This is a genomic window from Mucilaginibacter paludis DSM 18603 (assembly GCF_000166195.2).
Taxonomy (GTDB): Bacteria; Bacteroidota; Bacteroidia; order Sphingobacteriales; family Sphingobacteriaceae; genus Mucilaginibacter; species Mucilaginibacter paludis.
This window is the reverse complement of sequence record NZ_CM001403.1, coordinates 5453327-5510997: the sequence shown is the minus strand read 5'-3', so window position 1 is coordinate 5510997 and position 57671 is coordinate 5453327. Positions and strand designations below refer to the sequence as shown.

Genomic DNA, 57671 nt, shown 5'->3' with positions numbered 1-57671 from the left:
GCGACGCCGATGTTTCAAAATTAGAAATTACGTGCAGTGTATTTTTCTCCTTATGGTAACCGGTTGACAAAAACAGCCCGGTATTAGTGTAATGTGATGGGAATATCTGGTGATATTTTGCATTTAAATTTAAATCGTACCCGTTGATTAACATTGAACCTTCAGTTGTCCACACACCGTACGAAAACGTAGCAGACGCCGTCACCACTCTTGAAGACATAAATACCAGCAAACGATCATTTTCCTCTTTGATAGATCTAACAACAAGCAACTTGCCGGAAATACTCTCGGGTTTGTCCAATTTTTTATTTATTGGCTCATAAGCTTTTTCTATTTCTTTGATATGTTTTTTATTGAATACTTCGGTAACCGCATTTTTTGTATTTTTAGTAAAATCAAGCTTGCTAACCGTTAGTTCGGGATCATTATCCAGGTTTTTATAAAGTATACTATAATAAAGTACATTCTGATTTTCAACAGAAGGGTAAAACTCAAAATACTTCGCGGCCGTTTTCTTTGAATCGCCGTTATGTATTTCTATGCTTTGATTGATCTGCGCAGCGGGCTGCGTTTTTCCCTGCGGATAACTCAACACGTTAACATTCCCATCCTTACGGTACCAGGCGATGAACAGGGTACCCGAATAATTACAGGCCATTGTTATAAATACATCGTCGCTAATAGCCGGATGGAAAGTATTAACGGCTTGTAACTGTTCGTCAAAATCCATAACAACTATATCTTTGGTTTCACTGGCATCTGCATCAACTGAACTAAAACCGGCAAATCCCACGTGCAACTTACGCTTTAAATTAGTTTGCCTTACAGCAAGTTTAAAGATGGATCCGTCTTCAGCATGAAAAAAATATGGGCTTTCCTGGTATTCCTGCTGGTTATCATAAATAATCTTCGACAGGGTAACTTTCCCCGTAGCCGGATCAATCAGATAACCTTTGTAGGTATTGTTTTTGCTCTTAATAGAACCAAAATCGGTAGATGCAACTGCTATTATTTTCCCTTTAAAATTACCGAGCGTTAGTGAGTAACCATCTAAAGTAGTTTTCCACAGAATATTCATTTTATCATCAATAGCTGTCAAATCAAAATGCTGGTTATCGGTATTTACCTCTGTTACATATACTTTATCACTTAGCCTTAAGGTAGTGGTAAGCTGCTTTACATCACTGGCAAATTCTTTTAATGAGGCTACCTCAGTCTGGGCAAAAGATAAAACTGGAATAAATAACAACAGATAAATGAGTGTTTTTTTTGACATAAGTTGGATTTGTTTTATGATATTTCTATAATATTATAAAACAAATGCGATAAATGCCAAACAATCCCAAAAAACAATCCCAAAACATCAGATACCCCAACAATATTAACACCCAGTAAATAATTTTACATATTAAACAACCTTCAATCAAACAACCCCTTATCTTTATTAATAAACTTCGGCCGCATCAAATCCAAACCTAAGGCCTTATTCAGTTGGTCAACTACATAATCACACAACTCTGGCGAATAACGCTCATCGTGCTGGTGCATAAAAAACCATACGGATTGCAGCCCATCCTGCTGCCATTGTTTAATGCGCTGCACCCATTCGTCTACACGGGTATAGTCTGTAGGGTCGAGGCTGTTGCCAACAAAGCGGATAAAGGCATGGGGCGTGGGCAATTCCATGTGTACGCAATCGCGCCTGCCGGAGGCATCGGTAATTACCGCGCCTATGTTGAGCTCACTGAACATTTCAAAAACTTCATTGCGGATGTCGGGCACCGCGTACCAGTCTTTATGCCGCAATTCTACAAATACGGGTACATCTTTAGGAAGGTGCTGCAGGTACATCTTCAGTTCGGGCAGGCTTTTGGGCGTATAATTATCACTTAATTGCAAAAACAGCGGACCAAGCAAATCGCCGAAGGCCATAATACCTTCGTAAAAAGAGGTGGTAACCTCTTCCGCGTTTTTTAAACGTTTGATGTGGCTGATGCTCTGCGAAAATTTAGGGCAAAACCTGAAGCCCGGATTTTGCATAGCTTTTTGCTTCCATTTTTCGATGGTTGATGCGCCGTAAACCTGGTAAAAGGTGGCGTTTAGCTCAATGCAGTCGAAGTGCTTTACGTATTCATCTAAAAAATTGGCATCCTTGGTTTTTTCGGGATATATCTTTCCCACCCATTCTTTACGGCCCCATTTGGCGCAGCCCACATGTACTTGCAGTTGTTTTTGATGCGGTGCAGCCTTCAGCGTCCGGATGGTTAGCTCAGGGTCAGGAGGTAAATTAAAATCTATTTTAGCCAGTTCTTCCAGGCTTACTCGTCCAAATTCCATATTCGTTAGGTATATTCTTTTTTGTTGTAACCGGTGGAAGCGTTGCTGGTTTCACCGGCCGCCATCCTACCTCTTGACTCTTATTTCTCGACTACTATCTCTTGCCCCTTATTTCCTGCTTCTTATCTCTTGCTTCTTTTTAATCTTCTTCCATCCTCGAGTACTTTTTGGTATCGTTCATACTGGCGTATACGATCAATGATATGCCAATACAGGCGGTAACATACCAGTAGAACCAGTCGGCATGGCCTTCGTCCTTAAAAAGCAGAGCCAGGTACTCGGCGCTGCCGCCAAATACGGATACCGCTATAGCATACGGAAAACCTACACCCAGGGCCCGCACATTTACCGGGAAAAGCTCGGCCTTAACCACGGCGTTAATGGAAGTATATAAACTGGTGATGAGCAACGCCAACATAATCAGTCCGAACGCGGGCCATAGCTGATGAGTTTTGCTTAAGGCTGTCATGATGGGGATGGTTGCCACTGATCCTAATATTCCGAAAGTGATCAATAAGGGCTTGCGACCTATTTTATCAGATAGCAGACCAAATAAGGGCTGCACCAGCATAAACACCAGCAAGGTTAGGGTTGAAATAAGCGTTGCATCATTTTTGCTGAAGCCAGACGTATTGACCAGGAACTTTTGCATATAAGTGCTAAAAGTATAAAACGCTACTGTACCGCCCATGGTTAAGCCAATCACCATCATTACCGCCTTAGGGTGTTCCATCAGGGCCTTCATCGTTCCGCGGTTGGGGTTACCTTGGTTTACTTTATTGAAGGATTCGGTTTCGAGCAAATTGCGCCGCAAATACATAGCAGATACTGCCAGCACGGCCCCTATACCAAATGGAATGCGCCAGCCCCAGCTATGGAGCTGTTGTTGCGATAAAAAGTAACGCTGTAATAATACCAGCACGCCTAAAGCCAGCAATTGGCCCATAATTAATGTAACATACTGAAAGCTGGAATAAAAGCCGCGATGCTTTTTAGTGGCCATTTCGCTGAGGTAGGTAGCGCTGGTACCGTACTCGCCGCCTACGCTAAGGCCCTGTATAATGCGGGCCAGTACTAAAATAACAGGTGCCGCAATGCCGATGCGCTGATATCCGGGTACGATGGCTATCAACAACGAACCGGCGCTCATTAACAATACCGATAAAGTGAGGGCGGCCTTTCGGCCCTTACGGTCGGCATACACGCCCATCACCCAGCCGCCTATGGGCCGCATTAAAAAGCCTATGGCAAATATGCCTGCGGTGTTCAATAACTGAGCCGTCTCGCTCCCCTTCGGAAAAAACGAACCTGCAAAGTACAGCGAGAATGCCGAATAAACATACCAGTCGTACCATTCGACCAAATTGCCTATGGAGCCGCCAAAAATAGATTTTAAACGATGGCCGATAGCCTCGGGCTGCTCTGAAAGTGCTGGTTTTTGCGTCATATTGGTTACCCGAAAATAAACTTTATTTTCAGATTAAACAGCCTGTATTCTATTTCGTTTGGCTGGCAAGCGGCTTTACTTTACCCCCTGGCAAATCATTGCCGCTGATACACATCTCCCCTGGCAGTTACAACTTCCGCCATATCCGCCAGGGGAGAAACCATTTGGACATATCAATAGCAACTGACACACTCGTACACTTGAACCCCAGCCTGTTATACCGGCTTACCTGATAACTTAAAAACCTATTTTATTACATAGCCCGTTGTAGTGGCTACGGGTACGCCATTTTCTGTTACCCCTTGTACTACCACACGTATTTTGGATTTGGGGTCGGCATTGTAAAAACTAACGGTTGCCTGCCCATTGGCATCGGTAGTGATATTAGGCTCCCAGTGCAGGGTGATACGCTTGTCGGTTCTATCGGATGAAGAGTCGTAGTTGGGCGCATAAAATACCCTGGCATCGTAATATCCCGTTACATCACTGTTAAGTAAGTTAAATTGCTTTTTTTCAAATGCTGATGGCTTGAGCGAAAGATAAATTAAGAGCACGTCGCCACCGCCCATCGTAATCATATGGTTCACCCGTACCGAGTTTACCTGGTCCATCGTGAGGGTGTAATAATCAATGCGTTCAAACACATCTTCAACCTTATCTACAATAAACCTGGGGAATATTTTTTTCCCTTGAAAATAGAATATTACACCGCTTGAAGTATCCGGATTAGTTTGCGCGCCAGGTACTTTATGTACTATAAAATCTTCCAGATCCTTGTAAGTATTATCTTTGGCTGTAATGTCAAAATAATACTCCGGGTAGCCAAAGCTCTGCACGGTTTGATCGCGCAGTATAATTGTTTTAGGTGCATCACGAATGGTAACCTCGTTCAGCTGTATCCCGTCGGCCAATTTATGTTTTCTCGACTCAAGCATACGTGCAGAACTTGCCGCATTAAAGGCCTCTAAATCGGCTGAGGGATCCTGACTAATCATGGGCCGTTGAGGAACCACCATTGGATTACTGGCAATAGTATCTAAAAAGATCCATCCTGTTTTTTTGCCTTTATCATCACTGGCCGATAGTTTTAATGTTTGGTTTCCGTATAGCTGTATCCCATCCAAATAATACTTCCCCCCGGCATCGGTACGGGCGCCAAATAATTTGTTGCCTTTAGCACCGGGTGCAAAAAGCGTAATATTCATATTCGGTAAAGGTTTGTTGATCAAAATTGAGCGTAACCTGCCGGATACGGTAAAGCCAGACTCGGGCAGATAACTGATATTCAAGGCAGTATCGGCCAATCGTTTCCAAACAAAATCGCGCCAGCCCTGGGTTAACAGTAGCAAGTCAATTTGCTTAAAACGATTAACATTCGCCGGATCAAAATACTGGGCGGCATTATCTATTTTTCCGCGAACTTCCGATTGCAGCATCAGGTAAGATACAATGTTTGTTTCGTCGGCAGGCACAACGCTTTCATCAACCGCCGCCATAGAAAGGTTTGCCTTAACCGGCTGTTTTTTATTATCGGTTATGTTGATAGTCACCGTTGTTTTTTCTTTAGGAGCAAAAGTTGCCTTATCAGCCAGGGCTGTGATGTTCACATTATCCTTACCGGCAACATAAATTAAACGCTCGCAATTGGGGTGCAAGGCTTCGTCGTACAGCATCATACTGCTTACGCCAGCGGGTGCTTGCGCCTTAGGCACATTAATGGCGGTTTGCAGATCATTCAGGGTAAATTTGCCCGAAAAATATATTTTGTTGGTATGTTTAGCCGCTATGGTTAACTCCTTGCCTTTATGCTTATCGAGCGTGGCCTGGTTGGTGCTCACAATTATCTGTACACTATTAGAGTCGATATTTTTGGTATGTATGGAATAACCCTCTGCCAGTGCGGCCGGCAAGCTAACGTTAAACGGGCGACCGTTTTTATAAGTACCTACAACTTTGTATTGCGTGGCTGATGATGGCAACATGGCGAAGCTGCCCAAACCTGCATCGGTACTAACAAACCTGCTGATGGTATCGCCCTGCGAAGAAACGATACTCCCCTGTACCTTAACACCATTGCCTAAAGCATCTTCGGCCTTAAAGCCCACTATACTTTGCACACCCTGTATCATGGAGCCACCTTCGGGGAAAAAGCTCACATGATCGACATTCTGAACCGGAGGCGGAGCCACAAATTTAGTTTTTCCACCCTTGCCTTTTTGATTGGCTGTGGCTATAATTTTTACCCCGAGTACGTTGTTGATGGTTATCTTTTTATCAAACACAAAGTTATCGCCAAAATTGCGCATCCAATTGGTATAGGCCCTTAAATGGTAGGTTCCGCCGGGTATGGAGTCCGTCAGCTTAAAATCGCCAACACCCATGCCATTATCCATCCTGATGATCTCGCGCGCGTATACTTTTGAGTCGGGCGAGATCAGATCGATATACAAATTATTACTGGTATAGGTTGGATGATTACTGGTGGCGTTTACCAGGTAAGCTTTAAACCACAAGTCGTCGCCCGATGCGTAATATTCACGATCGGTATGTACATAAACTTTTTCGAAAAATAATTGGTAAGGTGCTTTGGCCGCTGGCTGTAAAGGCTTGGTTTGCGCTGATGCTTGTTGCCCCAGGCAAAAAAAAGCAAATACGGCAAAAAAAATGGGTAAACGTTTTCTCATGATTCAGGCAGGAAATAATAAAGGTTTTATTGATCTGGTTATTAGACCTAAAGTTGTAAAAAGGTTTAATGCTAACCGTCCTGAACTGTCCTGCCTACCAGGATTTTAAAAAAATGCAAAACAAAAACGCCATTACCCTACATTAGTACAACTACTTGATGAGGGCAATGGCGTTTAACTATCCTGCCGCAGAAGGATATTTGTTTATTTTTTAGTGATGGTGATGACCATCCGGACCATGTGCATGGCCATGAGAAAGCTCCTCTGGAGTAGCAGGGCGCACATTTAAAATATTACCTTTAAAGTGCAGAGCCTGGCCAGCCATAGGGTGGTTCAAGTCAACAATTACCGAATCCTCGGCAATTGATACTACCTGACCCTGAAAATGATGACCTTCGTTGTCTTGCAAAGGTAATGTGCTGCCAATTTCGGGCAGATCATTTCCGTTAAACATTTCTTTAGGTAAGTTAGCTACTGCCTCCTCATCATATTGGCCGTAAGCGTCTTCGGCGCTCAGGCGAAACTCATAATCGTCACCTGTTGAAAGTGTGCTTAAATGCTCCTCAAATTTAGGTAGCATCTGGCCCACGCCATATAAAAAAGTTAATGGCTGCTCTTGTGTGGCACTTTCCACTAAACCTTCTGTACCATCTTCCTGGTTAACATACAGGTCATAAGTTAGCGATACTACGCTTTGGGGTTCAATCTTCATTATTTTGATTCTATTTGTTATACAATTAACCTGACGTTATACTTACGGCTACCCCGCCAAAAAGTTTTAGTCCAGGTATTTAATTTGTTTAAATGCCGAGCTCGCCTCTGTTACTGGCAACTGGCATGTTTTATCTACACAAACAAAAATTCGGGTTTGTGTGCTAAACTTATCATGCAACAAAGGTAAACTTCCTTTTGTTCCGCCCAAGATAATTTTATTGGGGACATATCTTTTTTCAACCTCACGGCGCATAGCCCCGGCATTGTTACCGGTAATGGCAATTTCGTAAGTTCCCATCACATCTTCCAGCAACAACATAGCCCAGTTTGAATAAGCCGAACCATATTTGGCCATTAGTTTTTTAACGTTCCGCAATAGCTGGGCGGCAATGGCCTCGTATTCGCTTTCGTCAAACAACAGGCTTAGCTTTTTAAAATTGCGTGCCATTACCGAGTTTGATGAAGGCATCACGTTATCCATCACCTCAAACTTACGTGCTATCAGTTGCTCGCCATAATCGGGTGTGTAAAAAAACATCCCGGTGGCGTTATCATAAAAATGATCGAGGGTGTGCTCTGTTAAGGCTTTCGCCTGATGTAGCCAGGCTTCATCAAAAGTAACTTCGTATAGAGCGATAAAGGCATCGATAAGCAGCGCGTAATCATCTAAAAAAGCAATGGCATCCAACTTTTCATCCCCGGTAGGTTTAGCATAAACACGGCTTAGCTGGTTGTTTTTATTAATCAGGTTGTCTTTTATAAAATGCGCGTTTTTTAAAGCTAATTCTAAATAAGCGGGCTCATCAAAGGCGCGATAGGCATCGCAAAGCCCCTTAAGCATCAATGCGTTCCACGAGGTTAGTATTTTATAATCAAGCCCCGGCAGTACCCGTTTAGCACGTGCTTCTAAAACCTGGTTACGTAACCCTGCTATTTTATCCACCAGGGCATCTGCCGGAATACCCAATTTTTCTGCAAGCACAGCATCATCATCGCGACGGAAAAATATATTAGTATGCTCCTCTTCCCAATTTCCTTCGTTGGTTACGTTATAGTAAATGGCAAATAGCCCGGCATCATCGCCTAAAATAGCCTCAACTTCCGCTAAGGTAAAAGTATAAAACTTACCCTCTACCCCTTCACTATCCGCGTCGAGCGCCGAATAAAAACCATTTTCGGGCGAGGTAAGTTCGCGTTGTATAAAAGCTATGGTTTCGGCCACTACCTTTTTATAAAGTTCATCTCCGCACCAGGTAAACGCTTCAGAATATAAGCCAATCAGTTGGGCATTATCATACAGCATTTTTTCAAAATGGGGTACATGCCAGTGCCCGTCTACCGAGTACCGGGCAAAGCCACCGCCAATATGATCGTAAATACCGCCTTTGGCCATTTTCTCGAGCGTGAGCCTTACAATTACATTGGTTTCTTCGTCCTGCATCAGGTAAGCATAGCGCATTAAAAACTGCCAGTTGTTGGGCATCGGGAATTTGGGTGCCCGGTTTAAACCGCCCTCCTTAAAATCATAGGATTGTTTCCAGGGTTTTACAATAGCTTCCAGATCCGCAGGTGTATTTTCCATCTGCTCGTTCACAAAGCCGATATTTTCGTACTGATGGATGCCTTCGGTTAGCTTAACGGCATATTCTTTAGCCTCGTCAGGCTTTTGCTCCCAAAAGTTGGCCAGGTTAAACAGCAGCGCCATCCAGTCGGTTTTGCGGAAGTAGGTGCCGCCGTAAATGGGGCGCTGGTCGGGCAGGCAAACGCAGTTTAGGGGCCAGCCGCCGCGGCCGGTCATCAGCTGTACGGCGCTCATGTAAATCTGGTCGATATCGGGACGCTCCTCCCGGTCTACCTTGATACACACAAAATGCTCATTCATAATTTCGGCCACCTGCTCATCCTCAAAGCTCTCGTTCTCCATTACATGGCACCAATGGCAGGCGGAGTAACCGATGCTCACCAGGATCAGTTTATTTTCGTCGCGCGCTTTTTGCAAGGCTTCGGCTCCCCAGGGGAACCAGTTAACCGGGTTGTTAGCATGCTGGAGCAAGTATGGCGAGGTAGAGGCGGATAGTTTGTTCATGATTGATGCAAAGATGCTGATTGATACTGACAGGTTATTGTAAAAGTTGAGTAATGGGGAAATTGTTTTGTGGGGAGGGACTTCATATTCGATTTCGTATTGTTTGTTAATTGCATGGTACCAGATCAAAAACATATCTTTAATGCAGATCAGGAACGGAAAGTACCATGGAAAGAGGCGGCTGCGTTTACATCATGACGAATAAATTGCATACCGTGTTGTATACTGGAGTAACATCTGATATTACCGGAAGAGTATGGGAGCATAATAATAAAATATACCCCGGTAGTTTTATGGCTAAATACAACTGTAATAAGTTGATTTATTATTGCTTTTATTTTCATATCGAAGAAGCTATAGCCGCTGAAAAATTAATCAAAGGTATAAGCAGTGGTATGCATCGGTAAAACCGGACAGTTAAGTCTCTTAACTTAGCAAGATCAATGTCGGGAAAAAAAACAGAGACCGCACGTAGGAAATACGATGACGAGTTTAAGCGAGATGTGTTGAAAATGATATCGGGAGGCCGTTCCGTTCAGGACGTGTCGAATTCACTGGGCCTAAATACGGGCATGGTTCATCGGTGGCGTGGAGAGCAAAACCAGGCAGATGTGACATCGAAGTCATTGGCCGAAGGCCATGGTCCCGAAGTTTCAAGAGGGGATCATGAGCTGGTTAAGGCACGTTTACGAGAGGTGGAACAGGAGCGAGATATTTTAAAAAAAGCCTTGGGCATTTTCAGCCGGGGGATCTAAAGATGGTATATGCCTTCATTTTATCCCAGGAAACGCTTTTTTCGGTAATTATCATGTGCCAGGTTCTATCGGTCAGCCGGAGCTGTTATTACGCTTACCGAAAAAAAGACCTTAGGCTTGAAAACCCTGAAATAAGGCAGATTGAATTACAGGTGGTTAATGCCTTTACCTTGCATAAGCGGCGGTATGGGGTCCGCAGACTGATGCCTGAGTTGCTGGATCAGGGCTTAAAGATAGGCCATTGCAAGCTCCGCCGGATCTTACAAGAAAACAAGTTAAAAGCGATTCAGCCGAGGTCGTTTGTGCCTCGCACAACCGACAGTCGACACCCTTATCCTATTAGTCCCAACCTGTTAAGGAAAACGCCCTTCCCAGTAAAGGTAAACCAGGTATGGGTTGGAGATATCACTTACATCCCTTTACAAGCAGGAGGCTGGTGCTATCTGGCCGTTTGGATGGATTTGTTTTCGCGTAAAGTAACGGGCTGAGGTGTGATGGTTTATTAATAATCAGCTTCTTCCCCCATCGTCATTGAGATGAGGTACAACTCCGGATTCATAACACCAAAGTCCAGCACTGATTTCCCTCACCTGTCTTGCGATAATACCACCGCGGTATAAGGTGCAACAGCTATATTGGCATTAAACGGCAAACCGTCGCATTCGCCCTCGAAGGCTTCGGTATCTAATACCTCAAAATCGCCAAACTCTTTGTCGTAACCATCCCAGTTGCTGTTGAAACGGATTTTCCACAATCCACCATCGGGCATGCCCATCCGGTAATCGCTATAACCCTGGCCGCTAAAGTTGAGTATCACAATGGTGCTATCGCCTTTGCCTCCTTCGGCCCAGCGGTGATAGGCAATCAGTTTCTTCTCGTTGTCGAGGCGAATTACCTGGGTGTTATTACCCGATAGCCCTTCGGTATTGTTATTGTAATTTAAGCGGAGCTTAATCAGGTCGCGGTGCAGGTTCACAAAGCCGTTAAATTGTTTCAGGCGGTTCCAGTCTATCGGGTCGGTATCCGAAAACCATTTGTCTTCCAGCAGCTCGTGCCCCTGGAATATCATCGGGATACCCGGCGAAGTTAAAACCATCGCGATACCTAAGGAGGCCCGTTTTTTTGAATACCAGTTGTTTACATCGCCGTCAGATATTTCTTCGGCAACGCGGGCCTTGCCGTTGGCCACTTCATCGTGACTTTCGGTATACACCACCCGTTTAAACGGATTACCGCTATACTGGTTCATCAAAGCCTTTTCTATTGCAGTCATATCGCGGTCGGCATCGTTGGGGTCAATAAGCGCCACACGTACAGGGTGTACAAAATCGGCATCCCATTGAGCGCCAAAGCCCAGTCCGTCGCCCTCGTTAGCGGAGTTGGTGATACTATCCAAACCATGCAGATCCTCGGCGATAGTCAGCTTCCACGGAAATTTCCCGGCCACCTCGCTGTTGATCCATTTGAGCAAAGTAACGCCGTCCTGCAGCGCGCTACCCTCGCTCTCGTCGGCGTGCACGTTACGGATGTAGGGGATCATATCCATACGCAAACCATCAACCCGGTATTCTTCCAGCCACATCATGGCGTTATCGCGGATGTAGCGGCGCACCTCGTCTCGGCCATAATCCGGCCGGGTATCCCCCCAGGGCGTTTCAGATTTCCAGTCGTTATAAAAATAAATGCCGCCTTTGCCGTTCTCGTTCCAGCCGTCAAACTGCCATATATCCAGGTCACTCGGGCCAAAGTGGTTATAAACCACATCCAATATAATGGCTATACCATGCTCATGAGCCGCCTTTACCAAGGCTTTAAAAGCATCGGGGCCACCGTATTCCGATTCGATAGCAAAAGGCTGCGCAGGGTTATATCCCCAGGAAAAACCACCAGGAAACTCAAACGGCGGCATAATTTCTATCGCGTTAATACCCATGTCGCGCAGGTAGGGCAATTTTTCAATAACGCCATACATATCGCCGGGTTTACCTTCCTCTTTTACGTTAAAGGTTCCGGTATGCAATTCGTAAATCACCAGCTTGTTCCAGGTAGGCATATTGTATTGGCTCTCTCCCCATTCAAAGGCCTGTGGGTTATAAACTACCGAATTACCTACCGAACTGGTAACCGAGCGGGCGTAAGGATCATTCCTGAAGAATTCGCCAAAAGGCGTTTTTAAAAAGTACTTATATTCGTGCCCTTCTTCGGCACTTTCCACCAGTCCCGCCCAATAGCCATTGCCTTCACTCTGTAGTGGGTTGCCGTCTTTTGCAAATTCGTTAAACGAACCCGCAACAAATACTTCTGTGGCATTTGGCGCCCATACCCTAAAAAATACACCTTCGGGCTGCACAATAGCGCCCATACCGTCAATTTGTGTGCTTTGTTGCACTGTATCTTGTTCCATTTAATAGCAGTTTAATGGAACAGGAAGCAAAAACAAAGCGAATTGTTTTAACAATAGTTACAATTTGATGAAGTTGAGACAAAACTATAGTCAACAGAAAAAAAATTGCCTTTCACTTTATATAAAGAACACTATAAGCAATTGTTAACCAGTCGGCCTGACTTTCTTTTTAACTAAGGCAACGATCATTATGCCGATGCTAAAACCCATCAAAGCACCCAGCCAGGTATCAGGCAGGGATACGTAATGCTGAATAATAAGTGTTGCCGACATGAACAGCAAGCCAATGGCAATCAAAATTTTTGCAGGAGGTAATTTTTTATTTTTCATCATCTTTATCTCTTAAAGTTGTTTAGTTAATGTTTCGATTTTTTTTAAAGTGGAGTTAAATTTTTCCTGTTGCTTTTTAAATGCCCTGGGCCTGATAACCAGCCATACAATTAACAACCATACCACCATAGCCAGGTAGGCCGCAATGCATACCGCAAGGTTTAGATAAACCAGCTCGAACTCGTATAATAACAAGCCAAGCGAAGTTAACAGGAGCCCCGCCACCTGTGTTTTTTGATGGTAAAAGATGCGGTTGGCATGGGCTTGTTCCAGGTGTTTGATAAACTCCTTATTGGTACAATTACGCAGCTTGTAAATTCTGGACAGCGAATAAGTATTGGTATAAATTAACATAACGCCCGCCGCTATAATACAGGCTTCACCTATGCGCGTACTCAGCATAACCGGCCTGTATTTAAAAACAATAAGCACCATAGTAGCGGTTAACAGCAGTGCGGTTGCAACAAGCAAGGCCTTTTTTATTAATTTTTGGCTCCTGTAATTTTTTATAATCACTACAATTTCATCGGCATTGGGCAGGCCTGATGTATCAGCCGTAAGCCAAATTTTTTTTAAGTCATTCAAATTGTCCATGATTTTTAAATTTAACGGCTAATTTTTCTTTTATCCGGTGAATTTTTACCCGTACGTTAACGTTGCTTAAGCCAACAATTTCGGCAATTTCAGCTTGTGGCAAATCCTCTAATACCAATGAAATGATGATCCGTTCGGTTTCTTCCAAAGCGGCAATGGACTGATATAAAAAGGCTAACTGCTCTTCCTTTGTATCTTCAGGGGCAACAGCTGGCAGATCGTACGGCAGCTCTGTTATTCTGATTTTTTTCGATTTCTGCAACGCCCTTAAGCAGTTATTGGTAGCAATTCGAAAAATCCAGGTACTTATTTTTGATTGATGCTTAAACGCAGACAGATTCTTCCAAACGGCTATAAAAGTTTCCTGGGTTAAATCTCGTGCCTGCTCAGCATCATTAATATACCCCATACAAACCCTGAATATCTGCGGAGAGTATTGCAAATAAATCTGTTCAAAGTCTGTCATTTACGATGGGTTTATTAGGGTATGATACCATATTTTTTTAAGCGGCAGAGCACACTCATTCTTATTTTAATGCCACGTTAGATACGGCGGCCTTACAAATGTTACACCTCAAATAAACATCATACCGCCGGGCATCTATATCAATCATATATCCCAGCCTAATTTATATTATCATCCTATAAATAATATTTTTCAAATCAAACCTTTTGCAATATAGCGTGTCATAACAACATCATGCCTTTGTTATGCTTAAACCTATACAATATTTTTATTGTTTATTATTTGCGGGTGTTATAACTGCTTGTAAAAACACGGATAACGTAGTAAATACGCCCTACGTATGCCCCAAATTGCGTTTCACTACCGAGCAATTTACGGTTGTGGCATCTACGGTGTTGTATGGGCAGGCAACCGACTACCTGGGCAAAAATCAAAACCTGCTGATGGATATTGATCAGCCATCAGCTGATACACTTGCCCACCGTCCATTAATTATTTATTGCCACGGCGGGGGCTTTATATCCGGTACGCGTAATAATGCCTGGGCTGTTAAATTTTGCCAGTCTTTTGCCAAGCGTGGTTATGTAGCCGCCAGCATCGATTACCGGCTGGGCATTGGATCCGGCGACGATGCCGATGTGATAAGCGCTCAGGTTAGGGCAGTACAGGACGCTAAAGCAGCCGTACGCTATTTTAAACAAACGGCTATTGAGCAGGGCAACCCATACCGCATCGATACAGCGCAAATTTACATCGCAGGCGAATCGTCTGGTGCCGTACTGGCTCTACAAATGGCTTATTTACGATCTAATACTGACTTTGCTGATGTTGGAGATCCGGCGATATTGGGTGCCTTAAATGGAATTGAGGGATCTGCAACGCTTCCCTACTCATCACAAATAGCAGGGGTAATCAGTTTATCAGGCGGCATCCTTGATCTTAACTGGCTATATAACAGCACCGTTCCCCTTATTATGGTTCATAGTTCAAATGATGCCGTAATGCCTTATAAAACAGCCATCGCCAGCCCCTATACCGAAACTAAAATTTACGGCAGCTTTTCTATTGATTCGGCATCCATCAGCCTGAAACTTAACTCGGCTTTTCATACCTTTAGTAATGCAGGAACGGCCCCCTACATCAGTTCAACAAAATATGCCGACAGCACCATTAAATACGTAAGTCAGGAATTATACGGGCTGATTGACTGCCAGCGGTTAGGACGCAGATAAGCTAAGTTCGAATTTTAAATTCCGGATAATAGGAATAGAACTCGATATCAGTAAAATAAAGTTTTTACCTGGTAACTCTACCAGGTCATTTTTAGTAACTGAAGTAACTTCTCATTTAGAGCACACCTGAACATTTAGCCAAACATTTTCAATTTAAATAAACAAATTCCCGCTTTGCCCGGTTAGCGAGATATGGAATATAGAAAATTAGGCGAAACAGATCTGGCAGTATCTGCCATAACTTTTGGGGCATGGGCAGCTGGTGGCTGGATGTGGGGCGGAAACGACGACGACGCTGCTATTGAAGCAATGAAAACAGCGCACGATATGGGCGTAACATCTATAGATACCGCGCCTATTTACGGGCAAGGTAAAAGCGAAGAATTAGTTGGGAAAGCGATTAAGGGGATAGCGAGAGATAAAGTACAGATCCTCACTAAATACGGTATGCGCTGGGATGACAACAAAGGCACATTAGCTTTTAAAAGCAAAGATAATGATGGTAAGGATATAGACATTTATAAATACGCGGGTAAAGAAAGCGTGATTAGTGAATGCGAAAACAGCTTAAAACGCTTGGGAACAGATTATATAGACCTTTACCAGATCCACTGGCACGATATGACCACGCCGATTGAGGAGACGATGGAAGCCGTGTTAAGACTTAAAGAACAAGGAAAAATTCGCGAGGCTGGAGTTTGCAATTATACCGCTGAACAGATGCTGACTGCCGAAACGGTGATTAAACTGGCATCAAACCAGGTGCCGTTCAGTATGGTGAACCGTGGTATTGAGGACGAACTTATTCCGCATTGCATTGCTGCCCGGAAATCGATCCTGGCTTACAGCCCGCTGGAAAGAGGCCTGCTTACCGGAAAAATGCAACCCGGTCAAAAATTTGGCGAGGGAGATCATCGCGCTTCTGTGAAATATTTTAAAGATGAAAATATTAAACGAACCAATGATTTTCTGACCAGGATAAAGCCCCTGGCTGATGAAAAAAATGCAACTTTAGGTCAGTTGGTTATCCGCTGGACCATTGAGCACCCCGGTATCACCATTGCACTGGTAGGCGCCCGGAATGCCGAACAAGCTAAACAGAATGCCAAAGCCATTGAGGTAAAGTTAAGTGGCGAGGAAATTGAGTTTATCAATACCCAACTCAACGACCTGCAAATTGTGGGTTAATATTTCTATCCGGCATTAGGCCATACAACAGGCGAGGGATAAGGCCAATAGCTATCCGTCGTCTGCTGTATATCTGAGGTTTTTTTATTCATAAATAAAGCTACCATCGCCGCGGCGATTCATTTTTCTTCCATTACGGGTAGGCGTTCCGGTCCATTTTTGAAGGTACAAACGTGCGCCTACTAAAAAGTACCTGCTTAATGAGCTTGACAAAGTATTGGTATAACTTCCGTCGGGATTCACGGTTTGTTGTATAAAGTTATTTTGGTGCAGAATATCGAAGGCATTAAAGGTTACCACCAGCGATTTCTTTTTAAAGAACTCCTTCTCGATACCCATATTGATTACCAACGGATTGGTACTCAAACTACCTAAACCGGATACATAACTTTTATCGGCACTATAGTTAAGCTGGAAACTTTTTAAGAAATATATTTTTCCGTCAACAGCCAAGGATGTTTTTTGTACCTGGGTAGCCAATGATGATGTTGACGTGGTGTTAGTGCTATTTACTGCCGGTACAAGAGATGAAAAGGACCGGGACAGATCATAACCTAAATACGGGTTTATTTCAAACCAATCGGTAGGATTAATACGTGGACCAAAACGCTCATCAAACCGCCAATTGGTGGTGTGGTATTGAACGTTATTATTCATAGCAACATTGTAATTGTAAGTGATATTACCATTTAAGGATAAATTATACTTACGGTCGTCAAGCTGTTTGGCAATGTTGTAACGCCCAACTATGGCGTTAGATCCGTTAAGGTTTACATAATGTGTTTCGCTGATCAAATCGCCATTTTTAGCATATGGCGAATTAGCTATCAGGAGTGTATTGGTAGAAATTTGATTTACAGGGATAGTGGCATTTACGTTGAATGACAGATTGGTTTTTGAATTGGGTATATAGTAATTGTATTGAGCTGTAATGGAGTGTGTAAACGTAGGCTTCAAATCGGGGTTCCCCACTACCTGGCTCCTTGGGTTAGATATATCGGTAAAAGGCTGTATCTGCTGAAAATTAGGTTCGGCATTTGAACCCGAATAGTTTAATGAAAAACGTTCGGTGCGCGACCATGCGTATGCAAAACGGAACACCGGGATGATCCGAAAATCAGACCGGCCGGTTGTTACATTTGCGTTGGCATTAGTGTTTAATTTAGTACCCGATAAGTATGAAGGAACGGCCGTGGTTCCTAATGAAATATTATATCTTTCGCCGGTAAACCTATAATTAACCGTAAACCGGGATTCTGTAAAAGTATAATTGTAAACATTATCGCGATAAGTTAAGGGGATAACCTGGCCGGAAGCCGCTATACTATCCGTAAGGGCCGAATTATCGTATAAAGCGCTCCTTATTTGCGCGTTAAACTCAAATTGAGAATATTGACCAAGCGGCTCAACGTAGGTTGAACTGGCCCTGTACGTTTTATTATCGCTACGGCGCTTAACCTGCGATTGTAATATCAATGAATTGATGAGCTTAGTTCGTGTGGTATCAGTGTAATAGAACGTATTATTGTCTGAATTTCCATCCGACTCGTTATTCGTGCTATTCATACTTACCTGGAGGGATATATTTCTCTTCGGTTTATCAAATATATGCTGATAAAACACGGTTAAGCCATAGGTTGTTGCTGTAGTGGTAGTTCCGTTTGAGCCTATTGTATTATAAAATTGGTAGTTGGTAACCGGTTGCCCTGTTATTGGATCCTTATCGCTTTTTACGTAGTACGCATCGGTTAAATTGTCTGTAGTGCTCGAACTGCTGGATGAAGTGTAACTATAGTTAGGTGTTATTTGTAAAAAGTTAGCCTTGTTAATGGTATATTTAATATCAAAGTTAACGGCGTGTCCTTTACTATCGCTCTCAGAACTACCTGACCTGATAAAATTGCTGTAACCCAAAGTTGAACTGCTACGGCCATAGCTGTAATTGGTGGAATTGTTGTTGTTAAAATTGTACTTATAGCCCGACTCCACCTCTACATTTTTCGTCAACTGATCATTATAGGTAAATGACGGCGAGCCTGAGCGGCTTGTTCCGGGGCTACCTCCACCCCGCCCCGCACTAATGCCACTGCCACCACCACCACCGTTGGTTGCACCGCCAGAAATTCCGGCTGAAGCCACACCGGTTACCGTATTATTAAAATTGCCGTTTAAAGCGATTTGCTGGTTGGCATTCAACCGGGTTACAGTAATGCCAGCATTATAGCGGTCGTTACTGCCATACTGGCCATTTGCACGCCCGGTTAAACCGATGGACTTATCGGCCCGGGTGGTAATATTCAAAACTTTCTGCGGGTCGCCGTTTTTTACACCCGTGCGGGCGGCTTCATCGCCATAATCATCAACCACCTGTATTTTTTCAACAATATCCGCCGGCAAGTTTTGAATAGCCTGAGCCACATCGCCCCCGGCATAAGCCTTACCGTTTAACTTGGCCTTGGTAATGGCCTGCCCCTGGTGGGTAACCGAGCCATCAGAACCAACTTCGAAGCCTTCCATCTTTTTCAACAACTCATCTACGGTAGCGTTCTCCCTAACTTTGTAGTCGCTGGCCCGGTATTCAACGGTATCGGTTTTGTAAGTTATGCTGGGCGTGCCGTTAATATTAACCTCCTTCATCAGGTGCGAACTTGATTTTAGGATGATAGGTTCTAAAACAACGTGCTTTATGGCATCGTTTTGTAAATATTTGCGTGTGGATGGGATAAAGCCAACCTCGGTAATGGTAACAACAAAGGTTGCCATTTTTACATTTTTAAATACAAAAACACCATCAGTATTGGTTGAAGTGCGCAAGGTATCTTTTTTTGAAGTTAATGTTATGCTGGCGCCAATCAGCGTATTATCAGCAGTATCTCTCACTACACCGCTAACCTCCCTAACCAATACAGGCGGCGGTAACGGGGTAGCCGCCCTGTTACCACGGTTTTGAGCAAACAGGTTACCAGCTACCAGTATAAGAACGAGCAGTAAAAGTATTTTTTTTATCATTTGTAAATTGTGACTAAGGTTGGTTGTGTTATGGGTGATATAGTTGTTGATTGTTTGTTATTAAGCTTAAATCTTATCGTTCAGCAGCGCTAAGCTAAAACTCATCGCTTTAAAATACGGTGGTGTAGTTTCTTCAGGCGACACTACGCGCGGAGCAGCAATTTCTCAATGATACTGCTCTGGCAAAAGGACGGTACTGGCATTTACTTTTTCGCCAACGTATATTTACCCCAAAAATCGGTAGGGCTCAGCATTTCGTTCATGCCATTATCACCGCCACCAAAATTGCCGCCACCACCAAATCCGCCGCCGCCGAAGCCACCACCGTTACGGCCACCGCCTCCATTACGGCCGCCACCGGCAAATCCTCCGTTACCGCCGCCACCCCGGTTAGCAGGGCCGCCGCCAAATTGTATGCCGTTCACTTTAAGGTTATAAGCAAACTCTTTCGGCGAACTTGCAGATAAGGCGAGTAATTTAAGCGGAACGGCCAACTCAAACTGAAAATTTGCTTTGTCATCATAACCTGGCGCGGCCTTTATCCCGTATTCGTTGTAAATAGAGATCAGGGTATCAGTAATATCTTTAAATCCAAGCACGCTTATCTCTTTGATGGCAGCTATGGCTTGCTTACGGGCTATCGCGGCTTCGGCTAAGGATGCAGAATCCATCACGGTGTTTGCGTTTGAGCCACGTGGCCTGCGTAAACCCCGCATGCTTGCCCGTGGCAATATAGGGAAGGTAATACTGTAGGCATTTTCTTCCTTTTTCTTACCGGCAGTATTGATGGTAAGCGTAACGCCACCACCCATAATCTTTGAAGTATTGATCTGATCGGTTGATTTGATAACGAGATAAAGGTTTTTATCATCATTAGCTATCGTATACCATAACTTTGTAGTTTTATTGTAAGCCTGCAGGTTATCTCCCCATTCGTCAAGTTTGGCGTCAATTTTAACTTTTTGAGGTGCAAGTAGGCTACCCTCCTGCACGGCATTTACTTTTTGAGCTTTTACAGAAACACATAGGCCCATCATTAACAGCATAGGCAAAGTAGTTTTTATTAAATATAATGCTCTTTTTATCATTGTTCTGTTTTATGTATATATTCGATTGATAGCTGTTATAAAGCAGTTGATGCTGACCGTTATTGCTTGAGCTACACAAACTTTTTTTACTTTGTTAAGTTTAACCCCTTATTAAACGCTCTACTATTATTTACCCAAGCATCACCTCACATTTATTGAAAGGTGTTACTTTTGGAGTTTATAAATCGGCTAACCAGCTTAATGACTGTGAAATTACTACGAAGTTTAATCAATATTTGATTGTCATGCAATTGTTGCAATAAAGCTAAAAATAAGCTATTCATATGCAATTTGGTTTGATAAGCCCGTATTGAAGTGCTTTAAGCAGGTAGTTTAATAAATACGCTTTATATTTATAGTTCATTTAAAAATGGCGATAAAGTAAAACTATATAACACTTTAAATTAGTAAGCATCAAAATTTACACAACGAAGCAATTCCGTTTTCACAAAAAACAAATTATGCCAGAACCTTTACACTTCAAGCCCGTACGTTTATCAGAAACTACCATCACCGAGTTGATGATCCCCTCTTACTCCAATTTTGGCGGTAAAATACATGGCGGAATTTTACTTTCATTGATGGATAAAGTAGCCTATGTATGCGCCGCAAAACATGCGGGCAATTATTGCGTAACCGCATCCATTGATACAGTTGATTTTTTAGCGCCTATAGAAGTTGGAGAACTTGTTTCTTTAATGGCATCAGTAAATTACGTAGGCAACACATCATTGGTAGTGGGTATCCGTGTAGTATCTGAAAATGTAAAAAACAATTCTACCAACCATACCAATACCAGTTATTTTACCATGGTTGCTAAAAATGAGTTTAATTTACCTACCCAGGTACCTGGCTTAATATTAGAGAGCCAAAATGAGGTGCGCCGTTTTGTGGAGGCCATCCGCCGTAAAGAGCTGCGCCAAAACTACCGGCAAGAGGTTGAGCAGATTAAGGCACCCTTAAATTACGAAAAATACGAACACTTGCTGGTAGGCGAACGCTGCAAACTGGCCGTTGATATTAGATAGTGCGATAATTTGCACACTATCTAAGAAATTTTTTTAACCTTTAATAATATTCTTATATTGTACATGCTAAATGTATAAATATAACCCCTAATTAATGAAATTTTCGCAGCTTTTACTTTTTGCTGTGTTTTTTTTACAGCAAAAAGCTTTTTGCATTGCTGGCGTTGCAAACTATTCGCCTACTGCGGTGGTCAAAAATCAGTTACCTACTGATAGTATTGATAAAATAAACACGCTTTCGCGGGATATTTATCTTTCAGACCCGGCCTATGCGCGCAAACTATCAGCCAAGGCCCTGTTATGTTCTAAAACAATTAACTATAAAAAAGGCATAGGCCAAAGCTTTTTAAACATCGGGATAACTTATTGGTCGCAATCTTATTATATCATCGGCTTACTGTATATTGATACCGCTTTGAAATATTTCAGGCATGACAGGTTGCAGCTTTCAAGTTGCTACTGTTATATAGGACGGATATATACAGATTTAAAGGATTATAAATCGGCGTCACATTATTTGGAAAAAGCCCGCGAAGAAGCCGGTACCGACCCAGCGAAATCAAAAGATGTTATAGTTCACCTGTCCTATTTGTATTTAAAACGAAAAGAGTTTAACAAAGCACTTTTTGCTGTAGATAGGATGATGAAAATTTGCAAAAGTGTAAAAGACACCGATACGGAGGCTATTCTTTACAACAGGCTGGCAAACATTTATTTGGCTCAAAATCAATATAGCAAAGCGCTGAAATATTGCGATAAAGCCATACAAATGAGTTACCTGGTTAACAATAAACGTTTACGGGCATCTTCGTTTGTTGAAAAATCAGGTATTTTGTTACACAATGGCCACCAGCGCAGTGCAATCAGATTTGCCACGCAAGCCCTGGCGATGAGCGATACCTTGGGTATTATGGATTTGAAAAGCAAATCCTTTAAGGCGATCATTGCCGCTTATGATGCCAGGCACAACTATAAACGAGTTTTGTATTTTGAAAGACAATTCAATTTATTCCAGGAGGAAAGGTACAACTCGGTAATACACAACAACTCGCAGATCATGCGGGACTACTTTGAGCTTAATGCTGGGTTGCAAGGCATCAATATGATAAAGCAACAAGCTAAAGAGAATGATATCCATCTCCATTCTCAGCAAAATTTAATCATTACTTTATCCGCTTCGTTAATTTTATTATCCGTAGCGCTATATATCGTTTATTTTTATTATCGGCAAAAAAACAACCTGGCTACAAAACTGCGCGACAGACAACAGGCTACCCTGGCTCAATCGCAACTAATAGAATCGCAAGCGCGTAATCTGGAGGAATTAAATGGGTTTAAAAATAAGTTACTGGCTATTATAGGGCATGATTTGCGCAGCCCGATACAAAACCTGCGGAACTTAACGGATATGTTTGATGATGGAAATATATCAAATGAAGAGATTAGTTTCTTGATGAAAACCATTAACCCGGTTATAAAAAGCGCCGAGTTAACCTTGTCGAACCTACTGATCTGGGCCGACAGACAAATCAGGGGCATTGAACGTATCCAGGCCAAATCTATTGATCTGATGCCGGTTATTCGCGAGTCTGAGCAAATTTTCAGACATTTACTGGACCAGAAAAATATCAGCGTCCAACATCATATTGGCGTGGATACTTTAGTTTGGTGCGACGAAAATCACCTGAAAGTTATCCTTAACAACCTAATAAGCAATGCCATCAAATTTACAGGGGAAGGCGGCGAAATAGCTATCACTGTTGAACGTGATAAAAACCAGCTGATCATCAGCGTCACTGATACTGGTATCGGCATTACCGACGAGGAAATCATGCGAATTTTATCGGCCAATACACACTTCTCAAAACCGGGCACCATGGGCGAACAAGGCACCGGGATTGGGTTGCTCCTTTGCCGCGAGCTGATTGAAGTAAACGGCGGGAGGCTCAATATCAAATCAAACGCTGGTATAGGGAGTACTTTCTACTTCAACCTGCCATCAACAGAATTATCAATAAATTAGCCATCAATTTATTGATATTTATACCGCGTGGAGAACGATTAAAAAAACACAATTTAAAAACGATACCTTACCACAAATACAGCTTGTAACCCATTTAATGGCTTATTTTATTTATATATTTACTCATAAATTTCTTTTACCTGAATCAGAATAAAATTATGATTAAACTAAATCCCTACCTGGTTTTTAAAGACAATTGCGAAGAGGCTTTTCTTTTTTATAAAAAAATTTTCTCGGGTGAGATTTTATTCATGGGACGTTATAAAGATGCTCCTCAAACAACCAGACAATTCTTTCCGGGTTCTACCGATGACCAAGTTATGCATGCCACTTTAAAAATTAACGATGAAACCATTTTGATGGGCAATGATAGCGTGGAAACTTACGAAAAATCAAAAGATACTTTTACAAACAACTTTTTCCTCTATATAAGCACCGAAAATGAGGCAGATGCCTATCGGATATTTGACGACCTATCTATAGGAGGAAAAATAACATTGCCTATAGCCCAAACTTTTTGGAGTACAACTTTTGGAATAGTTACCGATAAATTTGGAATCAGCTGGAAGGTTACCTTTGATCCCGTTGATAAGCCCAATAGCAACAAAGCGGATGCATTATAATTTAGTTACACATATATGCAACTAAAAATCAATTGTTACGCTAAGTTAAATTTTCTCTTTTTTACTCTCTTCATTCTCAGCTTCCAACCTCACTTTTTTCAGGTCAATGCGTATCAGGGCAAATAAACTCATGTACACGTTGGCCACAAACACCAGTGCGAAACCGGCAATAAGATATCCGCGCCAGTCGTCAAACAATAAGTGATAACCGGTAATAATCAGCATTAAAATGGTTACGTAATGGCTAAAACAATATTCGCAGGTAAACAGGTAAAAAAACTTGCGTACGGCTATGCTTTTGGCTTCGTGGCATCGCTTCACGCAATATTCCCTGGGTTCCCTAAAAACTTCTTCGTGGGTAACCGTCCACGCTATGCAGGCTATAGGGATAGCCAAAATAAACAGCCAAACAATTTGTGTATTTAATACCATATATTACAAATACCTTATTGAGGCAAAATGTTTCAGATACCGCCAAAGCAATACAAAAAAAAATTGTGATAAGTGTTATGCAGATAGTTTTTATCGTAAATCTTAAAACTTACCTATTAAACGCTATTTTTGCTTATCAATATTTACCTGTTGCCTTTGCATTAAGGGCAATTTAAACCCGTATTTATTTATGACAGTAGGGCTGTTCATTCCTTGTTATGTAGATCAGTTTTATCCTGGCGCCGCTATCGCCACTTTGCAATTACTCGAAAAATTAGGTGTAAATGTAGTTTATCCGCAAAAACAAACTTGTTGTGGCCAACCCATGGCTAACTCGGGCTTTGAGCATTTAACGGGCGGCTGTAATGAGCTTTTCATTAAGAATTTTGCCGAGTTTGACTATATTGTAGCGCCTTCGGGAAGCTGCGTATTGCACATTAAAGATCATATTCATGACGATAGTCAGCCCGAAAAGGCGGCGTCGGTAAGTCATAAAATATATGAGCTTACCTCTTTCCTTACAGACGTTCTGAAAGTAAAATCGCTGCCGGCGAAGTTTCCGCACAAAGTTGGCGTACATCAAAGCTGCCACGGGCAACGCGGTTTACACCTGTCGCAAATGAGCGAACTGGTAGAGCCCTACTACTCAAAGCCGGGCAGCCTTTTAAATATGGTTGAAGGTATAGAGATTGTACCCTTGAACCGGGTGGATGAATGTTGTGGTTTTGGAGGTACATTTTGCGTTGCCGAAGAAGCTGTATCTGTAAAAATGGGCAAAGACCGTGTTGCCGACCACTTAAGCCATGGCGCCGAATATATTACCGGTGTTGATATGAGCTGCCTGATGCACATGGAAGGAATTTTAAACCGTGAAGGCAGCAAGGTGAAGGTATTGCACATTGCCGAAATTTTGAATGGAGGCCCACAGACCAAATAAAATTTAATTTGATGGAACAAGACGTACAAACACATCCAGATAAAAAACCCCACCTTGACCACGCGGCTTTGGCCGAAATTTTTAATAAGGATGAGGACCGGGTTAACTGGCACGACGAAACTTTATGGTGGATACGGGCAAAACGAGATTTATCTGTACATAAGATACCCGAATGGGAAGCCCTGCGCGAAACTGCCTCTAAAATAAAACACAACGTATTATCAAACCTGCATACCTACCTGCAGCAATTTGAAGCCAATGCCCAGGCTAACGGAATTGTGGTACATTGGGCCATCAATGCTGCCGAACATAATAAGATAGTGCATGCGCTGATCACTAAACACAATGTTACCCGGATGGTGAAAAGCAAATCCATGCTGACCGAGGAGTTGCACCTGAACGAGTACCTTGCCGAGCAGGGTATTGATGTGATAGATTCGGACTTAGGTGAACGGATTGTGCAATTGGCTAAAGAACCGCCAAGCCATATTGTATTACCTTGTATCCACAAAAAGAAAGAAGAAATAGGCGAACTTTTTCATCAGTATTTGGGTACCCCGGCAGGTAATGCCGATCCGCAGTTTTTAACAGAGACAGCCCGCCACCACCTGCGCGAAACATTTTTAACACGCAAAGTGGCCCTAACCGGTGTAAACTTCGCTATTGCCGAAACCGGCGAATTTGTGGTTTGCACCAACGAAGGTAACGCGGATATGGGCGCACACCTCAGCGATATCCACATTGCCAGCATGGGTATCGAGAAGATCATCCCCGAAAGGAAACACCTGGGCGTATTTTTGCGCTTGCTAACCCGCAGCGCTACCGGCCAGCCCATTACCACCTATTCCAGCCATTTTGCCAAACCGCGCGAAGGCCAGGAGATGCACATTATTATTGTTGATAATGGCCGCACAGTACAATTAGGCCGCGAAGAGTTTCGTAACTCGTTAAAGTGTATCCGTTGCGGTGCCTGTATGAATACCTGCCCTGTTTACCGCCGTAGCGGAGGGCACAGCTACCACAATGCCATATCGGGCCCTATAGGTGCTATTTTGGCCCCAAACCTGGATATGAAAGAATATGCCGATCTGCCTTTCGCATCAACGCTTTGCGGTTCGTGCTCAAACGTATGCCCGGTAAAAATCGACATTCACGACCAGCTTTATAAATGGCGACAGGTTATTGTGAAAAACGGCTACGCGCCTACTGCTAAAAAGTTAAGTATGCAGGCTATGGCCACAACGCTGGCATCTCCCACCGCCTACCACCTTGCAGGTAAAGCCGGGCGTTGGGTAATGAAGGTGGCACCTTTTGCAGTGAATAACAAACTGAACCCTTGGTATAAGCAGCGCGATATGCCTAAACCACCCGATGAATCGTTTGGTGAGTGGTACAAAAAGAACAGAAAAACTCCCTAAGCCCCCCGGAAGGTGAATATTTTGAGGGAGAAAACAATTATTAAATATGGATCAAAATATAAAAGGCCAGCCTAACAAACTCCCCGTTCAAGGGGCAGGTAGCGCCAGAGAAAAAATATTAGCCGCGGTGGCTCAAAATCAGCCGGAATTGTCTGAACTACCTGATATTGGCTTTTTAACAGGCGATACCGTAAACGTACAGGAAAAATTCATCACCACGCTAACCACTATTGGCGGTAAAGTATTCCAGGTTAACACTTTTGACGAGATCAAGGCACTAATTCCGCAACACTTTAACACCGAAAACCGCGTTGTAAGTACTCTTACTGAGTTGAACGATATTGCCGAACTGAACACCGGCAATATCATCGACCCGCACACCCTGGAAGATATTGAACTCAGTGTTATCAGGGCACACTTTGCCGTGGCCGAAAATGGCGCCGTTTGGGTTACCGAGCAAGTAATGGGGCAAAGAGTATTGCCTTTTATATGCCAGCACCTGGCGGTAGTAATTAATGCCCAGGATGTTGTGCCTACCATGCACGAGGCCTATAAACGTATAGCTATGGAGCACTATGGCTTTGGCACCTTTATAGCTGGGCCATCAAAAACTGCCGATATTGAGCAGTCGCTGGTGTTGGGTGCCCATGGCCCGCGCAGCATGACGGTGTTTTTATTAGGCTGATTACCATGGATACCACAACAAACGAAGGCTATGTGCATACCAGCACTGATGAATTGGGCATAACCACGATAGCCTTTTTTCACCGGGCTCAAAACTCATTGCCCGGTGCCCTGCTTGAGCAATTAAGTCAAAGTATTAACAATGCAGGCCATGCCCAACAAACTAAAATTATCCTGTTAAAAAGTGATGGCGGGCAGGCCTTTTGCGCAGGTGCCAGTTTTGACGAATTGTTACACATCAGCACACTGGATGAAGCTATCCATTTTTTTTCGGGCTTTGCCAAGGTAATCAATGCTTGCCGCACATCAACCAAAATAATAATAGGCCGCATACACGGCAAGGCAATAGGCGGAGGAGTTGGTATTGCTGCCGCCACCGACCATTGCTTTGCCTGCACAGCCGCATCCATTAAATTAAGCGAATTAACTATTGGCATAGGCCCCTTTGTGATAGGCCCGGCTGTGATACGCAAAATTGGCTTAAGCGCGTTCTCGCAATTAAGCATTAACGCAGCCGATTTTTACACAGCAGAATGGGGTAAAGAAAAAGGCTTGTTTGCCGAAGTTTTTGATACCACTGTCCAAATGGATAATGCCATTGAAAAATTGGCGCAAAAAATATGCACCTGGAGCCCCGAAGCCTTATCAGCATTTAAAAAAACGCTATGGGAAGGCACTGAAAACTGGGATAACCTGCTTGCCGAGCGTGCCGCAGTTAGTGGGCAACTGGTACTATCTGCTTTTGCTCAAAATGCCATCAGCCAATTAAAAATCCGTAAGTGAAGCTTAACTTTCTCTCATTCCACAAAAAATCATCCCTAATTTTTGTAAGCGGTAACATATTGAATCGATCCTCGTATAAACTTGCGTAAGGGAACTCGTTTTATCACCAGGCAAAATGATCCAGTAATCATTGCCGGTTGCTTTTAACTGGCATATAATATCAGGATATGATGAACTACTTAATTTATATCAGCACCTCAATTAAACTTTTTACCGATGCTGATCTTAAAAATCTGCTAACGCAGAGCCGCCTTAACAATAGTAAACACGGCATTACCGGTATCATACTCTACAACAAAGGCACTTTTTTCCAGGTATTGGAGGGCGAAGAAGAGCAACTCACCATCACCTTCGAAAAAATAAAGCACGACCCGCGCCATAAAGGCATTATTATCATGAAGACCGGTACGGTGTCCAGGAGAAACTTTCCGGAGTGGTCAATGGGTTTTACTACAACCGTTCCAGATAGTTTTTCAACATTACCCGGGTTTGTTGACCCGGCAAAAATGAATTTTATTTATGACTACAACATGGATCATCCGGCAATTAATCTTTTAAGATCATTTACGCTGAATAATAATTTCGTTTACTAACTCCTGATCCTGCATCATTTTATTCCGGCAAAACCATTTATCAGTGTTTGTAGTACATTGGTTAATGAAATACGTTATTTATATCAGTACATCCACAAGCTTATTTGCTGATGCCGAATTAGAAGGAATTTTAACCATAAGCCAGAAAAATAATGCGATCAACAAACTCACGGGAATGTTGCTTTACAGCGAAGGTTGCTTTGTACAGGTATTGGAAGGGGCGATGCCTTAGCGGTAGAAACCATCTATCAGAAAATAAAGCGGGACAGCAGGCATAAAAATATAATTGAGCTTGCACAAGGCCAACTTACAGAAAGAATATTTCCCTTTTGGTCGATGGGCTTTAAAGCGATATCTAACGGCGAATTGGAAAAATTTGAAGCCTATGCCAATCCTGAAGAAAATAGTTTGTGGGATAAAGATGCTGATCACCCCGCCCTCATCGTACTTAAAACATTTGCCCTGAGTAATAGGTTATAGGCACCATCAAAGCAACTTTTTGTTATCAAAAGTGTTTTTCTATGTTGAAAAAAACAACTACTATTACTATAGCAATAATAACTGTTTAAATGGCAAAGAAGATACGGAAACTTAAAATAAAGAGTAATAGAAAGTATGGTAATGTAGGCGACAGCCCCGGCATGATCCACATTGACGAAAATGCCATGAAGCCCGTTTTGCGGTTGTACTCCTACAATCAGCAGGAGGTGCAGCAAAGTGATGGCAGTAATTTTGAATCGGTATTACAACAGTTGGATGTTTGCACCAACCATACCCATTGGCTGCGTGTAAACGGCCTTGGCGATCAAAACCTGTTAGAGCAAATAGGAACCCACTTTGGTGTTAACAGGCTCGTTTTAGAAGACATTGTGAACACGCACCAACGGCCTAAATTTGATGATTACGATAACTATTTTTTTGTTACCAGCAGGCTCATTACTTATCACGAAGATGAGCTGAGCAATTGCCAGGTATCTTTTTTTGTGAAAGACAACCTCATCATCAGTTTCCAGGAAGATTACTCCAACACCTTCGAGATGATTGTTAAAAGACTGATAGGAGGCAAAGGGCTCATCAGAACAGCCGGACCGGCTTACCTGTGCTATGCCATGATGGATACGATATTCGATCTGTATTTTAGCCTGCTTAACAATTTAGGTGATATGCTGGACGATATAGAAGACCGGCTTTACGAAAACCCGGATAAATCCATCATGTACGATTCGCAGAAGGTAAAGCGTACCATGATTATGTTGAGGCGTGCCATCTGGCCTGAAAGGGATAAGGTGAACGAAATGATTCGCGAGGATATACCGCTCATTAATAAAGATGTAAAGGTTTTTTTGCGTGATGCCTATGATCATTGTATCCAGATCATCGATATGATAGAGAGCTACCAGGAAATCACTTCGAGCATCATTGATGTATACCTCTCTATTGTGAGCAACCGGATGAACGAGATTATGAAGGTACTTACCCTTATCTCGGTTATATTTATGCCCATCACTTTTATTGTAGGTGTGTTCGGAATGAACTTTGCCCGCCAGGACCCAGTTACCAACAAGGTTTTGCCCGAAAATATGCCAGAGCTCTACAGCCCGCATGGTTATACTTATTGCCTGATAGCCATGTTCGTCATAACCATAGCACAAATTTTATTTTTCTGGAAAAAAGGTTGGTTCAATCGGCTTTAAGCCGATATGCGTCGCCAGGGATGCGATAAATACTGATCATCCGGCCAATAAAAAACAAAGTTATAGTGCCATCAATATCGTCAGGATCAGCGGCCATCAAATCGGCATTTTATCATTGCTCCCCTAACAACATCAAACAAGCCGAGATTATGGCCGCAGCTTGTTTGATGTTCATCTGACCTTACTTTTTTCCGAGTACCGCTGCCGCGATTTTTAATCTGAATCTTGATGGTGGCATTGTCGCCGAAAAAAAGCCAAGCAACTTATTCATAAAGCCTGCAATAACGTGTAGCTTTCCTTTCATCATGGCATGGTAGCCTATGCGGGCAACCTTGTTAGCGTTCATCATTTTCGAACTCACCATTTTTGACTGGCCCATTTGCGCTTCATCAAAAAAACCGGTGGTGGTTGCCCCTGGTGATAGTACAGTAGCCGTTACTCCGGTGCCTTTCAACTCATATGATAACGCCTCGGTAAAATTGGCCACGAATGATTTGGTAGCGCCATAAATAGCCATATAAGGATCGGGCTGAAAAGCAGCGGTTGAAGCAATGTTCAATATACCACCGCGCTTATCCTTCACCATATCTTTGGCAAATAACCACGTAAGTTCGGTAAGCGAGGTGATGTTAAGATGGATCATCTGCTGATATTTAGCCAGGCTACGTTCCAAAAAATTCCCGTAGTCGCCAAAACCGGCGTTATTAATCAGATAATTTATTCTATATCCCCTATTGATTACTTCCTTATACAGGTTTTCTGCCGATCCGTAATCCGACAAGTCGGCTACAATATAATCGGCCTTTACCTTATAGGTTGCCTTGATCTGTTCACATAACGCGTTAAGCAAGTCTCCGCTGCGGGCTACCAGCAATACATCGTTTTTATTTTCGGCGGCAACCAGTGCAAATTCCTTGCCTATGCCTCCCGATGCTCCGGTTATCAAGATCGTATTTTTCATATCGATTGTGGTTAATATTTATTGACAGCAAAGTTGGCGACAACAGTTGTCAAAAGCATTCACATTTGGTAATAAACAGCGGTTAAATATCGCCCTTTATCCTACTCAAAGACTGTGGAGTTACGCCAAGATAAGAGGCTATATAATGGCTGGCAAACTTATGGAGCAAGTACGGCTCCTCGGCCAATAATTGCTCATAGCGTTGCGATGCTGATAGGGTGAGCAGGCTTAGCGATCTATTATGTGTAGCAATATACGCCTGCTCAGTTACCAGTTTACTTTGTTTCTCAAAATCAACATGTAAGGATGTTAGCGGGATAGCTTCTTTATAATCAATCACAATGGCTTCAATATCTGTTAGTGCCTCCACGTTTAGTTTGGAGGGCGTTTGTGTTAAAAAGCTTTGATAATCTATCGCGAAAAAGTTTTCGAAGCGGGAATGATGATCGTTAAAATGAAAATACCAGGTGAAAGTTTTGCCGGTAAAATCAGTATAGTATGAGCGCGAGCGGCCTTTAACTATAAAGATGATTTTGTCGCAGATGTTTCCCTGTAAGAGCATCAGCTCGCCCTTAACATATTGCTTAGTCCTCAGCTTTGATTCCATCACCATCCGGTTTTCTTCACTCAGACAAACAAACTGGTTCATAAAAGCTGAAAAGGTATTCATTTTATAAATATCGGTAAATTTAAGGAACTGAAATGCTTTACCTAAACTTGAATTTCACAGCGTATAATTCCATTAAACGCAGTGATAAAATCGTGATTTTACAAAATCAGATAGAAAGAACGTTTTGCTCAACCAAACAAACTACGCAGCCTTTTAAAATCTATAATCTGCTTATTTGTCCTCTGGTTGGTATCAGCGAGGGTAAAGGTTAATTGATGGCAAGCTCTATACACGCAGTAGACTTACGAAGCCTATTGTAAAGCAAGGGGTGTATAATGCTTTAAAATCTTCTCGAATAATATTTCGGGCACAAAGGGCTTGGTTAAATAATCGTCCATACCATATTGCGTAGCTTTAATTCTGGTTTCGGGCATCGCATCGGCGCTCAAGGCGATAATAGGGATATCCGGTTGGGTTTGTTTTATAATCCCGGCTGCCTCAAAACCATCCATCAAAGGCATTTGCAAATCCATAATAATCAGGTCGTAATTAGTAAGCATGGCTTTTTCAACAGCCATCTGTCCGTCGGTAGCCTGGGTAACATTGGCCTGCCAGTTTTTAAGAAATTTACTGGCTATCAAAAGGTTCATTTTATTATCATCCACCAACAAAATTTTCATCCCCTTAATACTGCTCTCCTTTTCTTTTTGGGGAACCGCTTCAGCTTCATCAACTTCCGCTTTATCAAATACAATCGAAAAACTAAACTGTGTGCCTTCGCCTATGTTGCTCACCAATTTAATGGTACTGTTGTGCAGTTCGATAAGACGCTTTGTAATAGCTAAACCTAAACCCGTACCACCATAATCGCTTTGGGTTGAATTGTATTCCTGTGTAAAGGGGTCAAATATTTTATCAATATTCTCGGGCGAAATACCAATCCCGGTATCTTCTATAATAAACTTAATGGTTACTTTATCATACCTGAGCTGTTCCAATTCCAGCTTCAAAAACACGGTTCCGTCGCGGGTAAATTTAACAGCGTTGCTCAGCAAATTGTTAAGTACCTGGCCGAGGCGCAACTGGTCGCCAATCAGGTTGGCCGGAATCCGGTCATCCAGTTTCAGTTCCAGGTATGATGAGTTAGCTTCGGCCTTGTTTTTAAACGATTGTAATATATTTTGCGCCAGCTTATTAATATTGAACGGCGTTTTATAGAGTTCCAGCTTTCCGGCCTCAATCTTATTATAATCTAAAATATCGTTAATCAGTTCGAGCAGGTTGTTACTCGAAAAACGCAGGGTATTGAGATACTCCAGCTGCCTTGGCGCCGGATTATCCTGTAGCAATAAATTGGTAGTGCCGATTACCGCATTCATCGGCGTACGAATTTCGTGGCTCATGATAGAAAGGAATTCTGATTTGAACCTGGACGATTTTTCGGCATTCTCTTTGGCTATAATCAGAGCCTCGCGCGCTTTCTTAATATCCGTAATGTCTTCGCCTATGCTGGTTGTTTCAACAATCTTCCCAAACTCATCATGGGTAACAGTATTTTTCCAGCTGATGATGCGTTGCTTGCCGTTCCGGCATATAATTGGGCTGGTATGCTGCGCATAAAAACTATCGCTGTCCAGCCATTGCCTAAATTGGTCCTGCAATTTGGCCGGTACAAAGTTATCTGCCCAGTTCATACCTATCAAGTCAACCTTATCATAGCCTATAATATCGGCCAGATGTTTGTTACAAAAAACGATGTCGCCTTGTTTATCCAGCGTAACTGCAGCCAGGTTAACGGTTTCCAGTACATTCTTATATTTGTTCTCTGCGCGCTCAAAGTCAAATTCTATTTTCTTTCTGTCGGTCTGGTCCTGCAGAGTACCTAAAATACTTTTGATAGCACCGTCCTTAGCCAGTGTTTTACCCACAATTAAACTTAAATATTTCAGTTTGCCTTCGGGCGTTATAATACGGTATTCAACAAACGAGCGGACAATTTTTAAATGATCCTTAAAAATGCCGGCAACGTTTGGCCTGTCATCAGGATGTACAAAAGATAATAGCAGTTTAAAATGATCTTCATGTTTCACCTGCTCTTTGTCCAGTTCGTAAATACGGTACATCTCGTCAGACCAAGCGAGGTTATTGAGGATGATATCCCACCTCCAGCCACCAATTTTTGCGATAGCCTGTACCTGCATCAACTCAGCCTCATTTTTTCGGATGGTTTTATGCGCAAGGATGCTATCGGTAATATCCTGAACAATCCCTGCCATTTTAACCACCTTGCCCTGCCCATCCTTAACCGGATAGCCGCTTACTACTTTAAAATATTTCAAATTGCCTTTAGGAGTAATCAGCCTGTGCTCAAACTCGTTTAAGGGGTTATCGCCCAGATTAGCAAAATACAGCTGAGCCTTTTCACGGTCTTCCGGATGAACCAAACTGATATAATAATTCAGTTTGCTGCGGTCTGGAGGGATATCAGTTACTTCCAGGATGGAAAATAAATTATTAGACCATGAAATGTCCCTGCCTGATACATGTGTCCACCAGCTTCCTATTTTGGCCACAATCTGCTCATTATAAAGCACCAGTTCGTTCTCTTTCAACTTACTGGTTGTTGTTTTCAGCTCGGTAATATCAGTTAAAGTAAGCGTAAAGTTGCCTGTAAACTGCAAATCGTCGGTGAAAACCGGCGCAATAGTAGCGTTGTACCAAAAGTCGTTACCAAACAAACCCTGAAATTCAAACCTAAGGGGTTTAAGTGTTTTAGTGGCTGTTTTAGCCATATTACTCAAACCGGGTATTTGCAGATCGGCCAGGGTTTTGCCAACCAATTGTTCCGCATCAGCGGCAAGAGCATCATCATACTGGCACCATACATTGGTGCATATTTTGTTTTTATTAAACTCGATAACCAGATTTGAATTTCCGGCGATTAAACTTTGTTTTGAAAAAACATTTTTCTCCAACAGATCGTTAGCTTTAACCAAAGCGTCTGTTTTTTCGATCATCAAGGTTTTCATTTTGATGTATCGTAAAATGTAGGACCGCCTTAGCAAAAAAAGCAAACCACACAACACTGAAAAGATGGCTATAGACACCAGCATTACAGGTATTTCTGAAATTAAACTTTGGGAAAAAGCAAAAGCTCCGGCAAAGGCAATTAAATTAACAGCAATAAGGGATAGTAATTCAAAAAACCGCCGGCAAAAAAAACTCACCAATAACAAACTAACCAGCGAACCAAAAAAATACTCGCCGGTAAAATTATTGCTACCAAGCAAATAACAATTATTGATGGCTAAAAATACGATCAGCGCAAAATAAGCCGCAAACTTATATACTTTGTTATCGTTATAAAATGACACTAAAAAAGCAACCAGACAACAACCACAGGTAAATGCACGTAACGCAAGCGGATCCCACGACTGTGGGGCGTAATTAAGATACAGAAAATGAAATACTATATTTAAAAAGCAAATAATGATAAAAAACAAACGGTAAAAGTCTTTATCGTTATCTGCCTTTAATAGTCTGTCTAAACTCAAAAACATGGCGTTGATGGGGTATTATTGGCAAATATTAGCTATACTTGTTCAGTAAAATCAATTTAAAATTTTACATTTCAAAACAAATCTAATCAATAAAAGTACACAGATTTATTTACATTTGCCAACAACAACCAATTTACATGTCAGAAATAATACAACTAAAAATCGGCGATAAAACTTATGACCTACCGGTTATACAAGGTACCGAAGATGAAAAAGCGATTGATATTTCAAAACTGCGTGACCTAACCGGGTATGTAACTTTAGATGTTGGTTATAAAAACACCGGCGCCACCAAAAGTGCAATTACTTTTTTGGATGGCGAAGCAGGTATTTTAAAATACAGAGGCTATCCTATTGAACAACTGGCTCAAAAATCTACTTTTTTAGAAGTTGCCTATTTACTGATATACGGCGCCTTGCCCACTAAGGATCAAATCCAGAACTTTCAAAAGCAAATCAATAACCATACTTTGGTTCATGAGGATCTTAAAAAGTTTTTTGATGGCTATCCGTCAAACTCCCATCCTATGGGACAACTTACCGGCTTGATCAGCTCCCTATCTGCTTTTTATCCGGAGTCGTTACATTCGAACCAGACACCGGATGAGATTAATGAGACCATCATTAAGTTGTTGGCTAAAATGACTACCATCGTATCCTGGATCTATAAAAAATCGTTAGGCCATCCGGTAATATATCCTCAAAAAAGGTTCGACTATGTAACCAATTTTCTGTACATGACCTTTGGCCAGCGTACCGAGGAGGTTACTATTGACCCGGTTATTGTTGAGGCCATGAACGTATTGCTGATTTTACATGCCGACCATGAGCAAAATTGTTCTACATCAACGGTGCGCATTGTTGGCTCGTCTGAAGCTAACTTATATTCATCAGTAACTGCCGGTATTTCAGCCTTGTGGGGCCCGCTGCATGGCGGCGCTAACCAAGCCGTTATTGAGATGCTCGAAACCATTAAGGCCGATGGCGGTGATACCGACAAATGGATTAACAAAGCTAAAGATAAAAATGATCCTTTCCGCCTGATGGGTTTTGGGCACCGGGTTTATAAAAACTTTGACCCTCGCGCCAAGATCATTAAAAAAGCCTGCGATGATATTTTAGAAAAGTTAGGCATTGATGATGAGGTACTTGATATTGCTAAAAAAATAGAAGAGATAGCACTGAAAGACCCCTATTTTATTGAGCGTAAATTATATCCTAATGTTGACTTTTATTCGGGTATTATATACCGCGCTTTAGGTTTCCCTACCGAGATGTTTACCGTGCTGTTTGCATTGGGCCGTTTACCGGGATGGATTGCTCAATGGAAAGAAATGCGGGAGAATAAAGAGCCCATTGGCAGGCCGCGCCAAATATACATAGGCGAAACAGACCGCGACTATGTGGATATTGAAAACAGATAGTATACAATACCCCCTATACTTGATAGCCCTCGATTTTATCGGGGGCTTTTTTTTGAAAAAATTAAGAAAAAACGAAACAATCATTACAGACTTCCCGTTTAAAAATCAATAATATTTTTCTAACGAATTTGCCCCTCGGAGCAGTTCCTGAAAAAAGACTGACTTGATATAAAAAAGAAAGCACATACAGCTCTTACTGCATGTGCTACTATAATAATTAACTGACTTCATTTAAGCAATGAAAAACTATAAAGAACTAAAGAGTATTTTTATATCCACCTATCACTGTCCTAACGCCTCATTAAATTTCTAATTAAAAGTATAATTACGATTACCAAGGTCACAATTAATAAACCAAAGCCAGTAACTAACAGTATATCCATTTTATTGGAACGACTTCTAATCCCCTCGCCTATTTATCGTAAGTGAGCCCTTCGGTCTCAATTTATCATCCATCTATAGTCACCAGTACCATTCAGGACCATCAACCTATAAAAAAACATCCCTATCCCAGGCGGGATGCTGATTTATTGTTATTAACTGACTTCATTTTAACGCAATGAAAACGATAAAGAACTAATTAGAAATACCTGGTTATTTCAATAATACAAATAACTATATAGCATAAATTTGTTGTGGTTAATTACTTACAATACAACGCAATACCATGCCATTTATTTTATTTAAGGGCTTTATAAGCCTGCAAACCACTATCTAAAAATTTCAAGTAACTTATAGGATCGTAGTCGGCTCCGCCGGGCGGAACCAATAAATTACCGCTGTTATCAAGCAAAACATAAAACGGCTGCGAGTTGGCCTGGAACCTTGATGCTTCCAGATAGCTCCACTTATTACCTATGGTTTGAATATGTTTACCCTGAGGCGTGGTAGTTTGCTCGGCGGCGGCTAAGTCGGTTTTATCATCCACATAAAGCTGAATCAGCACATAGTCTTCGTTAATCCTTTGGTAAACATCCTTATTGGTCCATACGTTGGCTTCCATTTTGCGGCAATTTACGCAAGCGTGGCCCGTAAAATCAATCATTACCGGCTTGTGCACCTTAGTGGCGTAGGCCATTCCCTCATCATAATCAAAATAAGGGTTTAGCCGCGCGGGCTTGTCAAACAACTCCGAATATTTGTGGGGCTTTTGATCAGCCTGGGCTGTGCTTGACTGGCTTGTACCGCCACTGTTTAAAGATGCTGTGTACAGATCGAAATCCTGCGTTGACTGAGGGGGTAAAAAAGCCGAAATTGATTTTAGCGGCGCTCCCCATAAACCGGGCACCATATAAACCGTGAATGCCAGGATAACAATAGATAAAAATAACCGCGGTACAGATATATAAGGCAATGGGCTATCATGACTGAAGGCTAATTTACCCAACAGGTATAAACCCATCATGGCGAAGATAACGATCCACAATACCAGGAATATTTCACGATCAAACCACCTCCAGTGGTAAGCCAGATCCACGTTGCTTAAAAACTTTAGCGATAAAGCCAGCTCTAAAAATCCTAAAACTACCTTTACACTGTTTAGCCAGCCCCCCGATTTGGGTAACGACTGCAATAAACTTGGGAACATGGCAAACAACACAAACGGAACCGATAAGGCCAGCGCAAAACCGAACATTCCGATTGCCGGCCCCAATAAGGCGCCTGTGGTTGCAGCCTGTACCAGCAGTGTACCAATAATAGGCCCTGTACAGCTAAACGACACCAACGCCAGGGTAGCCGCCATAAAAAACAGCCCGGCCATTCCGCCTTTGTCGGAATTTTGATCCATTTTATTAACCCATGAACTGGGCAGTGTAATTTCGAAAGCACCGAGGAAAGATGCCGCGAATACCACCAGCAACAGGAAAAAGAAAAAGTTAAAAATACCGTTTGTTGATAAACTGTTAAGCGCATCGGCACCAAAAACAACGGTTACCAATAAGCCCAGCACTACGTAAATTACAATAATGGATAGGCCATAGGTTAGCGCCTTACTTACCCCGTTTCCTTTTTTCTCGCCGCTTTTAGTAAAGTAACTCACGGTGAGCGGTAGCATCGGGAAAATACATGGCATCAGGATAGCTGCAAAGCCACCCAATAAGCCCGCGATAAAAATAGCCCAAAGCGAACGCTTTTCTTCTTTTTTAACCACGGCTTTACTTTCGGCCTTCACTACTGCCTTCTGCACCTGCTGTTTAGCTGTGTCGGCAGTTTTAACCTCAGGCTTGGCAGTATCAGGAGCGGCGGGTGCAAATTCTACTCCCGCAGTTGACACTGTATCCTGGCTATAGGCATTTACCGCTGTACCGAACAACAATGTTGCGGCTAACAACAACAATAAGGGTATAAATTTCAACTTGAATGTCATTACTTAGTTAACAGGTATGCTAAAGTCAATATCTTCTGGTGGCAGGCATTGTTTATCATTACAGGTCATGTACTCTAACTTGCCCTTAACTGTGGCTTTGCTACCTTTCAGTTTTATCTTTTGTTGAAATATAACCGAGTTTTGAAAAAAGCTCACATCCATATTAAAAACCTTTTCGTTACGTGTAATGGGGGTAGGCTCAATGGTTTTACCAATTACGGTATACTCTTTTGATGCCGGGAAGGTAAATGTAGTTTTAACCGGCCCACCTTCTTTTACCGTTTGCGAATATAAGTGCCAGCCTTCATCAATAGTAGCTTTCATAAATACTACCGCTTCGCCATTTTTAAGTTTTTTAGCGGCATAGCTCCATTTTACCGGAGTAAGAATTTGAGCATGTAAACTTGTGGCCGACAGCAACACAATGGCCGCAATTATTATTTTTTTCATGTGATATAAATTTGGATAATTAAGAGCCGAAAATTTCTTTTAGTTTTTGATTTAATGCTTCGCCGCGCAGGTTTTTCGCTATAATTTTACCGGTTGGATCAATCAGGTAGTTTTGGGGAATAGAGCGGATGCCGTATTGTTTGGCAACTTCGTTATTCCAGAACTGAAGGTCAGATACCTGAGTCCAATCTAAGCCGTCAGCCTTAATTGCTGCCAACCAATCGTCTTTTTTACCCGGACGATCTAACGACACACCCAACACGGTAAAGTTTTTAACCTTATATTGCTGATAAGCTTTTACTACATTAGGGTTTTCGCCGCGGCAAGGGCCGCACCAGCTTGCCCAAAAATCAAGCAACACATATTTCCCGCGGAAATCGCTTAGCTTAACAGGCTTGTCGTTCACATCATTTTGTGTAAATACCGGGGCCATGGCTCCGATGGAAGTAGCTCTTGCTGCCTCTATCAATTTAGCAAACTCGATTCCGGATGTGCTACTGCGGATACCTGCGGATAAGCCTTTAAAAATCGGCTCAATTTTAGGCACATCCATACTTGGGCCGGCAATTTCACCTAAGGCAGCCAAGCTTAAATAAGAGTCCGGATGCTGGCTGATGTACTTGTATTGCAAAGCTTCTTTTTCTTCCTCTGCTTTATTATACCTGGCTTCCAGTTGTTTATTAAACTCAGGGTCTTTGCGCTTATCGTTCGAAGCAGCCATATAATCAGCATTAACCTCATTCATTTGCTGTATGGGCAAGCTGATAAACTTGTTGTAAGCTATATTTTCTGTATTAAGTTTCGATCCTGCAATAACAGCCTTCTTTACCGAATCTTTTGATGTTAAAACAATATTTCCTTTTTCAATAAACATGCTTAAAACATCAGCGTCGCGGCCTAATTTGCGTATTCCAACACCTTGATGATCCAACACCAGTTGGGCACGCATCGGCTCGGTGGCTGTACCTTTAAATTCAAAAGCTCCGTTAGTCACAACAGCCGAATCAAGTATGGTTTTGCCTGCAGCCCTGTAATTTAAATAAGCCATAGCTGGCTTACTCTCTGCGCCAATTTTGCCCGTGATGCTAAATTGGTTGCTTTGGGCAAATACCGTTACCGGGATAGCTGCTAAAGCCGTTAAAATTGCTTTCTTCATTTTTAATTATTGTTGTTATGTAAATGGTTGTTTAATCTGCTAATGGGATGATAACCTGTAAACGTAATTTCCGACGACAAATATCCATCTTTAACGGTTTCTTCTCTCATCAAGTCTGTACTTAAGTATTTTTTATTGTCATCGCAAAGCAAAGTTACAATAGTTGCGTTATCGCCCATCTCTTCTTTCAATTTAATAGCGCCTATTACATTGGCTCCAGAAGATATACCTACCGCTAAACCTAACTGCCGGGCTAACTTTTGCGCCATGATGATGGCGTCGCCATCATTGGCTTGTATTACCTGGTCCAATTCGTTCAGCTTCACAATAGCCGGAATAAACTCGTCCGAGATACCCTGAATACGGTGACTGCCCACTTTATACCCCGTAGTTAAGGTAGGCGATTCGGCAGGTTCCAACGGATGGATTTTAATATCCGGATTCATGCTCTTTAAATATTTGCCTATCCCCATAATAGTGCCGCCTGTACCTACACCCGCTACAATAGCATCAGGCATTTTGTTAACGCTCACCAATTGTTGCCAAATTTCTTTGCCGGTTGTTCTTTCGTGCGCCTCGGCATTATACAAATTTTCAAATTGCCTTGGTAAAAAAATATTTTCCATTTCGCGAGCCATATACTCTGCCAGCTCAATACTGCCTAAAAAGCCACCTTGCTCCTTGCTGATCAAAATCACCTCGGCACCCATGCTGCGTATAATGTCAATCCTCTCCTTACTTAACCAGTTGGGCATAATAATTTTTACGGTGTGCCCTAAAGCTTTACCTATGGCTGCAAAAGCAATTCCGGTATTACCGCTTGTAGCCTCTACAATCGTATCTCCTGGTTTAACCTTGCCATTCAGGTAGGCGCGGTACATAATATACAGGGCCATCCTATCTTTAACGCTACCGGTAAGATTATAATGTTCACATTTAACGTAAATGCTCCCCGGCTTGCCTTTATATTCATATTGCAACTCAAGCATTGGCGTATTACCTACCAGATGCCACAGGTTTTCGAACTTTTTTTCCAGGCTTAAATCTAAACCCATTAGTATGATATCGTCCACAGAAACTTAAATTATTATATGGTAAATCTCCCCATATATATAATTATTAGCAATCATTTTGCTGAAATCCGTAAATTTTCCGGATATTTAACTTTCAATTGGTTTTTTTCCTGATTTAGACGAATTTTATTTAGTTACATTGTATAATTTTCCAATCCCAAATACTTTTAATGATGACAATCACGGGTTTAGATGCTACCGATATCGAAATTTTAAAACTTTTACAGAAAGATGCTCTTCTAACCAATAAAGAAATCTCGTTTAAACTCCGCAAATCTATAGCAACGATACATGAAAGGATCAGGCGCTTAAAAGAACAAGGCTATATCAACCGGGTGGTAGCTTTGCTTGACAGGACTAAGATTGATAAATCGCTTATCGCCTTTAGTCAGGTGCTCTTAAACGGCCACACGGCAAATACTTTATATCAGTTTGAGCAGGAAGTAGTTAAATTTCCGGAAGTAATGGAATGTTTCCAGATGACGGGCACATTTGATTTTTTACTGCGTATTGCCACCCGTGATATGGATGCCTATCATCATTTTTACCGGAACAAATTAGCTACTTTACCCAACATCACGTCGATACAAAGCTTTTTTGTATTATCTGAAACGAAAAGCGACACCGCATACCCCTTATAATTAAATAATTACCGTTTCTATTTGACGCAATACTAAGAAATTGAAACTAAAGACTCGGGGCCAAGGCATCAACGCCCCCAACCTATCCTTTTTTGATATAAGTTTTAGGGTCAATGGCTGCCGGCGACCATCCTTTAAAAAACTCCATTACCCTGGCCTTACTATGCCCTTCGCCCTGCTCAAGGTAGGCGGAGTTTTGGGTATGTAAACGGTTGCCCTTATCGTCCAACACTACAAAAACCGGAAAGCCAAAGCGTTGCGGATAACCTAAACTTGCCAAAACGGCCGCGTTTTTATTCTCACTGCTATAATTTACGTGTACTACAACGTAATTGTCCGTCATGTATCTATTCAAATCCGGGTCGGTAGTTACCAGGTTATTAAATCGTAAACACCACACACACCAGTTGCCTCCAATTTGCAGCAATACATTTTTATGTGCTATAGCCGCTTGTTTTACCGCCGCTTTAATATCTGCCTGAGCATCAGCAGCAGGGTTATATAATTTAACAGTGTCTTTGTTTTGAGCTTTAAGCCCCATGCACATGGCGGTAAACAAACAAATTAATAAGTATTTTTTCATGTTGCGGTATTGATTGGTTAAAAATACAAAACCTGTTGTTATAGCATACAAGCCCAAGCCTAAATTAGTGTCTGATATCAAATTAAAAAAGGCCGCCCCGGTATGGTGTGACCCCAAAAAGTTGGACAGTTTACAAAATTAAGTTTTTTGTACGAGAGCTCGGTATTCCACCGGGCTCTTTCCATTTAACCTGTTTTTTATTCTTTCATTGTTATAGTAATGAATGTATTCTTTTAACGAAGTTATAAATTCTTCCGCAGTTTCAAAGCTCTGTTTGTACAGTAATTCTGTCTTTAAGATCCCAAAGAAGCTTTCGGCCAAGGCATTATCCAAGCAGTTTCCCTTTCTGGACATGCTTTGAATAATTCCATGTTTTTCCAAAGCCTTTCTATATCCATAATGTTGATATTGCCACCCTTGGTCAGAGTGAAAAATAAGTCCCCTTATATCTTTCACTTTATCAAAAGCCTCATATAACATTTCATCTATCATCTGCATATTTGGAGATTTTGAAATACTATAAGAAATGACTTCCCCGTTGAACATGTCAATTATAGGAGATAAATAGATCTTCTCCCCTTTAATGTTCATCTGAGTGACATCCGTAGCCCATTTCTGATTAGGCAGATTTGCCTCAAAATCCCTTTCAAGTACATTAGGGGCAATTTTACCAACCTCACCTTTGTATGAGCGATAACTTACTTTCCTGATATTGCATTTTAGGCCTAATGTTCCCATCAATTTTTGGACAGTCTTGTGATTTATGCTATAACCCCGGTTCTTCATTTCGGCGGTGACCCGCCGATAACCATATCTGCCTTTATGCAAGTGGTATATACTTGCGATCTCTTCTTTTTCATGCTTGTATTTATCATCATTTAGGCGCTTGCGATGATAATAAAATACAGAACGAGCCATCTGTTTGCAATCCAATAGAATTGAAACATCATGTTCGGGCCTTAGTTCTTCGATGGCTTTTGCCCACTCATGCGTTCGCGGGCTTCTTTTTCCTTGACTAAGGCCGTGACTTTTTTTAATAGTGCGTTCTCCGCCCGCAAACGGCTATTTTCCGCCTGGAGCTTCTCTACTTCTGTTTCAGGTTCAAGCTTCTTTGATCTTCCCATGCATTTAGGTGGTCGTCCAGGATTCTTTTGCTGGTATAGTACTGCATATCCCTCAACCCGTACTGATCTTACCCAGCGCTCTAAAGCAGTCTTGCTTAATCTATATTCCAGAACAACCTGATTTAAAGGTACTTTTTTTTCTATGACAAGCCTTACAACTTCTTCTTTGAAATCAGGCGTGGGCTTGACGTTAGGTTGTTTGAGCAGCCCACTTTCGCCATAAAGATCATATTTCCGAACCCATTCCAATATCATGCCTTCACGGATATGGCGTTCGCGGGATATCCGTAGAATCGGCTTTCCCTTTCTTACTTGAGAAACTACATCAAGTTTCTCTTCAAATGTGTGCTTTGACATAAATAATAAACCCCAAAAGTTTTTGTCTAACTTTTGGGGTTCACTTCAGTAAACACACGGGCCAGCCTTTATAATTTATCTCCAGTGGCCGCTCACCCAAACAGATCCACCGCGTACATTATCCCAGTGGCCGGGCATCCAAACATGCCCCCTTCTTTCGTGTACATAATGTGGGTGCACATATACGTAACGGCGGCCTTCCCATCGCCATTCACCCGGAATCCATATGGCACCCCGGTACGGAGCAACCGGCCTTACAATTACAGGCTCTACCGGCCTAGTGCGTACAAAAACCCTTACCTGCGCATTACTTGCTATTGCTGTTGTTATCAGAATGGTGAATACCATCAGAAATTTGCTTATCGTTTTCATAATAATATGTATTTATTAATTGAACTAAAGCAAAAGCCGAAGGTTTATTGGGCCATATGTTAAGAGATGTTAAATCTGCACTTCAACGTTCTCTTTTTTCAGCATATCGGCAATAATCATTTCGGCATGGATGCGCGAATTTTCAATAAACCACAAATGTGTATCCATACCGCCGCAAACTACACCAGCCAGGTAAACGCCCGGCAGGTTAGTGGTTTCCATCGTGAGCGGGTTATATTGGGGCAGCAATTTTTCATCAGCCGAAAGCTGAATGCCCAGCCGCTTTAGAAAAGTAAAGTTGGGTTTATAGCCGGTCATGGCCATTACAAAATCGTTCGGAATGGTAACTATTCCATCTGGTGTTTGAATATCCACCTCGTACTCCCGGATAGCGACTACCGACGAATTAAAATAAGCCTTTATGGTGCCCTCTTTAATCCGGTTAATAATATCGGGCCTCACCCAATATTTAACCCGGCTGCTAATTTCGTTATCCCTAACTACCATAGTTACTTCGGCGCCTTTACGGTAAGTTTCCAGCGCCACATCAACCGACGAATTGCTGGCACCCACCACCAGCACCTTTTGCAGGGCATAGTAATGCGGGTCTTTATAGTAGTGTTTTACTTTAGGCAATTGCTCGCCCGGCACATTCAAATCAACAGCCACATCATAAAACCCGGTAGCTATAATAATATACCTGGCCTGGTAGGTTGCCTTAGACGTGTTAATGGTATAGCCATCGGCTCCGTGCGCCATGCCTTTTACCTCCTCAAACAGTTGTACCGGTAAATGATTAGAAGTTGTTACCCGGCGGTAGTACTCCAGCGCCTCGGCCCGGGTGGGCTTTACATTGTTTGATACAAATGGGATGTTGCCTATCTCCAGCTTCTCGGAAGTGGAAAAAAAAGTCATCGTTGCCGGATAATTATACAGCGAATTAACCAGGCAACCTTTATCAACAATAACAAAGGACAGCCCGGCTTTTTGAGCTGCCAGTCCGCAGGCTAAACCAATCGGACCGGCACCTATGATGAAAATATCAAGCATGGTATACTAATTTAAAACAATCAGGCTAAAACGTCCTGAAACTCTTCAACCTTATCTATAATCGCTTTGGCGAAAGGGCAAAGCGGAACTATTTTAATATGATTAGCCCGCGCGTATTCCACACCTGCCCTAACCAATTGCATACCAACATGTTGCCCCTGTAATTCATTAGATACCTCGGTATGATAAATGATCATCTGATCGCCCGACATGCCATAGGCCATTTCGGCAACCCAATGTCCATCCTTTTCTACATAAAAAGCGCCGCGATTATTTTTCTCTTCCCGTTCAACCTTCATAAATAAAATGTTTTATTGAGGGCAATTTAGCAATAAGTTTACATTTGAGCACCGCCGACAGGTAATTTGAAGCTATAGCATACGGAAAATAACAAACAGGTTACCAAACACCTAATCAAGTTATATTATTGGGGTGTTCCCTGCCGGGCCGCGCTTTCCGTTGCAAGTCCTCATTGCGCTCCGCTTCATTCCGGACTTTACACTGCAATCGCTAACACGGTGTTTAATCATAACCTCAGCAGCGGTACCTGTCATCTCTTTATCCGTTACCGTAATAAAGTTATTACTGCCGGTAAGCGGAACAGTATACTTTACCCTTGGCTTTTCTTTTGATGGGTTGCGCAGGCTGGCAAACTACTGTTTAATTGCAGCTTCCATGTTATTCACGTTGATATCTCCAACAACAATCAAAGCCTGTAGGTCTGGCCGGTACCAATCCTTATAAAACCTTGCAATGGCCGAAGGTTTAAAATTGTTCAGCACAGTGTCCAGGCCAATTGGGATACGCCTGGCATAGCGCGAATTAGCTAATAGAACAGGCCAGTAAACCTGTTGCATCCTTTCGCCCGCGCCTTTGCCCAGCCTTTTTTCTTCCAGCACCACGCCCCGTTCTTTATCAATCTCCGCCGGATCAAGCGTTGCTTCACTGGCCCAGTCGCGCATAATCTTCAGGCCTCCCTTTAAAAGTTCAGGATTGTTTGACGGAATTGGTAACTGGTAAACCGTTTCATCAAAACTGGTATAGGCATTCAGGTCGGCCCCGAATCTGATTCCCGACTTTTGCAGGTAATTAACCAGCTCGTTTTTAGGAAAATGTTTGGTGCCGTTAAAGTTCATGTGTTCCATAAAATGGGCCAGGCCGCGTTGGTCTTCATCTTCCAGTACCGAACCCGCCTTATTGACCAGGTACATGATTACCCTGTTTTTGGGTTCTTCGTTATGACGAATATAGTAAGTAAATCCGTTGGCAAGTTTTCCGGTTCTTACCGCCGGATCTTGTGGCAGAGTTGCCGCTGTCTTGTTATTGCGTACACTCTTTACCGGGGGTTGCCCGAATATTATGGCAGGGATAAACAGGAAGAGTAACAGTAAATAGCGTAGTGTGTTCATTTGCTTTGTTAATGAGCTGGTTTGTTTTTTTATATCGTTTGTAACAACGATATAAATCAGGTGACTTATTTGAACAAAACACTTGCAAGTGTTTTGTTCAACTCATCCCCGCGAAGGTTCCTGGCGATAATTTTTCCGGTAGGGTCCAATAAAAAATTAGATGGGATTGCCTGGATGTTTAATAGTTTGCCTACTTTTCCGTCGTTATCAATTAGATTGGTCCAAACAAGGCCATCTGCTTTAATGGCCCTGAGCCATGAGGCTTTTTGAATGTCAGACGATACACCCAACACTTCAAAATTATTTTGGTGATATCGCTGATAAGCTTTTTTTACATTAGGATTTTCAGCACGGCAGGGGTTACACCAACTTGCCCAAAAATCTACCAGAACATATTTCCCCCGGAAACTTTTAAGCGAGAGCACTTTGCCGCTGGTATCGCTCTGCGAAAAGTCCGGGAGCTTTTTTCCGATAGCGAAAGCGCTTTCCTTAATCAGCGTTGCCCCTAATTTTCTACCTAAACCAGTTTTACGGATAGCTGGGTTAAGCTTCGCGAAAAGAAATTGCGTTTTTTCGTAGGGCAGGCCATGGCGCTGGCTTTCAGACAACAGAAAAAGGCTGAAATAAGAAGCGCGATGTGCTGTGATAAACCTTTGCTCGGCCGCGTGCAGTAAAACATCTAACGAATCTATGCGGTCAGAAATCCGCCCCGTTTTCTCAATGATGGTTGCCTGATCGCGGGTGCTGTCAAGTTTTTGATCTTCCAACCTGATATAAGCCCTGAACAGACTATCGGATTTTTCTGTGATAGCAGCAGTGCTGCTATCATAGGCCTTCATCTGTTTATTGAGGGCTGAACTTACCGTTTCCAGCCTGATCTGCGAATCAACTTTAAATACCACATTGGCAACCCCTTTTTCAATAAATAACCTAAACACTTTTATAGTGTCTTTCCCCTTAACTTTCAGCCTGAAGGTGATGGATGCAATATTGGGTTCTGCTATTTTTCCTGTAAATTTAAAATAATCGTTTTTGATGCTTACTGAATCGTAAGTTGCCGTATTCCTATAAATGTTGAGATATGCCTTGACAGCCTGTTTTTTATTGATCCCGGTTATCTGGCCTTTGATAAGATATGTCCCCTTAGCTACCTGTGCACTGGCAAAAGCGGGAAGGCAGAAAAAGGCTATTACAATCGATTTTATATTCATTTGGATGTATTCCTCTACTTGATTTTAAATAAAAATTATTGTTAAGCGTGATTGCCTAACTATCATGATGAAATCTATTGATAGCCGGGGTTTTGTGTCAGTTCGTTATTATTCTGTATTTCTATTCTCGGGATGGGGTATAAGGCATCGGTAGCTTTCCAGGTGGTTGGCTTGTTCGCCTTCATAACGGCATCGAGCTGGCCAAGCCGTTTCAGGTTGAGCCAGCGGTCGCCCCATTCAAAACAAAGCTCTACCCGCCGTTCCTGCCCTATTGCAGAAAGCAATGACGGGGCATCGGCTGCTTTTGTATTACCCAAACCGGCCCTTCCACGAATCACGTTGATATCCGCCTGCGCGCCACCAATGTCTCCCTGTTGCGCTCTTGCCTCGGCCCGGATGAGGTATTGCTCTGCAAGCCGAAACACCATCGTGTATTCCTGGTAATTAGCAGTGAAACTACCGTCCAGTTTGTATTTGTTGATGTAATAAGCATTTGCCGTAGCTGAATATCCAACGTAGTTGATACTGCGGAGATCTCCGGCTTCGAATGCTGAGATTAGGTTGGTAGGCGGCTGTTGAGACACCAGGAAGTAAGCATAATCCCCCAAAGTGTAACCGCCCAGCGCCGAGCCATAGCTGTTCCAAAACTGCCAGATTGCTTCTTTACTATCTGCGTGAAAGATATTCATGACTGCCGGATCAGCGGCCATCTTCCCGAGCGCGTAAACCGCATTATGGTTGATAACCTCGCCTGATTTCGCCGCGGCATCTGCCCAGTCGCCAAGGTAAAGGTAAACCCTGGCCAGCATCGCTTTGACTACCCATTTATTTGCCCTGAACCGGCCCGCTGTGGGATAGTCGTCACCCAGATTACTTTCCGCGCTAAGCAGGTCTTTCAGAATTTGCTGGTAAACGAGGGCGGTTGCTGTCCGCGGTAATACCGACGATGTTTTGTAAGCCGTCGAGGTGACTAATGGTACATCTCCGAAAAAGTTAACGAGGTAAAAGTAGGCGAAAGCGCGGAGGAACTGCGCCTCGCCTGTGCATTGCTTTTTTTTCTGCGCAGTCATTCCCTGGGAGGCCGCTGCACCCTCCATAATGGAGTTGGCAATATAGACCACGTTATAACTATCTCCCCAAAATCCATTAGTCTGCGCATTACTCGGATCAAGCTCATTATTATACATCGAAATATAACCTGTGCTGAAGCCATTGGGATTAGGAACAAGCTCATCAGCGGAAAGCCCGGTACTGAGCGGGATGTCTGAACTATAACTAATGCTATTGGACAGCGTAGCGTATAGCCCGACGAGCACGCTGTCTGCCGACGCGTCACTGGCATAAACCTGGTTTGTTGTTCTGATGTATTCCGGGCTAACTTCCAATATTTTTTTACAGGAACTCATAGTAATCATCACGATTAAGCCGAGGTAAAATACAGGCATTACAGCCGATATCTTGATTTTATTAGTGATCTTATTGTGTAATTTCATGTTTTAGCAAATTAGAATGTCGTGCGTAAACCAAACGTAATTGTGCGCAGTGTGGGCATACTGGTACCGGTTTCGGGATCGAGCCCCGGATAACTTGTAACCGTGAAAATATTATTGCCCATGGTGTAAAGGCTTAAATTCTGCATACCTAACCTGGCCGCCAAAGTTCGGGGGAAGCTATAGCTTAGCGATAAGCTGGATAAGCGTAGGTAAGATGCATTGTACATGGACGCAGTGCTGGAGTTATATTCGCTAACGACATTTGAGTTTGTGGTGTAAGCCGGAATGGAAGTTACATCACCCGGTTGCTGCCATCTCCCCAAAACAACCGATGGTTGATTACGAATATCCGAACCCAGGCTTAAGTAGGTAAAATACTTTTTCCCCGTCTCCTTAAAGCTGAAGAAAATATCCAGTTGGAAATTCTGGTAACTGAAACTGTTGTTAAACCCACCGTAGTAGGACGGAAGGTTATTGCCTATCGACGCATAATCTTCAGGATACGTGATCACACCGTCCTTGTTAATATCATCGACATGGAGGATTCCCGTTTTGGGATCTACTACAGGGTTTCGGTAACCCCATATTAAGGAAACCGACTGTCCGATTGTGTAGATATCGGCGTAACTTGAACTTGCGAGGTTCGGGAAGGCGAGAAGCTTATTCCGGGCTACGGTTAGGTTAACGGCGGTTGACCATTTAAAGTCCTTATTTTTTATCGGAACGGCATTTAATTGGACCTCCCAACCGGTATTCTGTATGGTGGCGTCCAGATTCTGTACTACAGACGACAGGCCGCTTTGGGTGGCTAATGGATAGGATACCAATTGGTTGCTGGAAATATTTCTATAGTAATCAATACTCAAGGTTATCCTATCCTTCAAAAAGCCCAGGTCCAGGGCGGCATCCAGTTTTTTGTTAACTTCCCATTGATAGCCAGGATTATACAGGTTGTTAGGGTATAATCCCGCCGTTTGATAATTAGCATAGGTTTTAACGTAGTTAACAAAATACTGATAATCGCCAACGTTGTCGTTGCCTGTTATACCGTAGCTACCCCGTATTTTTCCGAAGCTCAAAACGGGCAGGTTTTCTTTAATCCAGGCTTCTTCGGTAAAGATCCAGGCGGCCCCCGCTGACCAAAAATTACCAAACTGCCTGTCCGGACCGAAGCGTGAGGAGCCATCCCGGCGTAATGTTACATTTAACAAGTATTTCTGGTCGTAATCATAACTTAACCGCGTAAACCCAGAAAGGATCTTGTACTTACTGGCTGTGTTTAACGTATCGATGATCCCCGCTGCCGATATATTTTCCAATTGGTTATCATTTTTATACTGATAACCTGTCAGCCGGTGTTCGCTGGAAGAATTATAGATAAAAGTACCGCCAACCAGTGCATGAAAGTTGCTCTTTCCCACGTTGAGTACATAGTCGGCCTGCGGTTCCATTGATTTTGAACTGTTCATGTTATTGGCAAATGCGGCCGAACCGAGTGGGTCGTAACCGTTCGGATTACGTGATGCCCGGGGGCTCAGGTAAAGCTGGTTTAGCCGCATATCCGTATAGCCCAGGCTTGTTTTCAGCGTTAGCCCGGGTAATACTTTATAACTTAACAGCATGTTGGCATTGAGATTCTTTGTTTGATTAGAAAGAGTTTGCAGTAAAACAGCAACCGGATTAGGTAAAGCCCAGTTCAAAGAGCCGTCAGCTTTATAAAGAGAATAATTGGGAGGAAGATTATAAAATGAATTTGGATCCAGCGCGACAGTGCTGTTCTTATCCCTGGAATAGTTAACCGAAAGGCTGCTATTAAACTTATTGTTTACTGAGTTGTGGTCCAGGTTAAACCTCATATTCCCGGATTGTAGGCCGTACTTGCTGTTATATACCGTTTTTTGATCCCGGTAGCCTCCGCCCAATAGAAATTGTGTGGTCGCGTTACCACCTGAAGCGTTCAGTTCTGCATTATTGGTTTGCGCCGTCCCTCCAAAAAATTTTCTTTGCCAATCGGTATAGTCGGTCTGGCTCCATAGGGTCAGGTCAGGATATGATGTGGTATTAATGACTCTGCCACTGTTAATAGCCGCCTCCCGGCGGGCGGCAAGGTATTGTTGGGTATTCAGCATGTCCATGAAATGGGGGACCCGCGAAATACTGGTATAGGCATCAGCATTAATTTTCACCTTGCCTTTTTTTCCTCTTTTTGTCGTGATCAGAATAACACCATTTGCTCCCCTGGTACCATATATGGCGGTTGCGTCGGCATCTTTAAGAACCTCAATGCTTTCAATAGAACTGGGATCGATACTTTTAAAAGGGCTTTCAACCGAACCGGGGTATATACCATTATTAGTTAATGTACTAAGCGAACCGGCCGTAAATGGCACGCCATCTACAATATAAAGCGGGTTTCGGGCCGCGCCGTCCAGATTGAGCGTGCTTATTCCCCGGATCTGAACCGTAACTGCTGCTCCTGGAAGCCCGCTGTTATTGGTAATCAGCAAGCCCGGAACCCTGGCCTGAATAGCACTTATCGGATCAGCGGTTGCCTGCTTGTCAATAACATCGGCACCTATCCTGGTGCTGGAACCCGTAGTTAAACGCTGGGAAGTTCGCTGCCCATAGGCCAGCACATGTATTTCGTCCAATGCGCTGATACTCGTTTTTAACTGGATCTGTAGTTCGCCGGTAGTTCCCGATATTTTTACTTCCTGTTTTTCATAGCCGATGAAGCTGATCACAAGAATATCGCTTTCCTCCAGCCCCTCAAGGCTAAACTCTCCTTTTTCATTGGTAAATGTTCCTTTCCCGAGTCGCTTCACCAAAACGGATGCACCGCTCAAGGGGAGACTTTCGCCTTTCACCGTTCCTCTAATAGTGACCGACGGAGAGAATATCTTTTTTATTTTATCCAATACCCCGGTCTCTTTCCGGGATACAACAATGGTATTTGTATTTTCAACAATGGTAAAAGTAAGGGATTGATCCTTAAAACAAAGGTCAAGGGCATCCTGAAGACTGGCGTGGTCAACTTGGATAGTAACAGGCTTAAAGTCCTGCAACAAATCACTTTTATACCAGAACATATATCCGGTTTGCTTTTTGATCTCTTGAAAAACTTTTTCCGCCGGGGCGTTTCTTGCTGAAAGAGTGACGGTTTGCGCAAAGCTGCCCCCGGCAACCCGGAAACAAAATAGCACTATAAATAAGGCAGTCAGTTTCATCATCAGGAGTATTCTGTTTACTTGCCCCCGTTTTAAGGACATGGCATCAGGGAGCGTACAAAAATTCATACATTTGTAGTGTTTGGGTTAAGTGAATAAATATCTGTCGAAAGATTTTTACCGTGTTTTACGGTGCGGTTGACCCGGATATCCGCCGGAAGTGTTCGTTGCACTTCCGGCTTTTTTCTGGGTAACCCGTGATGGTTGCTGGTATTATTTCTTCATCGTTGCGGGTTTAAAAGTCATCTGATCGGGTTAATTAACTATAAGGTTTTGGGTTTATGGTTTTACTATGATTTTTCGCCCCTGAAGTTCAAAATGAATATCGTTCAGCGCCAATATTTTTAGCAAGCCCGAAAGGTTGGCGTTGCGGGATATGGCTCCGGTGTATAACTGGTCGGGCATCTTCCCCTGGTAGGTTACATCTACATCATACCACCTGGAAACCATGCGCATAACCGTTTTGATATCTGCGTTGGTAAAACTTGTTTGTCCGTTTCTCCAGGCAATTGTTTCTGCTATATCAACCGGTTTAGTTATTTTTATATCAGTAGTACCCACATTGTTTTCAATTACAGCCTGCTGGCCGGGCTGCAACAAAGCCGACCGTCCATTTTTAATAACTTTAATGCTGCCCTCAAGCAGGGTTGTTTTGTTGTTTGGATCATCAGAATATGCATTGATATTGAAATGAGTGCCAAGGTCTTCAATGGTTTGGCCATTAGCCGTAACCCTAAAAGGCCGGCCATAATGATGTACAACTTCCAGGTAAGCTTCGCCGGTTATAACTACTTTTCGCTCGTGGGTATTGAAGGCAACAGGATAAGTGATTGATGACGCGGCATTAAGCCAAACCCGGGTACCATCGGCCAGAGTGAGCTGATACTGGCCCCCACGCGGCGTTGTTAGTGTGTTATACGTAACTTCAGCTTCCGGCGCAGCTGCGGCGTATGTTAGGCTTCCGTCGGCAGTTTTATTGATGGATACATTTCGTTGAATAGCCAGCCGGCCATTTTTTGCGCCGTTTAGTATAATCTTTTGTCCATTCGATAAGGTCAGCATAGCTTTATTGCCACCCGGAGAAATATCATATTTTTGTGATAGTTCCAACTCTGCTGTTTTCCGGTTATGAATAAGCAGGTATATTCCCGCCGACAGGCAAAGCACTATTGAAGCCGCTGCCGCTACGCGTGGCCATAAACGTTTAGCCCGATACGGTCTGTTTATTAACTTTCGTTCCATCAATTGATGAAATATCGCGTCACTTTCTGAAGTTAATTCCTCTTCCGAAAGAAGAGGAGCGTCTTTCCTGCGAAAATAATGTAACCAGTATAGCGTCTTAAGGTCGTCTTCTTCGGTAGCTGTTCCCGAAGCTACGCGTTGTAGTGCCTGCTTAATGCCTTTTTTGCTCATTATTTAAATGGTTTTTTGCCGTATTATAAGTAAAGGCAACCGAAGAGCCCTGTTTGGGTACAACAGATAAAGAAAAAATTAAGAAAATGTTAAATTTTAAGTAGTATATTGATTATCTGTTGGTTAAAATCATCGTTGGTTGATGATATAGAGCAGGTATACAGCTATGCCAAGTTTTACACGGAGGTGTTTCATCGCCCGTTTTATTTGGGTTGCCACCGTAGCTTCGGCGATACCGAGTTGTTCAGCTATTTGCTTATTGGTCATATAGTTTTTGCTTCGCAGCGTATAGATCTCCCGCATTCGTGGCGGCATTAACGCAATTTCCTTTTCAACCATGGCAATAATATCTTTCTCCCTGATCAGGTAATCAGTTTCCTTGCTTTCTATATCTGTATAGGTATATTCTTCATTTGCATATTTTTCCAACACCTTTTGATGTTTAAAGATATTGAACACCTTATGAAGCACCGACTGATAAAGATACCCGGAGAGGGTTGTTTTTAAATCGATGTTTTCCCTGTGATCCAACAGCCAGGCAAACACATCCTGTATCACATCCCTGGCTTCTTCTTTGCTTCCAAGTTTATGATAGGCATAAAGGTAAAGTGGTTTATCATAACGCTGGTAGATTTCTCTGAAAGCGTCATCATCACCAGAGCGCAGCCGTTTTGTCAATTCGAGGTCAGAAAGCCGATCATAAGGATGCTGCATATATTCTATCCGAATTTACATAAAATAGCCCCTAATTTAAAAATAACACATGAATTTGTTTGAAAATCCGCTTATCACTACAGCCTGGAAACTAAAACACAAAAACTTCAGGCAATAATTGCTATCAACCAAAGTTGTCTGGATAATTAAGGTTATCCGAATTTTTTCCAACATTCTGAAATAATTCGAAAACGAATGCTTATTAATTATCTTTTTATTCCACTATTAATTGGGGGATAAAATACATCAAAATGCCTCTTTTGGCCCACTCAAAAAGCCCCCTTTACTGACGAATGGAAAAATCTAATCAATTTCTTTAGTGAGCTATTGTTAAAACCAAGGGTACTTAGGCCGGAGCCTTGAGTCAAAAATTCGAAATTCCTGGTTAAGTATTAATGACTTTGATTAAACGATAACCGTCAGTTCATGAATAACATAACAGTAGGGCTCAAACTGCTATTAAATTCCTCTATAATCAAAACCTGCCCATCCATCAACGCATCAATCATTCGTCCGCCGATAGTAAGAATCTTTTGAGTACCCATTGATTCTTCTCCGATGTTAAAAGCGACTTCTCCAACCGCTGTACTATCCTTAAACAAACACTCCTGCCAACTATTTGATATTTAAATCGATATAACAAATCACTTAAAATCCGAATTGAGGTTAAATGCCGAAGCGATTTCGGGCATATCATTCGCTCCTACAGGTTATTGGGTGTTCCTCGCCGGGCCGCGCTTTCCGTTGCAAGTCCTCATTGCGCTCCCTAACACGAAATCCTAAACCTTACATTCGTGAAAATTAGTGCTTCATTCCATTCCGGGCTCACTGCAATCGCTAACACGTAGAAAAGTAAATCGACCGCTGAGGTTATACGCTAAAACAATGATTATTAAAACCATCCTTTTCCAGCATCTAAACGTGCAAGCATATCGTAAAATGAATTTCCTATTTCTATATGGTATTCTTTTTCATCAAGACCTATGAAAGGAGCCAGAATAATCTTGTAATTATCGGGTTCTTCAAATTCTATTGCAATCATATCACCTCCACCGCTTCCTCCAATGCCTATAGTGTTGGGAAGAGAACTTATAATTTCATATCCTGCATTCAATTCTAAAATAGCTTCTATTTCCCAAAGCACTACATATTCACAATTAATCATTCCTTCAAAACCACTGTACCTCCTGAGAAATAGCTTGTAATCTTCTGGTAATTGAAACCCAATTTCTTGTTCAATATCCTCGATGGCTCGCCCTGGATAGGAGGTGCGTGCTGGAAAGGCATATTTATCAAACAGATTTTCCAATCTCCCCATCTTAAATATTTCTTAACAATAATAGTCAAAGTTCAGAATATTGAACAACAAGAAAATAAGAAAACGCCTATAGCAAATTGGGACAATTAAAATACTGGATAAATTTTTCAACATTCCCCTGTAACCGCCCGTCAGATTTATCAGCTTTAAAAGTTGTTAAAACCCTAAAGTATACGCAAGGCTTAAAACAGCGTTTTTTTTTCCAAAATACCAATCCCAAAAACCAATACTTGCTTTCCACCCGGCTCTAAACCAGTGGTGATAATTTTTCGGCAAAAGATGATTGCCCCGCTTGAAGATAAAGAAAATAAAAAAGGGTAAGCACCTTTTATCGCACCGCTACAACCCTCTACCCTTGCTGCGTTCCCACCCTGGGGGAGTTCAAGAGGAGCTGGTCGTAAAAGACTTACCCCGGCACAAATGTAGCAATTTGAACGGATGCACGAAAGCTTATTGAGCTTAAAAGTTGAAATAAATAGTAAACAGGCGTAAATTACAGGTTAAGTAACTGTAAATGTTAGCCTTGTTATACAAAAAATAAATCTCGGTGATGGGCCCACACACATCGAAAAAAATCGAACCAATCACACCAACAACACGTCTATCTC

Annotated in this window: 52 protein-coding genes and 1 other RNA gene (1 of these 53 cut by a window edge); 19 read left to right on the top strand and 34 right to left on the bottom strand. The window is 42.5% G+C overall.

Annotated features, from left to right (window positions below; all coding sequences use genetic code 11):
• The 6 genes from MUCPA_RS23245 to MUCPA_RS23220 all read right to left on the bottom strand — a co-directional run.
• Positions 1–1276: the 5' portion of a hypothetical protein gene (locus MUCPA_RS23245; protein ID WP_008509708.1), read on the bottom strand. The gene continues 197 nt to the left of window position 1, outside the view; only the first 1276 of its 1473 coding nucleotides appear in the window; it begins with the start codon at positions 1274–1276; its stop codon lies beyond the left edge, outside the window.
• Positions 1277–1419: 143 nt separating this feature from the next.
• Complete coding sequence (locus tag MUCPA_RS23240; RefSeq protein ID WP_008509706.1) at positions 1420–2337, bottom strand: DUF72 domain-containing protein; 918 nt, start codon at positions 2335–2337, stop codon at positions 1420–1422.
• A 139-nt stretch (positions 2338–2476) separates the two neighbouring features.
• The gene (locus MUCPA_RS23235; RefSeq protein WP_008509705.1) at positions 2477–3784 is read right to left on the bottom strand and encodes an MFS transporter; all 1308 of its coding nucleotides are present in this window, start codon (positions 3782–3784) and stop codon (positions 2477–2479) included.
• Between the two features lie 245 nt (positions 3785–4029).
• The gene (locus tag MUCPA_RS23230) at positions 4030–6468 is read right to left on the bottom strand and encodes a hypothetical protein (RefSeq protein WP_008509704.1); all 2439 of its coding nucleotides are present in this window, start codon (positions 6466–6468) and stop codon (positions 4030–4032) included.
• A 211-nt stretch (positions 6469–6679) separates the two neighbouring features.
• A complete protein-coding gene (locus tag MUCPA_RS23225; RefSeq protein ID WP_008509703.1) occupies positions 6680–7180 on the bottom strand; it encodes an FKBP-type peptidyl-prolyl cis-trans isomerase in 501 nt (166 codons plus the stop codon).
• A 66-nt stretch (positions 7181–7246) separates the two neighbouring features.
• Positions 7247–9268 carry a thioredoxin domain-containing protein gene (locus tag MUCPA_RS23220; protein WP_157543978.1) on the bottom strand — a complete coding sequence of 674 codons (2022 nt, stop codon included), beginning with the start codon at positions 9266–9268 and terminating at the stop codon, positions 7247–7249.
• Positions 9269–9435: 167 nt separating this feature from the next.
• Here MUCPA_RS23220 and MUCPA_RS23215 point away from each other — a divergent pair, with 167 nt between their 5' ends.
• From MUCPA_RS23215 to MUCPA_RS23205, 3 genes are read left to right on the top strand one after another with little or no spacing between them, the layout of a single operon-like run.
• Positions 9436–9675 (top strand): GIY-YIG nuclease family protein, encoded by a 240-nt coding sequence (locus MUCPA_RS23215; protein WP_008509701.1) that lies wholly within the window; start codon positions 9436–9438, stop codon positions 9673–9675.
• A gap of 36 nt (positions 9676–9711) precedes the next feature.
• Entirely contained in the window at positions 9712–10023 is a 312-nt protein-coding gene (locus MUCPA_RS23210) for a transposase (RefSeq protein WP_008509700.1), read from the top strand.
• A gap of 2 nt (positions 10024–10025) precedes the next feature.
• Complete coding sequence (locus tag MUCPA_RS23205) at positions 10026–10511, top strand: IS3 family transposase (RefSeq protein ID WP_008509699.1); 486 nt, start codon at positions 10026–10028, stop codon at positions 10509–10511.
• Positions 10512–10609: 98 nt separating this feature from the next.
• Here the strand turns inward: MUCPA_RS23205 and MUCPA_RS23200 are convergent, their stop codons facing one another.
• The 4 genes from MUCPA_RS23200 to MUCPA_RS23185 form a co-directional block, all read right to left on the bottom strand.
• The gene (locus MUCPA_RS23200) at positions 10610–12427 is read right to left on the bottom strand and encodes an alpha-amylase family glycosyl hydrolase (protein ID WP_008509698.1); all 1818 of its coding nucleotides are present in this window, start codon (positions 12425–12427) and stop codon (positions 10610–10612) included.
• A 144-nt stretch (positions 12428–12571) separates the two neighbouring features.
• Complete coding sequence (locus tag MUCPA_RS23195) at positions 12572–12760, bottom strand: hypothetical protein (protein ID WP_157543976.1); 189 nt, start codon at positions 12758–12760, stop codon at positions 12572–12574.
• A 9-nt stretch (positions 12761–12769) separates the two neighbouring features.
• A complete protein-coding gene (locus tag MUCPA_RS23190) occupies positions 12770–13351 on the bottom strand; it encodes a hypothetical protein (RefSeq protein WP_008509696.1) in 582 nt (193 codons plus the stop codon).
• Positions 13335–13817, bottom strand: coding sequence for an RNA polymerase sigma factor (locus MUCPA_RS23185; protein ID WP_008509695.1), 483 nt, complete (start codon positions 13815–13817; stop codon positions 13335–13337). Before MUCPA_RS23185 ends, MUCPA_RS23190 begins: the two co-directional genes overlap by 17 nt.
• A 245-nt stretch (positions 13818–14062) precedes the next feature.
• Here MUCPA_RS23185 and MUCPA_RS23180 point away from each other — a divergent pair, with 245 nt between their 5' ends.
• Positions 14063–15049: an alpha/beta hydrolase gene (locus MUCPA_RS23180; RefSeq protein ID WP_008509694.1), complete on the top strand. Its 987-nt coding sequence runs from the start codon at positions 14063–14065 to the stop codon at positions 15047–15049.
• 192 nt (positions 15050–15241) lie between these two features.
• Positions 15242–16237 carry an aldo/keto reductase gene (locus MUCPA_RS23175; RefSeq protein ID WP_008509693.1) on the top strand — a complete coding sequence of 332 codons (996 nt, stop codon included), beginning with the start codon at positions 15242–15244 and terminating at the stop codon, positions 16235–16237.
• An 84-nt stretch (positions 16238–16321) separates the two neighbouring features.
• On the opposite strand, the gene MUCPA_RS23170 is transcribed toward MUCPA_RS23175, so the two are convergent.
• Entirely contained in the window at positions 16322–19246 is a 2925-nt protein-coding gene (locus MUCPA_RS23170; protein WP_008509692.1) for a TonB-dependent receptor, read from the bottom strand.
• Positions 19247–19449: 203 nt separating this feature from the next.
• A complete protein-coding gene (locus MUCPA_RS37870) occupies positions 19450–20334 on the bottom strand; it encodes a hypothetical protein (protein ID WP_008509691.1) in 885 nt (294 codons plus the stop codon).
• 461 nt (positions 20335–20795) lie between these two features.
• Here MUCPA_RS37870 and MUCPA_RS23160 point away from each other — a divergent pair, with 461 nt between their 5' ends.
• From MUCPA_RS23160 to MUCPA_RS23150, 3 genes are all read left to right on the top strand, one after another.
• Positions 20796–21362, top strand: a complete 567-nt coding sequence (locus MUCPA_RS23160) for an acyl-CoA thioesterase (protein WP_008509690.1) — start codon at positions 20796–20798, stop codon at positions 21360–21362.
• Between the two features lie 94 nt (positions 21363–21456).
• Positions 21457–23385, top strand: a complete 1929-nt coding sequence (locus tag MUCPA_RS23155) for a tetratricopeptide repeat-containing sensor histidine kinase (protein WP_008509689.1) — start codon at positions 21457–21459, stop codon at positions 23383–23385.
• Between the two features lie 158 nt (positions 23386–23543).
• A complete protein-coding gene (locus MUCPA_RS23150; RefSeq protein ID WP_008509688.1) occupies positions 23544–24008 on the top strand; it encodes a VOC family protein in 465 nt (154 codons plus the stop codon).
• Positions 24009–24053: 45 nt separating this feature from the next.
• Here MUCPA_RS23150 and MUCPA_RS23145 read toward each other — a convergent pair whose 3' ends face one another.
• Complete coding sequence (locus tag MUCPA_RS23145) at positions 24054–24440, bottom strand: hypothetical protein (protein ID WP_008509687.1); 387 nt, start codon at positions 24438–24440, stop codon at positions 24054–24056.
• Positions 24441–24630: 190 nt separating this feature from the next.
• Between MUCPA_RS23145 and MUCPA_RS23140 the strand changes: the two genes are divergently transcribed.
• The 8 genes from MUCPA_RS23140 (at position 24631) to corA (ending at position 30549) form a co-directional block, all read left to right on the top strand.
• Positions 24631–25377 carry a (Fe-S)-binding protein gene (locus tag MUCPA_RS23140; protein ID WP_008509686.1) on the top strand — a complete coding sequence of 249 codons (747 nt, stop codon included), beginning with the start codon at positions 24631–24633 and terminating at the stop codon, positions 25375–25377.
• Between the two features lie 11 nt (positions 25378–25388).
• Positions 25389–26795, top strand: a complete 1407-nt coding sequence (locus MUCPA_RS23135; protein WP_008509685.1) for a lactate utilization protein B — start codon at positions 25389–25391, stop codon at positions 26793–26795.
• Positions 26796–26841: 46 nt separating this feature from the next.
• Entirely contained in the window at positions 26842–27480 is a 639-nt protein-coding gene (locus tag MUCPA_RS23130; protein WP_008509684.1) for a LutC/YkgG family protein, read from the top strand.
• Between the two features lie 5 nt (positions 27481–27485).
• The gene (locus MUCPA_RS23125; RefSeq protein ID WP_008509683.1) at positions 27486–28262 is read left to right on the top strand and encodes an enoyl-CoA hydratase/isomerase family protein; all 777 of its coding nucleotides are present in this window, start codon (positions 27486–27488) and stop codon (positions 28260–28262) included.
• Between the two features lie 167 nt (positions 28263–28429).
• Positions 28430–28855 carry a BLUF domain-containing protein gene (locus MUCPA_RS23120; protein WP_083839373.1) on the top strand — a complete coding sequence of 142 codons (426 nt, stop codon included), beginning with the start codon at positions 28430–28432 and terminating at the stop codon, positions 28853–28855.
• 64 nt (positions 28856–28919) lie between these two features.
• The gene (locus MUCPA_RS37185) at positions 28920–29087 is read left to right on the top strand and encodes a BLUF domain-containing protein (RefSeq protein ID WP_083839372.1); all 168 of its coding nucleotides are present in this window, start codon (positions 28920–28922) and stop codon (positions 29085–29087) included.
• Positions 29051–29335 carry a BLUF domain-containing protein gene (locus MUCPA_RS37180; RefSeq protein WP_083839371.1) on the top strand — a complete coding sequence of 95 codons (285 nt, stop codon included), beginning with the start codon at positions 29051–29053 and terminating at the stop codon, positions 29333–29335. The genes MUCPA_RS37185 and MUCPA_RS37180 overlap by 37 nt, the downstream gene beginning before the upstream one ends.
• 89 nt (positions 29336–29424) lie before the next feature.
• Complete coding sequence (gene corA, locus MUCPA_RS23110) at positions 29425–30549, top strand: magnesium/cobalt transporter CorA (protein ID WP_008509680.1); 1125 nt, start codon at positions 29425–29427, stop codon at positions 30547–30549.
• A gap of 181 nt (positions 30550–30730) precedes the next feature.
• Here corA and MUCPA_RS23105 read toward each other — a convergent pair whose 3' ends face one another.
• From MUCPA_RS23105 to MUCPA_RS36350, 3 genes are all read right to left on the bottom strand, one after another.
• Entirely contained in the window at positions 30731–31510 is a 780-nt protein-coding gene (locus MUCPA_RS23105; RefSeq protein ID WP_008509679.1) for an SDR family NAD(P)-dependent oxidoreductase, read from the bottom strand.
• Between the two features lie 82 nt (positions 31511–31592).
• Positions 31593–32180: a Crp/Fnr family transcriptional regulator gene (locus MUCPA_RS23100; RefSeq protein ID WP_008509678.1), complete on the bottom strand. Its 588-nt coding sequence runs from the start codon at positions 32178–32180 to the stop codon at positions 31593–31595.
• Between the two features lie 251 nt (positions 32181–32431).
• On the bottom strand, positions 32432–35149 hold the full coding sequence (locus tag MUCPA_RS36350) for a PAS domain S-box protein (protein ID WP_169316199.1): 2718 nt from the start codon (positions 35147–35149) through the stop codon (positions 32432–32434).
• A gap of 64 nt (positions 35150–35213) precedes the next feature.
• Here MUCPA_RS36350 and MUCPA_RS38335 point away from each other — a divergent pair, with 64 nt between their 5' ends.
• Together MUCPA_RS38335 and MUCPA_RS23085 are read left to right on the top strand one after the other, a co-directional pair.
• Positions 35214–35414, top strand: coding sequence for a hypothetical protein (locus tag MUCPA_RS38335; RefSeq protein WP_169316198.1), 201 nt, complete (start codon positions 35214–35216; stop codon positions 35412–35414).
• 403 nt (positions 35415–35817) lie between these two features.
• On the top strand, positions 35818–37104 hold the full coding sequence (locus tag MUCPA_RS23085) for a citrate synthase (RefSeq protein ID WP_008509675.1): 1287 nt from the start codon (positions 35818–35820) through the stop codon (positions 37102–37104).
• Positions 37105–37783: 679 nt separating this feature from the next.
• Here MUCPA_RS23085 and MUCPA_RS23080 read toward each other — a convergent pair.
• The 4 genes from MUCPA_RS23080 to MUCPA_RS23065 are packed head-to-tail and all read right to left on the bottom strand — an operon-like array spanning position 37784 to position 42133.
• Positions 37784–39472, bottom strand: a complete 1689-nt coding sequence (locus MUCPA_RS23080; protein WP_008509673.1) for a protein-disulfide reductase DsbD family protein — start codon at positions 39470–39472, stop codon at positions 37784–37786.
• 3 nt (positions 39473–39475) lie between these two features.
• Complete coding sequence (locus MUCPA_RS23075) at positions 39476–39922, bottom strand: protein-disulfide reductase DsbD domain-containing protein (protein ID WP_008509671.1); 447 nt, start codon at positions 39920–39922, stop codon at positions 39476–39478.
• A gap of 19 nt (positions 39923–39941) precedes the next feature.
• Positions 39942–41078 (bottom strand): TlpA disulfide reductase family protein, encoded by a 1137-nt coding sequence (locus tag MUCPA_RS23070; RefSeq protein ID WP_008509669.1) that lies wholly within the window; start codon positions 41076–41078, stop codon positions 39942–39944.
• A gap of 2 nt (positions 41079–41080) precedes the next feature.
• Positions 41081–42133: a PLP-dependent cysteine synthase family protein gene (locus MUCPA_RS23065; RefSeq protein WP_040626312.1), complete on the bottom strand. Its 1053-nt coding sequence runs from the start codon at positions 42131–42133 to the stop codon at positions 41081–41083.
• Between the two features lie 188 nt (positions 42134–42321).
• On the opposite strand from MUCPA_RS23065, the gene MUCPA_RS23060 reads away from it, so the two are divergent.
• Positions 42322–42792, top strand: coding sequence for an Lrp/AsnC family transcriptional regulator (locus tag MUCPA_RS23060; RefSeq protein WP_008509664.1), 471 nt, complete (start codon positions 42322–42324; stop codon positions 42790–42792).
• Between the two features lie 82 nt (positions 42793–42874).
• On the opposite strand, the gene MUCPA_RS23055 is transcribed toward MUCPA_RS23060, so the two are convergent.
• The 14 genes from MUCPA_RS23055 to ffs form a co-directional block, all read right to left on the bottom strand.
• Positions 42875–43375, bottom strand: a complete 501-nt coding sequence (locus MUCPA_RS23055; RefSeq protein ID WP_040627870.1) for a thioredoxin family protein — start codon at positions 43373–43375, stop codon at positions 42875–42877.
• Positions 43376–43513: 138 nt separating this feature from the next.
• Positions 43514–44413: an IS3 family transposase gene (locus MUCPA_RS23050; protein WP_157544057.1), complete on the bottom strand. Its 900-nt coding sequence runs from the start codon at positions 44411–44413 to the stop codon at positions 43514–43516.
• Positions 44335–44856 (bottom strand): helix-turn-helix domain-containing protein, encoded by a 522-nt coding sequence (locus MUCPA_RS23045; protein WP_008503751.1) that lies wholly within the window; start codon positions 44854–44856, stop codon positions 44335–44337. The genes MUCPA_RS23050 and MUCPA_RS23045 overlap by 79 nt, the downstream gene beginning before the upstream one ends.
• Before the next feature lie 75 nt (positions 44857–44931).
• Positions 44932–45228 (bottom strand): YXWGXW repeat-containing protein, encoded by a 297-nt coding sequence (locus tag MUCPA_RS23040; protein WP_008509662.1) that lies wholly within the window; start codon positions 45226–45228, stop codon positions 44932–44934.
• A 69-nt stretch (positions 45229–45297) separates the two neighbouring features.
• The gene (locus MUCPA_RS23035; protein WP_008509661.1) at positions 45298–46278 is read right to left on the bottom strand and encodes a YpdA family putative bacillithiol disulfide reductase; all 981 of its coding nucleotides are present in this window, start codon (positions 46276–46278) and stop codon (positions 45298–45300) included.
• Positions 46279–46298: 20 nt separating this feature from the next.
• Positions 46299–46577 carry a GNAT family N-acetyltransferase gene (locus MUCPA_RS23030; protein ID WP_008509660.1) on the bottom strand — a complete coding sequence of 93 codons (279 nt, stop codon included), beginning with the start codon at positions 46575–46577 and terminating at the stop codon, positions 46299–46301.
• A gap of 354 nt (positions 46578–46931) precedes the next feature.
• Complete coding sequence (locus MUCPA_RS23025) at positions 46932–47687, bottom strand: M16 family metallopeptidase (RefSeq protein WP_040626308.1); 756 nt, start codon at positions 47685–47687, stop codon at positions 46932–46934.
• A gap of 65 nt (positions 47688–47752) precedes the next feature.
• Positions 47753–48898, bottom strand: coding sequence for a TlpA disulfide reductase family protein (locus MUCPA_RS36345; protein ID WP_008509659.1), 1146 nt, complete (start codon positions 48896–48898; stop codon positions 47753–47755).
• A gap of 74 nt (positions 48899–48972) precedes the next feature.
• Positions 48973–50391: a RagB/SusD family nutrient uptake outer membrane protein gene (locus MUCPA_RS23015; protein WP_008509658.1), complete on the bottom strand. Its 1419-nt coding sequence runs from the start codon at positions 50389–50391 to the stop codon at positions 48973–48975.
• An 11-nt stretch (positions 50392–50402) separates the two neighbouring features.
• The gene (locus MUCPA_RS23010; protein WP_157543975.1) at positions 50403–53621 is read right to left on the bottom strand and encodes a SusC/RagA family TonB-linked outer membrane protein; all 3219 of its coding nucleotides are present in this window, start codon (positions 53619–53621) and stop codon (positions 50403–50405) included.
• Positions 53622–53897: 276 nt separating this feature from the next.
• Positions 53898–55031, bottom strand: coding sequence for a FecR family protein (locus tag MUCPA_RS23005; RefSeq protein WP_008509656.1), 1134 nt, complete (start codon positions 55029–55031; stop codon positions 53898–53900).
• 129 nt (positions 55032–55160) lie between these two features.
• Positions 55161–55745 (bottom strand): RNA polymerase sigma factor, encoded by a 585-nt coding sequence (locus MUCPA_RS23000; protein WP_008509654.1) that lies wholly within the window; start codon positions 55743–55745, stop codon positions 55161–55163.
• Between the two features lie 892 nt (positions 55746–56637).
• Positions 56638–57063: an SMI1/KNR4 family protein gene (locus tag MUCPA_RS22990; RefSeq protein WP_008509652.1), complete on the bottom strand. Its 426-nt coding sequence runs from the start codon at positions 57061–57063 to the stop codon at positions 56638–56640.
• A gap of 314 nt (positions 57064–57377) precedes the next feature.
• Positions 57378–57475, bottom strand: an RNA gene (gene ffs / locus MUCPA_RS36640) — signal recognition particle sRNA small type.
• Positions 57476–57671: the final 196 nt, after the last annotated feature.

Excerpts from the sequence above, each read along its gene's own strand:
- corA (WP_008509680.1), top strand. The coding sequence starts at position 29,425 with ATGGCAAAGAAGATACGGAAACTTAAAATAAAGAGTAATAGAAAGTAT.
- MUCPA_RS23150 (WP_008509688.1), top strand. The coding sequence starts at position 23,544 with ATGATTAAACTAAATCCCTACCTGGTTTTTAAAGACAATTGCGAAGAG.
- MUCPA_RS23060 (WP_008509664.1), top strand. The coding sequence starts at position 42,322 with ATGATGACAATCACGGGTTTAGATGCTACCGATATCGAAATTTTAAAA.
- MUCPA_RS23180 (WP_008509694.1), top strand. The coding sequence starts at position 14,063 with ATGCTTAAACCTATACAATATTTTTATTGTTTATTATTTGCGGGTGTT.
- MUCPA_RS23130 (WP_008509684.1), top strand. The coding sequence starts at position 26,842 with ATGGATCAAAATATAAAAGGCCAGCCTAACAAACTCCCCGTTCAAGGG.
- MUCPA_RS23185 (WP_008509695.1), bottom strand. The coding sequence starts at position 13,817 with ATGACAGACTTTGAACAGATTTATTTGCAATACTCTCCGCAGATATTC.
- MUCPA_RS23195 (WP_157543976.1), bottom strand. The coding sequence starts at position 12,760 with ATGATGAAAAATAAAAAATTACCTCCTGCAAAAATTTTGATTGCCATT.
- MUCPA_RS23030 (WP_008509660.1), bottom strand. The coding sequence starts at position 46,577 with ATGAAGGTTGAACGGGAAGAGAAAAATAATCGCGGCGCTTTTTATGTA.
- MUCPA_RS23085 (WP_008509675.1), top strand. The coding sequence starts at position 35,818 with ATGTCAGAAATAATACAACTAAAAATCGGCGATAAAACTTATGACCTA.
- MUCPA_RS23035 (WP_008509661.1), bottom strand. The coding sequence starts at position 46,278 with ATGCTTGATATTTTCATCATAGGTGCCGGTCCGATTGGTTTAGCCTGC.
- MUCPA_RS23100 (WP_008509678.1), bottom strand. The coding sequence starts at position 32,180 with ATGAATACCTTTTCAGCTTTTATGAACCAGTTTGTTTGTCTGAGTGAA.
- MUCPA_RS23080 (WP_008509673.1), bottom strand. The coding sequence starts at position 39,472 with ATGACATTCAAGTTGAAATTTATACCCTTATTGTTGTTGTTAGCCGCA.
- MUCPA_RS36350 (WP_169316199.1), bottom strand. The coding sequence starts at position 35,149 with ATGAAAACCTTGATGATCGAAAAAACAGACGCTTTGGTTAAAGCTAAC.
- MUCPA_RS23145 (WP_008509687.1), bottom strand. The coding sequence starts at position 24,440 with ATGGTATTAAATACACAAATTGTTTGGCTGTTTATTTTGGCTATCCCT.
- MUCPA_RS23225 (WP_008509703.1), bottom strand. The coding sequence starts at position 7,180 with ATGAAGATTGAACCCCAAAGCGTAGTATCGCTAACTTATGACCTGTAT.
- MUCPA_RS23045 (WP_008503751.1), bottom strand. The coding sequence starts at position 44,856 with ATGTCAAAGCACACATTTGAAGAGAAACTTGATGTAGTTTCTCAAGTA.
- MUCPA_RS23125 (WP_008509683.1), top strand. The coding sequence starts at position 27,486 with ATGGATACCACAACAAACGAAGGCTATGTGCATACCAGCACTGATGAA.
- MUCPA_RS23010 (WP_157543975.1), bottom strand. The coding sequence starts at position 53,621 with ATGATGAAACTGACTGCCTTATTTATAGTGCTATTTTGTTTCCGGGTT.
- MUCPA_RS23075 (WP_008509671.1), bottom strand. The coding sequence starts at position 39,922 with ATGAAAAAAATAATAATTGCGGCCATTGTGTTGCTGTCGGCCACAAGT.
- MUCPA_RS23140 (WP_008509686.1), top strand. The coding sequence starts at position 24,631 with ATGACAGTAGGGCTGTTCATTCCTTGTTATGTAGATCAGTTTTATCCT.
- MUCPA_RS23015 (WP_008509658.1), bottom strand. The coding sequence starts at position 50,391 with ATGAAATTACACAATAAGATCACTAATAAAATCAAGATATCGGCTGTA.
- MUCPA_RS23055 (WP_040627870.1), bottom strand. The coding sequence starts at position 43,375 with ATGAAAAAATACTTATTAATTTGTTTGTTTACCGCCATGTGCATGGGG.
- MUCPA_RS23040 (WP_008509662.1), bottom strand. The coding sequence starts at position 45,228 with ATGAAAACGATAAGCAAATTTCTGATGGTATTCACCATTCTGATAACA.
- MUCPA_RS23200 (WP_008509698.1), bottom strand. The coding sequence starts at position 12,427 with ATGGAACAAGATACAGTGCAACAAAGCACACAAATTGACGGTATGGGC.
- MUCPA_RS23210 (WP_008509700.1), top strand. The coding sequence starts at position 9,712 with ATGTCGGGAAAAAAAACAGAGACCGCACGTAGGAAATACGATGACGAG.
- MUCPA_RS23205 (WP_008509699.1), top strand. The coding sequence starts at position 10,026 with ATGGTATATGCCTTCATTTTATCCCAGGAAACGCTTTTTTCGGTAATT.
- MUCPA_RS23170 (WP_008509692.1), bottom strand. The coding sequence starts at position 19,246 with ATGATAAAAAAAATACTTTTACTGCTCGTTCTTATACTGGTAGCTGGT.
- MUCPA_RS23070 (WP_008509669.1), bottom strand. The coding sequence starts at position 41,078 with ATGAAGAAAGCAATTTTAACGGCTTTAGCAGCTATCCCGGTAACGGTA.
- MUCPA_RS23160 (WP_008509690.1), top strand. The coding sequence starts at position 20,796 with ATGCCAGAACCTTTACACTTCAAGCCCGTACGTTTATCAGAAACTACC.
- MUCPA_RS23235 (WP_008509705.1), bottom strand. The coding sequence starts at position 3,784 with ATGACGCAAAAACCAGCACTTTCAGAGCAGCCCGAGGCTATCGGCCAT.
- MUCPA_RS23005 (WP_008509656.1), bottom strand. The coding sequence starts at position 55,031 with ATGAGCAAAAAAGGCATTAAGCAGGCACTACAACGCGTAGCTTCGGGA.
- MUCPA_RS23120 (WP_083839373.1), top strand. The coding sequence starts at position 28,430 with ATGATGAACTACTTAATTTATATCAGCACCTCAATTAAACTTTTTACC.
- MUCPA_RS23215 (WP_008509701.1), top strand. The coding sequence starts at position 9,436 with ATGGAAAGAGGCGGCTGCGTTTACATCATGACGAATAAATTGCATACC.
- MUCPA_RS23190 (WP_008509696.1), bottom strand. The coding sequence starts at position 13,351 with ATGGACAATTTGAATGACTTAAAAAAAATTTGGCTTACGGCTGATACA.
- MUCPA_RS23025 (WP_040626308.1), bottom strand. The coding sequence starts at position 47,687 with ATGAACACACTACGCTATTTACTGTTACTCTTCCTGTTTATCCCTGCC.
- MUCPA_RS37185 (WP_083839372.1), top strand. The coding sequence starts at position 28,920 with ATGAAATACGTTATTTATATCAGTACATCCACAAGCTTATTTGCTGAT.
- MUCPA_RS37870 (WP_008509691.1), bottom strand. The coding sequence starts at position 20,334 with ATGATAAAAAGAGCATTATATTTAATAAAAACTACTTTGCCTATGCTG.
- MUCPA_RS23155 (WP_008509689.1), top strand. The coding sequence starts at position 21,457 with ATGAAATTTTCGCAGCTTTTACTTTTTGCTGTGTTTTTTTTACAGCAA.
- MUCPA_RS23000 (WP_008509654.1), bottom strand. The coding sequence starts at position 55,745 with ATGCAGCATCCTTATGATCGGCTTTCTGACCTCGAATTGACAAAACGG.
- MUCPA_RS23240 (WP_008509706.1), bottom strand. The coding sequence starts at position 2,337 with ATGGAATTTGGACGAGTAAGCCTGGAAGAACTGGCTAAAATAGATTTT.
- MUCPA_RS23065 (WP_040626312.1), bottom strand. The coding sequence starts at position 42,133 with ATGGGTTTAGATTTAAGCCTGGAAAAAAAGTTCGAAAACCTGTGGCAT.
- MUCPA_RS23135 (WP_008509685.1), top strand. The coding sequence starts at position 25,389 with ATGGAACAAGACGTACAAACACATCCAGATAAAAAACCCCACCTTGAC.
- MUCPA_RS22990 (WP_008509652.1), bottom strand. The coding sequence starts at position 57,063 with ATGGGGAGATTGGAAAATCTGTTTGATAAATATGCCTTTCCAGCACGC.
- MUCPA_RS23220 (WP_157543978.1), bottom strand. The coding sequence starts at position 9,268 with ATGAACAAACTATCCGCCTCTACCTCGCCATACTTGCTCCAGCATGCT.
- MUCPA_RS23105 (WP_008509679.1), bottom strand. The coding sequence starts at position 31,510 with ATGAAAAATACGATCTTGATAACCGGAGCATCGGGAGGCATAGGCAAG.
- MUCPA_RS23230 (WP_008509704.1), bottom strand. The coding sequence starts at position 6,468 with ATGAGAAAACGTTTACCCATTTTTTTTGCCGTATTTGCTTTTTTTTGC.
- MUCPA_RS38335 (WP_169316198.1), top strand. The coding sequence starts at position 35,214 with ATGGCTATAGACACCAGCATTACAGGTATTTCTGAAATTAAACTTTGG.
- MUCPA_RS36345 (WP_008509659.1), bottom strand. The coding sequence starts at position 48,898 with ATGAATATAAAATCGATTGTAATAGCCTTTTTCTGCCTTCCCGCTTTT.
- MUCPA_RS23175 (WP_008509693.1), top strand. The coding sequence starts at position 15,242 with ATGGAATATAGAAAATTAGGCGAAACAGATCTGGCAGTATCTGCCATA.